General features: G+C 73.8%; 31 protein-coding genes and 1 pseudogene. 12 read left to right on the top strand and 20 right to left on the bottom strand.

Features of this window, described 5'->3' with window-relative positions; genetic code table 11:
* Both ACH4E7_RS39260 and ACH4E7_RS39255 read left to right on the top strand, forming a co-directional pair.
* Window positions 1-881, top strand: an 881-nt coding sequence (locus ACH4E7_RS39260; RefSeq protein ID WP_396253993.1) for an AMP-binding protein, incomplete at its 5' end; no start/stop codon positions are given.
* Between the two features lie 549 nt (window positions 882-1,430).
* Window positions 1,431-2,258: a lysophospholipid acyltransferase family protein gene (locus ACH4E7_RS39255; protein WP_396253992.1), complete on the top strand. Its 828-nt coding sequence runs from the start codon at window positions 1,431-1,433 to the stop codon at window positions 2,256-2,258.
* Window positions 2,259-2,634: 376 nt separating this feature from the next.
* On the opposite strand, the gene ACH4E7_RS39250 is transcribed toward ACH4E7_RS39255, so the two are convergent.
* From ACH4E7_RS39250 to ACH4E7_RS39230, 5 genes are all read right to left on the bottom strand, one after another.
* Window positions 2,635-2,904, bottom strand: a complete 270-nt coding sequence (locus tag ACH4E7_RS39250; protein WP_396253990.1) for a hypothetical protein — start codon at window positions 2,902-2,904, stop codon at window positions 2,635-2,637.
* Window positions 2,905-3,009: 105 nt separating this feature from the next.
* A complete protein-coding gene (locus ACH4E7_RS39245; protein WP_396253989.1) occupies window positions 3,010-3,438 on the bottom strand; it encodes a hypothetical protein in 429 nt (142 codons plus the stop codon).
* A 546-nt stretch (window positions 3,439-3,984) separates the two neighbouring features.
* Complete coding sequence (locus ACH4E7_RS39240; RefSeq protein WP_396253988.1) at window positions 3,985-4,971, bottom strand: AMP-binding protein; 987 nt, start codon at window positions 4,969-4,971, stop codon at window positions 3,985-3,987.
* Between the two features lie 40 nt (window positions 4,972-5,011).
* Window positions 5,012-5,797 (bottom strand): hypothetical protein, encoded by a 786-nt coding sequence (locus tag ACH4E7_RS39235; RefSeq protein ID WP_396253987.1) that lies wholly within the window; start codon window positions 5,795-5,797, stop codon window positions 5,012-5,014.
* On the bottom strand, window positions 5,794-6,201 hold the full coding sequence (locus ACH4E7_RS39230) for a hypothetical protein (RefSeq protein ID WP_396253986.1): 408 nt from the start codon (window positions 6,199-6,201) through the stop codon (window positions 5,794-5,796). Before ACH4E7_RS39230 ends, ACH4E7_RS39235 begins: the two co-directional genes overlap by 4 nt.
* Window positions 6,202-6,993: 792 nt before the next feature.
* On the opposite strand from ACH4E7_RS39230, the gene ACH4E7_RS39225 reads away from it, so the two are divergent.
* On the top strand, window positions 6,994-7,350 hold the full coding sequence (locus ACH4E7_RS39225; protein ID WP_396253985.1) for a DUF805 domain-containing protein: 357 nt from the start codon (window positions 6,994-6,996) through the stop codon (window positions 7,348-7,350).
* 262 nt (window positions 7,351-7,612) lie between these two features.
* Window positions 7,613-9,121: an FAD/NAD(P)-binding protein gene (locus ACH4E7_RS39220; RefSeq protein ID WP_396253984.1), complete on the top strand. Its 1,509-nt coding sequence runs from the start codon at window positions 7,613-7,615 to the stop codon at window positions 9,119-9,121.
* Between the two features lie 202 nt (window positions 9,122-9,323).
* On the opposite strand, the gene ACH4E7_RS39215 is transcribed toward ACH4E7_RS39220, so the two are convergent.
* The 14 genes from ACH4E7_RS39215 to ACH4E7_RS39150 form a co-directional block, all read right to left on the bottom strand.
* Entirely contained in the window at window positions 9,324-9,848 is a 525-nt protein-coding gene (locus tag ACH4E7_RS39215; RefSeq protein WP_396253983.1) for a hypothetical protein, read from the bottom strand.
* Window positions 9,845-17,617: a hypothetical protein gene (locus ACH4E7_RS39210; protein ID WP_396253982.1), complete on the bottom strand. Its 7,773-nt coding sequence runs from the start codon at window positions 17,615-17,617 to the stop codon at window positions 9,845-9,847. Before ACH4E7_RS39210 ends, ACH4E7_RS39215 begins: the two co-directional genes overlap by 4 nt.
* A 9-nt stretch (window positions 17,618-17,626) precedes the next feature.
* A complete protein-coding gene (locus ACH4E7_RS39205; RefSeq protein ID WP_396253981.1) occupies window positions 17,627-17,995 on the bottom strand; it encodes a hypothetical protein in 369 nt (122 codons plus the stop codon).
* Between the two features lie 43 nt (window positions 17,996-18,038).
* Window positions 18,039-18,473 carry a YbaB/EbfC family nucleoid-associated protein gene (locus ACH4E7_RS39200; RefSeq protein WP_396253980.1) on the bottom strand — a complete coding sequence of 145 codons (435 nt, stop codon included), beginning with the start codon at window positions 18,471-18,473 and terminating at the stop codon, window positions 18,039-18,041.
* A 220-nt stretch (window positions 18,474-18,693) separates the two neighbouring features.
* A complete protein-coding gene (locus ACH4E7_RS39195; protein WP_396253979.1) occupies window positions 18,694-21,687 on the bottom strand; it encodes a hypothetical protein in 2,994 nt (997 codons plus the stop codon).
* A 193-nt stretch (window positions 21,688-21,880) separates the two neighbouring features.
* The gene (locus tag ACH4E7_RS39190) at window positions 21,881-22,291 is read right to left on the bottom strand and encodes a hypothetical protein (protein ID WP_396253978.1); all 411 of its coding nucleotides are present in this window, start codon (window positions 22,289-22,291) and stop codon (window positions 21,881-21,883) included.
* A 190-nt stretch (window positions 22,292-22,481) separates the two neighbouring features.
* The gene (locus ACH4E7_RS39185) at window positions 22,482-22,772 is read right to left on the bottom strand and encodes a WXG100 family type VII secretion target (protein WP_396253977.1); all 291 of its coding nucleotides are present in this window, start codon (window positions 22,770-22,772) and stop codon (window positions 22,482-22,484) included.
* A gap of 23 nt (window positions 22,773-22,795) precedes the next feature.
* Window positions 22,796-23,107, bottom strand: a complete 312-nt coding sequence (locus ACH4E7_RS39180) for a WXG100 family type VII secretion target (protein WP_396253976.1) — start codon at window positions 23,105-23,107, stop codon at window positions 22,796-22,798.
* Window positions 23,108-23,283: 176 nt separating this feature from the next.
* Window positions 23,284-26,541, bottom strand: a complete 3,258-nt coding sequence (locus ACH4E7_RS39175; RefSeq protein ID WP_396253975.1) for a right-handed parallel beta-helix repeat-containing protein — start codon at window positions 26,539-26,541, stop codon at window positions 23,284-23,286.
* On the bottom strand, window positions 26,538-29,492 hold the full coding sequence (locus ACH4E7_RS39170) for a hypothetical protein (RefSeq protein WP_396253974.1): 2,955 nt from the start codon (window positions 29,490-29,492) through the stop codon (window positions 26,538-26,540). The genes ACH4E7_RS39175 and ACH4E7_RS39170 overlap by 4 nt, the downstream gene beginning before the upstream one ends.
* 76 nt (window positions 29,493-29,568) lie before the next feature.
* Window positions 29,569-30,891, bottom strand: a complete 1,323-nt coding sequence (gene eccB / locus ACH4E7_RS39165; RefSeq protein ID WP_396253973.1) for a type VII secretion protein EccB — start codon at window positions 30,889-30,891, stop codon at window positions 29,569-29,571.
* Window positions 30,892-30,901: 10 nt separating this feature from the next.
* Complete coding sequence (eccD, locus tag ACH4E7_RS39160) at window positions 30,902-32,293, bottom strand: type VII secretion integral membrane protein EccD (RefSeq protein WP_396253972.1); 1,392 nt, start codon at window positions 32,291-32,293, stop codon at window positions 30,902-30,904.
* Window positions 32,294-32,345: 52 nt separating this feature from the next.
* Window positions 32,346-36,305, bottom strand: a complete 3,960-nt coding sequence (eccCa, locus tag ACH4E7_RS39155; protein WP_396253971.1) for a type VII secretion protein EccCa — start codon at window positions 36,303-36,305, stop codon at window positions 32,346-32,348.
* A 139-nt stretch (window positions 36,306-36,444) separates the two neighbouring features.
* On the bottom strand, window positions 36,445-37,068 hold the full coding sequence (locus tag ACH4E7_RS39150; RefSeq protein WP_396253994.1) for a response regulator transcription factor: 624 nt from the start codon (window positions 37,066-37,068) through the stop codon (window positions 36,445-36,447).
* A 271-nt stretch (window positions 37,069-37,339) separates the two neighbouring features.
* Here ACH4E7_RS39150 and ACH4E7_RS39145 point away from each other — a divergent pair, with 271 nt between their 5' ends.
* From ACH4E7_RS39145 to ACH4E7_RS39135, 3 genes are all read left to right on the top strand, one after another.
* The gene (locus ACH4E7_RS39145) at window positions 37,340-37,564 is read left to right on the top strand and encodes a hypothetical protein (RefSeq protein WP_396253970.1); all 225 of its coding nucleotides are present in this window, start codon (window positions 37,340-37,342) and stop codon (window positions 37,562-37,564) included.
* Window positions 37,565-37,571: 7 nt separating this feature from the next.
* Entirely contained in the window at window positions 37,572-38,159 is a 588-nt protein-coding gene (locus tag ACH4E7_RS39140) for a prephenate dehydratase domain-containing protein (RefSeq protein WP_396253969.1), read from the top strand.
* Window positions 38,160-38,286: 127 nt separating this feature from the next.
* Complete coding sequence (locus ACH4E7_RS39135) at window positions 38,287-41,217, top strand: AAA family ATPase (RefSeq protein ID WP_396253968.1); 2,931 nt, start codon at window positions 38,287-38,289, stop codon at window positions 41,215-41,217.
* Here the strand turns inward: ACH4E7_RS39135 and ACH4E7_RS39130 are convergent.
* Window positions 41,214-44,021 (bottom strand): BTAD domain-containing putative transcriptional regulator, encoded by a 2,808-nt coding sequence (locus tag ACH4E7_RS39130; protein WP_396253967.1) that lies wholly within the window; start codon window positions 44,019-44,021, stop codon window positions 41,214-41,216. The two genes, ACH4E7_RS39135 and ACH4E7_RS39130, sit on opposite strands and share 4 nt — an antisense overlap.
* Window positions 44,022-44,157: 136 nt before the next feature.
* Here ACH4E7_RS39130 and ACH4E7_RS39125 point away from each other — a divergent pair, with 136 nt between their 5' ends.
* The 5 genes and pseudogenes from ACH4E7_RS39125 (at window position 44,158) to ACH4E7_RS39105 (ending at window position 49,779) form a co-directional block, all read left to right on the top strand.
* Window positions 44,158-46,167: a BTAD domain-containing putative transcriptional regulator gene (locus tag ACH4E7_RS39125; RefSeq protein WP_396253966.1), complete on the top strand. Its 2,010-nt coding sequence runs from the start codon at window positions 44,158-44,160 to the stop codon at window positions 46,165-46,167.
* 849 nt (window positions 46,168-47,016) lie between these two features.
* Window positions 47,017-47,499 (top strand): winged helix-turn-helix domain-containing protein, encoded by a 483-nt coding sequence (locus ACH4E7_RS39120; protein WP_396253965.1) that lies wholly within the window; start codon window positions 47,017-47,019, stop codon window positions 47,497-47,499.
* Window positions 47,429-47,809 (top strand): annotated as a pseudogene (locus ACH4E7_RS39115) (hypothetical protein); the annotation flags it as partial. The gene ACH4E7_RS39120 and the pseudogene ACH4E7_RS39115, both read left to right, overlap by 71 nt.
* Entirely contained in the window at window positions 47,806-49,017 is a 1,212-nt protein-coding gene (locus ACH4E7_RS39110; RefSeq protein WP_396253964.1) for an McrC family protein, read from the top strand. The pseudogene ACH4E7_RS39115 and the gene ACH4E7_RS39110, both read left to right, overlap by 4 nt.
* 84 nt (window positions 49,018-49,101) lie before the next feature.
* Window positions 49,102-49,779, top strand: coding sequence for a hypothetical protein (locus ACH4E7_RS39105; protein ID WP_396253963.1), 678 nt, complete (start codon window positions 49,102-49,104; stop codon window positions 49,777-49,779).
* The last annotated feature ends 591 nt before the right edge of the window (window positions 49,780-50,370 follow it).

Raw genomic sequence — 50,370 nt, 5'->3', positions numbered from 1 at the left:
GGGGCGACGACATCCCCGCGAAGTTCGACCTGTCCTCGCTGCGGGTGCTGGGCAGCGTCGGCGAGCCGATCAACCCCGAGGCGTGGATCTGGTACTGCGAGCACATCGGTCAGGGCCGGTGCCCGATCGTGGACACCTGGTGGCAGACCGAGACCGGCGCCATGATGATCAGCCCGCTGCCGGGCGTCACCGAGACCAAGCCGGGCTCGGCCCAGCGCGCCCTGCCGGGCATCGCGGCCACCGTCGTCGACGACGAGGCCAACGAGGTCCCCAACGGCTCCGGCGGCTACCTCGTCCTCACCGAACCGTGGCCGTCCATGCTCCGCACCATCTGGGGCGACGACCAGCGCTACATCGACACCTACTGGAAGCGGTTCAGCCCAGGCCTGACCGCGCCCGACGGCGCCTGGTGCTACTTCGCCGGTGACGGCGCCAAGAAGGACGAGGACGGCGACATCTGGCTGCTCGGCCGGGTGGACGACGTGATGCTGGTCTCGGGCCACAACATCTCCACCACCGAGGTCGAGTCGGCCCTGGTCGGGCACCCGGCCGTCGCCGAGGCCGCGGTCGTCGGCGCCACCGACGCCACCACCGGCCAGGCCATCGTCGCCTTCGTCATCCTGCGCGGCACGGCGACGGGCAGCGATGACCTGATCGCCGAACTGCGCGACCACGTCGGCAAGACGCTCGGCCCGATCGCCAAGCCCAAGCGGATCAAGGTGGTCAGCGAGCTGCCGAAGACCCGCTCCGGCAAGATCATGCGCCGCCTGCTGCGCGACATCGCCGAGTACCGCGAGGTCGGGGACACCACCACCCTCGCCGACTCCTCCGTGATGAACCTCATCCAGGCCCAGCTGTCGAACACCGGCAGCCGGGACTGACCGACCCCCGAACCGCGCCGGCCTCCTTCCACCTGTGGAAGGAGACCGGCGCGTTCTCCTGTCCAGAGCGGCTCAGGAAGGATGTCGGTCCCACTCGGCTCCAGCGGTGCGACGTTCGATCCAGGGCCGGTCAGCTCCTCGGCTTCGGTCTGCGCCCGGCGCCAGGTTGCTTGTACGGTGGTGGCCGAAGGCCTCCCGCGGGGATCCTGCCGGGAACGTGACACCGGGCATCCTCCCCAGCCGTCGACCGAACGCGGGGGAGCCGTGCGCTGATCCGGCAACATCCGCGAGAGAGCCGCGCGACTGTCGGAGCGCGGCCGCGGTGGGCTGGACGGCGTGGGCCGGGGTACTGTCGGGCGGCCAAATTCTTCGGTGCCGACCACGCTCCTCCGTGGGCCGGTGCCCTCTTACGGTGACCGCAGGGTCGGGGATCCGGAGGGGGGTCCCGCGAGAGGGGCGACTGCCGCCCGGCGTCCGCGCAGGTTCGACCAGCCCCCGCACCGAGCCCGCTCGCCCTCCCACGGCGCTGCCCCACCGAAAGGCCCGCACATGCCATCGATCTCTGCCGCCACCCGGGACACCGCCCGGCCGCAGCCCGCCCCCCGGCTCGGGTCGGCGTACCGCTTCGTGGCCACCGTGGGCGGTCTGGCGTGCCGCCTGGCCGGCCGCCGGGACTGGCGCGGCGCCGACCACTTCCCCCAGCGCGGCGGGTACATCACCGCCGTCAACCACACCTCGGCCTTCGACCCCTTCGTCTACGGGTACTTCCAGTACCGCAACGGCCTGCCGCCCAGGTTCCTGATCAAGTCCTCGCTGTTCCGGCGTCCGGTCATCGGCCCGCTCCTGCGGGCGGCCGGGCAGATACCGGTGGAGCGCGCGAGCGCCCGGGCGGCGCGGGCCCTGGACGTGGCGCGCGAGGCGCTGGCGGACGGCCAGTGCGTGGCGGTCTACCCGGAGGGCACACTCACCCGGGACCCCGACCTGTGGCCGGGGCCGGCCAAGACGGGCGTCGCCCGCCTGGCGCTGATGTCGGGAGCACCGGTCGTCCCGGTGGCGCAGTGGGGTGCCCACCTCTTCGTGCCGCCCTACGGCAGGGGCGGGCGACGCGTCAGGTTCCTGCCGCGTCCCACCTTCGTGGTGGCGGTCGGCCCGCCGGTGGACCTCTCCGACCTGTACGACCGCGAGCCCACCGCCGCGGTCCTGCACGAGGCCGGTACGAGGATCACGACAGCGATCATCGGGCTGCTGGAGGACATCCGCGGCGAGCGGTACCCCGGTCGCGCAACGGAGGACGGTACACACAGGACCGCTCGGCCGTGCGGGCCGACCGGCTCCGCGACGGGCTCCGCCTCTGCCTCCGGCGCCCCGGCGCAGTAGCCGGCCGGGCTGGCGGCGGGCGAGGGTCCGAGGGCATGGACGGGCCTTTCCGGGGGTGCCGGGTGGTTGGCGGTGGAGGCGGCACTATGTGGCGGTGGACCGGCTGGGAGGCGGAGCGTCAGGCCGTGGCCGACGCGGATCGGAAGGCGCCGGCTGCGCGGCCGCCCGGCGTTCGTGCGACGGGCGGCCGCGGGATGTGCGCCGAGCGCCCTCACGGGCCCTCCATCCGCCGACCATCCCAGCAGTGTCGGGACCCGCGGATCAACTGCGCTGGGAAAGCTTTCGGTTTGCGGTGGCCCGGGTTTCGGCGGGACCGGTCCGATGCTTCGGTTCGGACCGGTCCCGTAGAAGTGACCGATCGTCAGGGGGCCCGGGGTCAGGCCCGGCGTCTCGGGAATGGCCAGCAGCCGGTACGCCCCGGCCGGGAGACGGCGATAAGGACGGCGAGCGGCAGCAGACCGCAGGTGTGCACCAGCGCGCGGGCCGCCGGCGGATCCACGACCACCCGGTCGTCGCCGGTGATCCGGGCCGGCGGATCCACGTCCTCCTGCTCGCGGAACGGCTTCGGCCGGTGCGGCTGCTGATCGGCAGGTCGGCTACCGGCCCACGACTCCCCGTTGTCCGGCGCCGGGGCGTCCTCCGGCACCGCCTTCCTCCCGTCGTCCGAGGCCGCCCGGCCATCCTGCCACTGGACGGGTGCGCGGTGGCAGGAAGCAGGCGGTTCACGCGGCACCCCCGATGGCCGGCCGGTTCACAGCGGCGGGAGTACTCCGGTCGCCGGTCGGATGGTCTGGGGGGTCCGGTCCGGGCCGGGGCGAACCGGCGCCGGGAGGCGGTCGCGGATCGGCCGGGGATCGGCCGGGGCCGTCGTTCCGCTGTGCGGAGGCACCATCCAGATCCGCAGGCGGAGGGCCGGGCGGCCGAGGTGCGGGTCGGCGCGGACCACCGGCATCCGGTCGGCGAATCTGGGCCGGGCGGAGGGTGGCTGCCCTGGCACCGGGCAGGGCGGGGGCCCGACCGGGCCGGCCTGCTCGGCGGTGACCGGGAGAGCCTGCAGCGGGCATTCCGGGCCGATGGTCACCCGGTCAGGCGGGTCGGCGAGGCCCGCGCCCAGCGGGACGCCGATCAGGACGGCGAGAAGGGCGACGGAGCAGGCGGCCGTCGAAGCCGGTCGATACACGCGGGACTCCTGGGTCGGGGACGGGCGGCCGAGCGCCGCCCGCTGGCCGTGGCCGTGCGTCGGCCCGGCGCTCGCCGACCACGCTAGGAACCGGCCGACGGGCGAGCAGGACGGTCGGCACCGAGGAATTTGCGGGGCGGCGGGGTCTTCGGCCTCCGTAGCGGGCACGCGGCTGCGGGCCGGTCCTGTTCGGTCGACGAGCTGTCGGAGGTGCCCGGTCGCGCGTCCGCCTCGGTCGGCACCGAAGTGGTGGGCGCGCATCCGAAGGGCTTCGGCCGTGGGCCGTTACCACTGGCTTTCGGCTGTTCTGCTCTGCTGTGACCGAGGTGCGAGCCCGGCGGTGCGTGTGGACACGGCCGCACGAGGGCCGGTCCACGCCCGCCCCGCAGACCCGGCCCGGTCTCCCCTGGTGAGGCGTTTCGCTGCCGTATCGGCAGTTATCCATGGTCCTACGGCAACTCGCTTCATGAGGGCGGGCCGGAAGACGTCGACGGTCCCCACCGCACGATGCGATGGGGGACCGTCGACGGTTGCGGCCCAGCTGGCTCAACGGCCGGCCGGCCCGGCCCAGGGGCTGCTGCCGATGCGCAGTTCCCAGGGCGTGGCGGCGGTGGCGGAGCGGCGTTCGCGCTGCCAGTACCAGAGTTCGGCCCCGTCGGCGCCGCCGATCCCGGCGACCCGCCGCAGGGCGAGCGCGTCCTGGCCCTGCCGGCCGTCCGTGCCGGACCTGCCCAGGACATCGCGCAGCGCGTTGGGGTCGGCGTGAAGCACGCTCACCCCATAGCCATGGACGATCTCCCACAGCCGCCCGGTCCGCGCCCACCAGTCGCCGTCCTCGCACAGGACCTGGGCGGCCCCGACCGCCAACGGACCGGACACCGCCGTCGGGTGGCGCACCAGCCATTCGAGGTCGGCGGCGCACCAGTACACGTCGGTGCTGCGCAGGCCGAGACGCAGGCCGGCGGCCGGTTCACCGGCGGTCGGTCCGGTCAGGTCGGTGCCGATCGCCGCCCCCGCCAGCATCCGGTGCCACCAGCGGTCGTGGTCCGCCCGCCGCCGTGTCGGCCGGCCGTGGTACCGCACCACCAGGACCGGCGGAGCCGTCGGTGCGGCCGCTCCTGCCAGGTCGAACGCCCGGTCGACGGTCGCCAGCCAGTCCTGCGGCTTGCCCTGGTGGGAGCCGCCGTCGGCTGTCACCACCAGGCGGACGTGTCGGCGGCGGCGCCGGGCGAGTTCGTCCGCCTGGTGCGGGCGCGGCGTCGGCCACGCGCCGAGGGTCGTGGGAACGGCACCGATCCGGGTGCACGCCAGCAGGGCGGCCGCCGCCTCCGGGATCACCGGCAGGTGCAGGGCGACCTGGTCGCCCGCCCGCACGCCGAGCCGGTGCATCACCGCGGCGGCCCGGTCCACCTGCTCGGCCAGTTCGTGGCGGGTGACGGTCCGTTCGGCGCCCGCGCTGTCGACGGCGTAGAGCGCCACCTGATCGTCCGGGACGGTGGGCGGCGGGCAGGTGGCGAGTGTGGTCCGTAGCACGTGGCCTCCGCTCGGTCGGGTCCGGCATCGGTCGGGCCGGTCAGTCATCGGCGTGGCCGCTCAGCCCCTGGGCGCCCCACCAGGCGGCGCGCGACGAGCAGTCGCCGACCACCAGGGGCACATCGGAGCCGTTGTCGAGCAGACAACCGCCGCCGTTCTGGGTCCTGATCCGCAGACAGCCGTCCGTGGTGGAGTCGGTCGCGGCGGACCCCGGAAACGGCCGGCGGTCGGTGAGCTGCCAACGCTGCGCGGAGACGTCGACGGTGCCCGCCGTGACGTCGTCGCCCGCGGTGACGTCAGCCCTCAGGTACACAGCGCCGGCCCGGTCCACGGTGATCAGCTGCGGCACGGGGGCGCCGCTGGAGAGCAGGGCCTGCAGCGCCAGACCGCCGTCCGGCTCGGCCCATACGAGCCATTCCTCGCTGTTGGCGCCGGTGGCGGCCGTCGCACCGACCCGGGTGCCGTCCGGCACGTCGGTGAGCGGGGCGTTCAGGGCGGCGATGCGCCGCCCCGACGCGCAGGAGGACAGTGTCCCCAGCCCCGAGTACGAGGCGGTCTGCGGTCCGGTCGTCCCGAACACCGGTGGATCGCTCGGCGCGTCGGCCGGGTCGCCGAGGCTGCCCGGAGGCACGCTGCCGTCGGCCGGCTTCGATGTGCCGGGCGAGGAACTCGGCACCCGGGTGGCGGTGCGGGTGCTCGACGGGGCCGGGATCGCCGAAACCCCGTGGTCGACGGTGCACCCGGTGACCAGCAAGGCGCCCGGTAGCAGGGCGAGAACGGCTGCGGCGCCCGCTGCGCGCGGCAGCGGGCGGTGGGTGGCGGTCACCGCAGACCGGCCTGAGCGCCCAACGCGGCCGTGAAGGCGTCGAATCCGTGCCGCCACTGGTGCCGGACGCTCATCCGGGTCGGCTTGCTGCGGCCCGGCTCCAGGAACCAGAAGGCGCTCACCTTCGCGTCACGCTTCACCCTGACCAGCCGCTGCGCCGCCTCCTTCCGGGGCATCGCGTAGATTTGCCGTCCGGGATGGCCGAACACCAGGGTCAGCTCGTGGACGCACAGCATGTGTTCGGTCAGGGTCATCTCATACTCGTCGACGGTGCCGAACACGTCGATGACCAGACGGCTGAGCCAGGGGTTCCAGCCCGGCGCCACTCGTACGGTGGCGAGCGTTCGGCCGCCCGGATCGCCGGGCTCCGTCACCCGATCGGTCTGCTTCGTGCTCGGCACCATCTGTCGTAGCTCCTTGCCGTGCCGCCCCCGGTGGGGCGGCGGTGTCTTCGGCCCGGGCAACGGCCGCCCGGCGGGACCGCCGGTACTGGCCCCAGCCCTGTCGTCACCGTAGGCGGCGGCGATGGCCTCGTGGATGCCGGTCGGAACCGAAGGATTTGCCGGGTTGAGGGTGTTCCGGCCCGTCGTTCGGCCGGTGCCGTTCGGCGGAGCGGGCACGGCCACCCGCCGGTCGGTAGGGGGCGACGCGTCCACACCGTGGAAGGAGCCGGTCGGTGGACCGGTTGCCGGCCACCCGCGGCTCCGCCAGGGCGTCCGCTCCCGGTCGGAGTCGCCGCCCGAGAACCGACAACCGATCCGGCCGGTCTGGACCGGACCGAAAGGGAATTCCGCGGCCGTAACTTGTCGGTGGCGACCGTGGGGCCGTTGGCGGGTCGCCGCCCCTAGGTTGGGCTGCGGAATGCGGGCAGGCAGGTCGTCGTCAGGGCGCTCGGTGAGTCTGTGCGGGTAGGCGGTACGACGAACTGTCCGTGCCGTCACCGGAAGTTACGGCTACGCAGGAGAAGAACAGTGGAGCGGACGGCTGCGGACGCCGAGAGCGAAGTGCGGCGGCGCAGGCGTGCGCGCCGCAGGAACAGGTGGTTGTCCGTGCTGATCGACGCAGTCGTCGATGCCGCGGTGAAGCTGTTCTTCTGACGCGGGCTTTCGCATTATGCATCGTCTCGTCTGCGAACGGCCCGGTCGTCGGTCGGGCAGGTGTTCCGCTGTCAGGCAACTCAACATGGGGAGATATCGGTGAAGTGGTACCTGGGCGGACTGAAGAATTATGCGCGTTTCCGCGGCCGTGCGCGCCGTCGGGAGTACTGGATGTTCATGCTCTTCAACGGGATAGTTTCATTCGTCGCGGGGTTCTTTGACGGTCTGTTGCACACCGGATACCTCATCAGCCTGATATATGCGCTCGTCGTGTGGATCCCCACGCTGGCTGCGGGCTCCCGGCGCCTGCACGACACCGGCCGGTCGGCCTGGTGGCTACTTCTCGGGCTGGTGCCGGTAGTCGGGCTCCTGCTGGTCGTGTTCCATGTGCTCAACGGGCAGGCCGGCGAGAACAGGTACGGCCCGGACCCCAAGCTCGGCGCCGCGCTGGGCTGACGGATCGGCGTCCTACGGCCGTGCGCAGGACGGTGCCGCACGGAGGAGCCCCGCATCCGAGTTGGTCACACCGAGCGGACCACCGAGCCCAGGCCACCAGCGCACCGTCTGCCGGGCCCCGGCCCGTTCTGTCGGCCGAAGGGCCGGTCAGCGGCCCTAACTTCCCGGTGCCGACCGTGAGGCAGCCAGTACGGGCCCACTCCTAGGGTGAGCGCCGAGCCCGGAGGCATGGCCGAAAGGGCACGGGAACCAGGGAGTGGGCATGGACATCGACAACGCACGATGTGTCGCAGTGGTGGGTGCGGGGGCGGCCGGAACGCTCACCGCTGCCCGGCTGCTCGCCGAGGCCGGGCGCCGGGGGATCGGCCTCGACATCCGGCTGGTGGACCCGGCGTCGTCGGTGGGACGCGGCGTGGCCTACTCCACCGAGGTGGCGACGCACCTGCTCAATGTTCGGGCGGGTGCGATGAGTGCGTATCCCGAGGAACCCGACCACTTCCTGCGGTGGCTCGCGAACGAGGGCGGCCATCCGGAGACTGCGGCGGACGACTTCGTTCCGCGCGGGTGGTACGGACGCTACCTCGGAGCCGTCCTGGAAACCGCCGCCCGCAACAGCAGCGCTGCCCGCCTGCGGCGCGTGGGTGAGCGGGTCGCGGGGGTGGAGCGCACGGGAGCAGGGGCCACCCTCACTCTCGCGTCGGGGCGGCCGCTGTACGCGGACGCCGTGGTCCTCGCGCTCGGGAACGTTCCGCCCGGCTGTGACTGGGCTCCGGCGGGGTTGCGTTCCGCGCCGGGCTTCGTCGCGGACCCGTGGGACGGGGACGCGCTGGACCAGGTGCCCCCGGACGCGGACGTCCTGCTCGTCGGCACCGGCCTGACCATGGTCGACGTCGCACTGGTGTTGGCGCGTCCGGGGCGCGTGGTGCACGCCGTGTCACGGCACGGCCTGGTGCCCCGTGCGCACACCGAGGGGTATCCGGCTTCGCTGGCCGCCCCCGTTCCTCCTGCCGCGCGCGATCTCGACCCGGACCTGGCCCTGGCCGTCGACACGGATGCCGCCCTGGATCTCGACCGGCTGCGAAGGCTGGTGCGGTGTCAGGTCTCCCGGAGCCGACGCCGTCACGGGGACTGGCGACCGGGGATCGACGGGCTGCGCCCCTTCACCGCGGCGCTGTGGCAACGCCTCTCGGAGGACGACCGGCTCCGGCTGCTCCGCGAGGACTTGCGCGACTGGGAGGTCCACCGTCACCGGATGCCCCCGCGCAGCGCGTCCGCCCTGGACGAGGCGCGGGCCGCGGGGCAACTGCGCATCGGCCCGGGCGAGGTGGCGGACGTGTCCGCGCACGGCGATCGCATCCGGGTGAGCCTGGTCGACGGCCGTGTCCGCGACGTGGCGGCCGTGGTCAACTGCACCGGCTCCTCGGCGGATCTGCGCAGGCTGGACGACCCGCTGGTGGCGCAGCTCCTGGCGAGCGGCCTCGCCCGGCCCGGCCCGGCCGGGCTCGGTTTCGACACCGCTGCCGACGGCAGACTTCTGGCCGCGGCAGACCGGGGGGCGGCCCCGCTCTGGACCCTCGGTGCGCTGCGCCGGGGCAACCTGCTGGAGACCACCGCGGTCCCGGAGATCAGGGTCCAGGCGCGGTCCGTCGCCACGGCGGTGGTGGAGTCGCTGGAACGCGGCCGCAGGCGGACGGCCCAGCGTTCGTCGCCTGCTCAGTGTGACCCCCATGACCTGCGGCGGAGTACCACCCCCGAGGCCACCAGGTTGTAGGGCGGGGCCCGCGGCTCCGGGGCGAGCACCGTCGCCGAGCGGGCGACCTGGCCGCCGGGGGCAGAGCGGTCGGACCGGTCCAGGTGCGTCGCGGTTCCTGCCGGAGCCAGGAAGAAGCACTCCCCGTAGGGGTCGACCCACAGGCGCCGCAGCCGGTCGGTGCCGGATGCCAGGACGTGACCGTCCCGAACCCAGTGCGGTGTCACGGCCGCGGGCTCCGGGACGAAGGGGGCGGCGGCGCCTCCGGCGTAGGGCCGTCGGCGAACAACCGCAGACCCGGGTTGCCGTCCGGGCCGGGACGTGGGGGCCCGGATGCCGTCCCGGTCCCACCGGACGGCTCGGACCGGGAGCCCATCTCGGCGGGGTCGCCGACGAAGTCGTCGGGGCTGACGGTCTGCTGCCCGTGCCGCCGCGGATCACCCGCGAACGGGCCCAGGTGCGCGCGGCCGTCCGACAGCCTCGTCTCCGGCTCCGCGGACACGATGATCGGATGGTCCAGGCCCGGCACGAACCTCAACAGCGCCTCGCCGCCGGCCTGATGGCTGCGGACGATCCGGTCGAAGATCGCCTGGTTGAACGTGCCCTCGGGCACCCAGAAGCGGTGTCCGCCGTGCTGCACGCCCATGTCCCTGGCCATCATGTCGTCGACGGCGGCCTCGGCCTCGCGCTCACCGATCCGGAAGCCGTCGGCGTCCTGCAGATCGAAGATGTCGTGATCGCCGGTCACCGGTCGCCACTGAGCGGGTCGTGCAGGCGCGACGGCGCGCCGCTCTCCGGCCCGTCCGGGTCGTGCCGGAGCAACGGCTCCTCGCTCTCCGGCCCGTCCGTGAACAGCCGCAGGTCCAGGCTCCGGTCGGGCAGCAGCGGCAGCTCGCTGCCGGGCCGGTCCGTCGGCCTGCCGTCGCCGACCGGGAGTTGCTGCCGAAGAGCGCGCAGCCAGTCCGCCCTGCCTGCGGAGTCGGCCGCCGCGTCCAACAGCCTGGCCCGTTCCGACTTCTGCACCTTTGCTCCCTCGGCCAGGCGGAAGACGGTACGGGCGAGCCGGTTGACGCGGTCCACCGGCCGGTCGGCGTCCGCGCCGAAGTCCCTGTCAGCCGTCCGCTGCACGAGGCCGGCCGCGCGGAGGTAGTCCACCGTGACCGGTCTGCCGTGGGTCAGCAGTGTGCTGGCGCGGTTGAACAGAGTCCGCCGCTCGAACGTGGCCGGAGGCCTCCGAACGGACCGGCCGGACGAGCCCGCCACCTCGGCGGCCAGATGGTCCAGTCCCTCTGGACCTGACACCGAGCGGTAGCGAGGGGGGAACAACGTGTGGAGGGCGCGGGCGGTGGTCAGCCTGTCCAGCGTGACGGGTTGGCCCAGCGTACGGAGGATCGCCCCGACGGAGACCAGATCGCGGCGTCGCCCGAGCGGGACCAGCGCGCCGTCCGCCATGTCGAACAGCCGGCGCGCGACGGCGTCCAGCGCATGTCTCTCGTGCGCTCCGGGGCTCACCCAGGACTCCGTCAGTGCCAGTTGCCTCATCTGATGGGACGCCTGCTGCCGCAAGCCGGACGGCTCCACGGGGCGGGCGGCCGGGGACGGCACACCGTCCTGCGTGCGAACGCTCCGAACGGGCGCGGCCGCGTCGGGTCGCCGACGTCTCGGAGCGTCGGGCCGGGCCGTGCCGTCCGTATCCGGACGAGCCGGCGGCGCGTCAGTTCCGGGCACCGGCTGGTCAGGCCGGTCGGACCCGTTGCCCGTGTCCCGGACGGAGTCGCCGCGCGACCCGTCGGGCTCCTCACGCCCGTCGTTCGAGCGGTCGCCGCGCCCGCCGGCTGAGCCGCCCTCGTCACCGTTTTGGCCTGCGCGGTCGCCACCGTCGCCTCCGTCGTCGGAGTTCCGTACCGGCTCGCCCAACGGATCGACGGGCGAGCTGTCCCCCGGCCCCGGCTGCAGCGGCCCCAGGTCCTCGTGCCCGCCGTCCGCGGAGAACCGGTGCAGGTGTACCTGCCCGTCCGAGTCCGCCAGCAGTAGGTCTGCCGGAATGTGGTGCTCTTGCGACAGCGTCTTCAGCAGACCCACCGCTTCTGAGCCAAGAAGTCCCTCCTCCGCGCGCAGAACCAGGTGGTAGGAACCGAAGCGCAAGCTCCTGACGGCGGGAAGCAGTGTCGTTGCCAGGGCGTCCGCATCATTCACCGGCCCGTTGGTGAGCGTGGAGAGCACCACATCGACCGGTTTAACGCCGCGGGCCAACGGCACGTTGGGCTCGAAATCGCCCCACGCCGGGCCCCGGGTCCCCGGACCGGTCGCGGCCACCGGACCGGCCGGCGGCTGCGCGGGGACCGGGGCGGGGGAAGCTCCCGGTGCGGTCGGATCGGGTTCATCGCGCACCACGGAGCGATCAAGCGCCCTGGCCAGGATGCCCACCTGCTCGGCAGTACTGCGACCGCCCTGGAACATCTCCCGCAGCTCGGTGGCGGCAACCGGCCAGAAGTCGTTGTCCAGCAGAAGTTTCGGCAGCACGACGTGAACGTTGAGTCGTCGGTTCCCGTCCGTGAAAGGGTGCATGATCTGCAGCTTGGTGACGGTTCTGGCAATGGCCGCGAGTAGTTCGTTCCTGTGCTCGTCGGCAGCCTCCTCGCGCTCGTAGGCAGCTTGGATCTCCGCCTGGTAGTCGGCGAAGATCTGATCCACCAGGTTGTGCCAGTCCTCCCCCGTGTAGTTCACGGTGATGACGGGCTCCCTGGCCGGCCGCTCGGTGACGGGGTCGGCCTCGTAGGACCTGCCGTCGGGCACTGCCAGGATGGACACCGCTCGTTTGGCGTCCGATGTCATCGGCTTTGTCCAGTCGTGCGTCCTGGCATCGTAGAGAAGTCGCCGTTCGCCGATGTACATCCGGGCGGTGTCCTCGCTCATTTTCGTCGCCCGGAGGGGGAACTTCGTCACCTTCCCCTCGAGGGAGCCCGTCTTCACCGGTGTGTCGTCCCGCAGACGGGAGGCGATCATCTGGTGGAGCTCCAGGTACGTCGTGGAGTCCAGCGCCCGTTCAGGGTGTTCGAGAATGTAGTCGTACGCGGCGAGCATGCCCGCCCGGAAGCCCGGCGACTGGTCGTTGTCGTAGTAGCTGCCCGGGTCCTCCGGATACTTGCGGTAGGCCGTCCCGTGGTGGACCGGGTCGATGAAGAAGACCCACCAGTCCCGTCGGTCGACCAGCTGCGAAAGCCTGTAGGGCAGGTACATCTCGTCGTCCGCCTCCTCCTGGCTCTCTTCGGGCGCGTCCGCGGTGTGCTCGGGGCTGGTGCCGTCGTCGTGCGGGGAAGGCTCACCGGGAGGCGGCGGGGGAGCGGTAACGGCGGTGTGCTGCCGCTCGTCGAGGGCGTACGGCGTACCGCCCGGGCGGTCGGTCGGCGAGCCGGGGGGCATCTGCTCCGGCGGCAGGGACTCGCCGTCCATGAACTCCCGGAAAGCCCGCAGCGTGCGGTTCTCCCGTGCCGTGTCCGTCACCGGGTTGGTGAGAGCGGAGTGCACGGCCTCGGGATCGCCTCCGTAGAGTCGTTCGAGGAGGGGGAGCAGCTCGGGCTCGTTCTGCCGGACCCACCGCGCGCCGTTGTTCCGCATGTCTCCGGTGTACGGGTCCCGGCCGTGGTTGGTTCCCAGGTAGGCGTTGCTGACCTGGGCAAAGTACTCCCGCTCGTTCCGGGCGGCGTAGTTGTCGCCGTCCCGGCCCTGGACCCGGCGGACGCCGTCCGACCAGGCGACTGGGCTCTGTTCGCCGAAAACCGAGGTCAGATGGTCGAGATCGGTCTTCGCGCGGTACGTCCGGGTGATCAGCTCCCGATCGGCATCGTTGAGCCCGAAGTCGTGCAGCGTGTGGGCGAACTCGTGGGTGGTGGTCGAGTATCCGTCGGGGTAGGGGGTCTCGTCGCCGACGGTGGCGCGCTCGCCGAGGAGGTTCTCCTCGGTCACGGCAGCCCTGAGTCCTCCGGATCCCCGGACGTCCTCCCAACGGCGGCCCGCGCCCGCCTCGCCCTCGGCCGTCCTCCCGGCCAGGTGCCGGAAGTCCGCGACGTCGGTCATCGGGACCTGGCGGGGCACCACCGTCGCGCCCGCACCCTTCAGGAGCAGCCGCTGGGCGACGTCCGGGTCCTGCAGCATCCGGGCGAGCTGGTCGCGCGCCTCCTGCCTCGCGCTGGCGGGACGCTCCGTGCGCGGGTCGACGGCCACCATGAGGTCGGCTGCCACCCCGGCGAACTCGCGCGGTGGCAGGGACTCGCGTAGACCGTTCACGATCCCCGGGTCGCGTGCGACGACACGGCGCTGCTCATCCGAGAGCGACACCAGGAAGCGGCCGCGCTCGTTTGCGCCCATGGCTGGCAGCTGCGACGCGTCCGAAGGCAGCCGGGCGGCGCGGGTGACCCGTTCGGCCGGCAGCACGTCCGAATGGGCCTCGTCAGGACGAGGCCTCACCGTGGCCTCCAGCGGTGCCTGCGACCGAGGCCGGATCAGCTGTCCGCCGACGGTTTCGGCATCCGTGGGTCGCGCGTCGGAGGAGAGGAACCGCCCCTCGTGCGCCGCGTCGTGGGCCAGCCAGCGGTCGCCGTCGAGCCCCGCCGGACCCCAGTGGTCCCGGTACGCGGTGAACCAGTCCTCGCCGAACTGCTCCTTGAGCGTGAGGAGTTCACGTTCCGGAAGGTCCCGCCCCGCGGCCAGGGCGTCGAAGCCCCGGCCCGCGGCCTCCAGCGCGGGCACCACCTCGGCCTCGAAGGCCAGCCGGTCGGCCAGCTCTGCCCCGATCGCCTGGCGGCGCTCGTGCCACCGGTCCAGGCGCTCCTTCAGGCCGTCACCGCGCAGGGCGTCGGGGCCGTCGAAGACCTCGTCGAACGCCGCGCGGATCCGCTCGGTGTGGCCGTCGCGCACGCGGTCCGCGGAGTCGCCGGACAACGGTCGGCCGGTGCCGGGCTCCGCGCTGCCGGCGCGGGCGTCGGAGTCGGCGGTACGGACCGCGTGGTCGCGCGCCGACTGCAGGGCCAGCAGGTCGTGGATCCGGTCCGGCTCGGTGAGCCGCGCGAACGAGGCCCGCCAGCCGGCGGGGTCGGTGTCGGCCGTGAGCCGCAGCTGCCGGTCGGCCTGGTCGGCCAGTGCCGCGGCGATCCGGTCGACCAGGTGCTCCGGTACCGCCTGCGGCAGGCCCAGCGCCTCGACGACGTCGGCGTCCAGGCGTGAGCGGGCCCGCTCGGCCCAGGACTCCGCCCCCGCGCGGACGGCGTCGACCGTGCTGGTGATCACCGCCTCACGGGCGGCCTGCAATGCGAACTGCCGTGGCAGTTCCTCGGCATGCCGGGCGAGGCGGGCGTTCCACTGTGCGACGGCGTCGGTCAGCTCGCCCCGGAAGTCGGCCGCGGAGTCGGCGGAGCCGAACACCCCACTGAACTCCTCCCCGAGCCGGTCCCGGGTCCGGTCGCGCAGCAGGTCGAGGCTGGCGTCCGAGAACGGCGCGTCCGCCGCCACCCCGGCCTGCTCCAGCAGCGTCGCGCCCGCGTCGTCGAGGGCGGCCCGCCAGCGCGCCGCCGCCCGGTCGATCATCCGGTTCGCGCCCTCGGTCACCGACTCGTACGCGGCCCGCAGGTCGAGGTCGGCGGCGAGCTCCGTGGTGAGCGCGTCCAGACGCCGTTCCCCCAGCGCCGTCCGGGAGGCCAAGCCGTCGCGGACGTCTTCGGGGGTGCGGTACGTCCCCGCGGCCGCGGTCTCGGCCCGCTCGCGGAAGACCGACGACAGGCGGGTGCGTGCGCGGTCGATGGCCTCGGGCGTCAGCTCCGGCCCGAGCGGTGCGCCGCCGCCGGTGAGCCGGCGGCCCCAGGCGTCGGAGACCCGGTCGAAGCGCTCCATCGCCACCCGGACGGCGGCGTCGCGGAAGGCGGCCACCTCCAACCGTCCCGGGAGGTCCTGGAGGATGCGCTCGCGCTCGCCGGGCCGGTCCGCCAGCTCGGCCGCCACGAGCTCTCCGGCCCGCTGCCGTACGGCGACGGCGACGTGCTCCGGGCTGTCCGCCGGCAGTCGGAGCGACCACTCGGTGAACGCCGCGTCGAGGCGGGCCCGGACGTCGGCCTCGGCCGCCGCCGTCCGGGACGCACCGTCGAGTCGGCCGTCGTAGTCGTCGTGGATGTTTCGCTGAGCCTGTTCCCAGTGGGTGCGCTGCTGGGGCGTCGGATCGGCGCGCTCGGGCGCCGGAACCAACTCCGGTGTGTGGGGCTTTGGTTGGGGCGGTGGCGGGGTGTCGTCGCGGGGCGGGCGCGGGTCCGCGTCGGGCTCGGGGGCCGGCGCAGGGTCGTGGCCGCCGGCCGTGGCAGGACGCGTGCGGTCGGTGTCCGGCGGGCCCGGTTGAGCCGTGGTGCCGACTTCCGCCTGCGTCCGCTCGTGGAGGCCCGCGCCGCTGCCGGGCGCGGGCTGCGACACGGCCCGCTCGGTTACGACGGCAGCCGGCCGGCCGGGCCCTTCGCCGCTGCGCGGGGTCGGGTCCGCCTCGGTGCGTACGCCGGTTGGTTCGGGGGTGCTGGTCGCTGTGGTGGTGCGTGCGGGTGTGCCGTGGTCGGTGATCGGTTCCGGTCCGGCGGATTCGGCTCGTGGCCGACCGGGAGCGTCGGTGGTGAGCACGGTGGGGTCCGACTCGGTGCGCAGGCCGGTTGACACCGGCGCGGGGGCCGCCGGGGCGGCGTGCGCGGAGTCCTGACCGGACGTCACCGCCCCACCGCGCTGCACGTCCTCGCCGTTCGCGAGCAGCTCGGGTGCTGCGGCAGCACGGTCCGGCACCGGGAGGGCGGCCTGCGGGCCGACGTCACCGGCGGGTACCCGGGCCTGGGGCTGCTCTCCCCACTCGTGCGGCCGGCTCTCGACCGCGCCCGGCACGTCGCCGGTCTCCGGGTGGACGGTGGCGGCGGAGGTACCGGCGCGGTCCGTGCCGGCTGCGCCCGCGCCGGCCTCGTGGAACCGTTCGCCCGGGCTCCGTTCGGCCGTGAGCGGCGGGGCGTCGGTGGTGGTTCGGGTGTCGGTCGTGATCGGTGCGTGCGTGCTCGGGGCGGTGTCCTGCGCGTACCGCGCGTCAGCGGCTGTTGGTCCGGCCGCGCTGACGGCGGTGTGAGCACCGGACGACTCCAGCCCGGGAAGGCCGACTGCCCGTACGACGGGCTCGGCGGCCGGCCGGGCGTTTTCGCCGGTGCTATCGGCCAGTGCCCGGACCGCGCCGGCGGACACGGGTGCCGCCGCGGCCTCGGTACCGGCAACGCCCCGCACCGCCCGGCCGGACGAGGTGGCTTCGGGTTCCGCGACCGCCGCCCGGGTCGCGGGCGAGGCGGCGTTCGTACCGGTCTGCGCGGTCCGCTCGGTCGCGGCGGCGGGCGGTTCGGCGGCCACGGACGGCGCCATGGCACCCGGGTTTCCGGCGGCCGTGGGCTGCCCCGTGACCTCGTCCGGGCGCCCGGGGGAGGTCTCACCGACCGTCGGCGACGGGCGGCCCTCGGCTGCCGGGGCGGCATCCGGCGCATCCGTGGCCAGGGCCGGAACGGTCGCGGGCGGCTCGACCGGGTGGCCGCCACCCGCCACGGCCGACGTCTCCTCGGGCGCCGGGGCGGTTGTCCCGGCAGACTCGCCCGCGATGTCCTCCGGTCGGAGAATCGGGCTCTCGATGCCCTGCGTGCCCTTGATCTCCTCGACGGGTCCGGGCCCGTGGCCGCCCTTCCGCCACCCCGCGGCTCCGCCGATGGCGCCCGCGGCCGCCGCCAGACCGAGGTCCTGGTCCGCGTCGAAGGCGGCGTTGACGACGGCGGCCACGCTCACACCGGTGACGGCGTGCGTCGCGGCCTGCCCGAGGAACGTGTGGGCGATCTTCGGCGCGACGGCCTCGGCGGCCATGCCGATCGGACCGGCGACGGCGCCGCTCAGGGCGCCCATCTCGACCGCGCCGATCGTGGCGTTGGTGTCCCATTCGGTGCGCGCGCCCATCAGGAACTGGATGCCCTGGACCGCCGCGTCCATGGCGGTCTGGGCCACGGCCGCGCTGACCACCGAGGTGAACGCGCGCCGGAGGATCATCTGGACGTTCCAGCGGACAGCGGCGACCTGCGCCGGGATCAGCGCAGCACCGTAGACGGACTGCACCAGCGCGGTGATCTCGTAGGCCAGCCAGACGACCTGAGCGATGATCATGTACTTGGCGTAGCCGACCTGCAGACCGGTCTCGGAGCTCATCTTCCCGATCTGGGCCGCTCCTTCGGACATCTCGGGGATGTTGCGCCGCAGCCGGCCCATGAACGACCTGAACTCGTCGGCGGTGGCACCGCGGACCCCGTTCAGCACGCGGGCGGTCACCGGGTCGACGGACCTCGCGATCCGCTCCAGCTGCTTGGAGGCATCGTCCCAGGCCGCGCCCATCCGCATCAGCTGGTCCTCATTGGGCTTGGGGAAGTCCTGTCCGGCGGCGAGCCGGGCGATCCCGTTGAACCCGGGGGGGATCTCGATTGCCACGGCCGCAGGTCACTTCCGGTTCGCTGAGGACGCCTTGGCGGGACCCTTGGCGGAGTCGCCGGTCACGCCGTGGACGCGGATCGCGTCCACGATGTTCTGTTCCGTGCTCTCGAAACCCCTGGCCATGCCGTGCACGCCGTCGGCGGTGCGGGCGACGACGGTGGCGGTGTCCTCGAAGCCCTTGCGCATCGAGGCTGCCGGGCCCTCGTACTGCGCGGTGAAGGCCTGTCCGATCGGGTCGTCCCAGCGCGCCGGCCCGATCGCGGCCAGCTGGGCTCCCAGGCTGGTGGCCACGTCGTGCGTGTGCGCGGCCAGCTCGCGCAGAGCGGGCGTGGTCGCGGCGATGGAGTCGGTGTCCACCCAGAGCCGGTCTGTCATCTCGTGTCTCCGTAGTACGTCAGGACGTCGTTGCGAACCCCGCTCACCGGCCGGGTCGGACCGCCGGCCGGCCCCCCTCGACGTACGCGCGCACGGCGTCGAGCACGGGGGGCTCCTCCGGGAGCAGCGCCACCAGGTCGGCGGTGCCCTGCAGGAAGTCGGTGGCGGAGACCTCCTGCGGGAGGTGGGCCGCGATGGCCTCACCGGCCAGGGCGAGGGCCTGCCGCCGGGCGTCGTCCGCGGCGGTCGTGATCGCCTCGGCGAGCTCGGCGGGGGCCAGCCTGCGGTAGGCGCCGGTGGGGAAGTCGATGGCGGTGAGCTCGCCCTGGGCACCCACCGTGACCTTGACGGTCTGCCGGGGAGCCGTTGCGGTCGCGGAGATCTCGCGGAGCCTGCGCTGCAACTCGTCGGCGGCCTGCCGGTGGTGGCGGTACTCCTCCATGAGCTGGTCGATCCGCTCGTCGTACGGCGTGGTCATTCCCGCCTCCTCGGTGCCTGCGGCCGGCGGACCGCTGGGCGGGGTACCGGGCCGTCTCTGGTGGTGGCCGCAGGACGTCGCGCTCTCCGAGGGGGGAGAACGGGAGACGCGGCGTCCTGCGGCTGTTTCCAGTGAAGCGGTCGGGTGATCGTCGGGGTGCCGTTCCGGGCCGGCGTGGCCCGTCCGTACACCTGACCCTGCCCGAGCGGCCCCGGGCGGCTCAGTCGGCGACGCCGTCCGCGTCGTCGTCCCAGCTGCCCCACTGAGTGTCACTTCCGGCCAGAAGCTGCGCGATCCGGTTGGTCCCTGACTCCTCGGCGTGGTCGGCTCCGGTAACGCCGGCCTCGGCGGCGGGCTCCTCGGCGGGTTCGTCGCCGCCGGGCTCCCAGTGGCCCGACCGGGGCCCCTCCTCCAGGGCGCCCGTGCCGCCCGTTCCGCCCGTGCCGTCCGTGCCGGCACGCACCGGTGACGGCCGCCAGCTGGTCAGGACCGGACCGTCCGGCTCCTGCTCGGCCGACGGCCCGTCGGCGTCCTGTGCACCTTCGCCGGTCCCGGCGGCGCGTTCCTCCCAGGGGCGGTCCTCCCGGCTGCTGCGGCCCAACGACCGCCACAGCAGCGGTACCAGGGACACCGAGTCGTCCCAGGCGGTGACCTCCTCCGGGGAACCGGGCTCGGGCGCGGCCCGCTCGCCATGCCGGGCGGGTCTACCGGCCTCCGGACCGGCGGTGGACGGACCGGAGGAACCCGTGCCCGGGCGGGACGGGCCGATCCCGGCGGGCGCGGCCGCCGTTCCCCCCCTCGCGGACGGGTCGAGCACGGCCGGTGCGGGAGCGCCGGACGGCATCCGCGCCGGCTCCACAGCCCTCGCGGACCCGGGTACCGAGGTGTTCGAGGGCTGGCCGGCGGCGGCCGCGGAGGAGGACCCGGACGGACCCGGTGCTCCCTGGGCGGCCGCCGCGGCGTGGCCGGCCGGCCCGGCGGGGCGGTCCGTGGCTTCACCAGCCGTCGGCTCGAGGGCGGAGACGGCGGCGGCCGGCTTCCCGCCGCCCGGGGCGGCCGCCGTGCGCCTGCCGCCGACGCCGCTCGTGTCCGCGACGCCGACGGTCGACCCGCCGGACGCGACTCCGGCCGCCGTCGCGGTTGCCGACACCACCGCGGCCGCGGTGGCCGCCTGTACCTCGGCAACGGCCCGCGGCTCGGCGACCGCCGACGCCGTGACCGCCTCGCCGGAGGATTCCTCGGCGAGCCACGCGGCCGCGCCGGCCTCCAGGAGGCCGAGTGGGTCCAGGTGCTCGGCGGACTGGCCGGCGTGCGCCTCGGCTGCCGTGGGCGATGCCACGGTGGCGGCCGCTTCGACGGCCTGCGGGAGGTCCCCGGCCGCGCCACTGGGCCGGAGCGTCACCTCGTGGCCGTCGGCCGCCGGCGTGCCGTCGGGCGCGCCGATCTCGTCGTCCGCGGCGGCCTCGGCGTCCTCGGTCCACGGCGCCTCGTCGGGAACGAGCAACCCGGAGGCGTCCGAACGCTCGCCGTCCCTGGCCCCGGCGGCCGCACCGCCCGGCATCATCGGCGACATCGGCATCATGGGGCCGGACGATCCCGCGGCGACGGCATCACCGGTCTGCCCGGCGCCGCCGGGCAGCGCTGCTGACGGCGCGTCGACCGGCAACGGGCGGCCGGCCGCGTCCAGACCGGCGGTACCCGAACCCACCGGCCCGCCGGTGCCCGTGAACGTAGGCGCTCCCGCGCCGGGCGACGTGCTGGGCGAGGGGAGTTCGGAGACTCCGGGTGCCGACATGCCGGGGAACGGCGACAACGGTCCTGCCGAGGAGGTGCTGGGCGAGGGGAGTTCGGAGGCTCCGGGTGCCGACATGCCGGGGAACGGCGACAACGGTCCTGCCGAGGAGGTGCTGGGCGAGGGGAGTTCGGAGGCTCCGGGTGCCGACATGCCGGGGAACGGCGACGGGGCCCCCGCGTCCGGAAGGCCGCGGCGTGTGCCGTCGTCGAGGCCGGGGGCGCCCCGGCCGGTCCCCGTCATCCCCGTCATCCCCGTCATGCCCGGGAACGGCAGCGGCAGACCGCCCCCGGTTCCCAGGAGCGCGCCGGCGGGATCCGAACCGAGGCCCGGTAGTCCACCGCCGGTTCCAGCGCCGCCAGGGAACGGCAACGGCGCACCGGTGCCCGGGCTGTCCGGTGCCGGCAGTCCGGGCATGGCACCGCCGCCGGGGAAGGCGTTCGGCACGGCAGGGCCGGCACCCTCCGGCGACGACAGGCCGGGCACGGTACCACCGCCGGGGAACGGCAACGGCGCAGCGCCGGGTCCGGGGATTCCGGGGCCGCCCGTCCCGGCCCCACCGGGGAAGGGCAGCGGACCCGCGGCGCCCGCCGGGGCGGGTACGGGCGTCGCGGGCAGGCCCGGCACGGACGCGTGGAGCGGATCCGGCACGGACGGGCCCGAGCCACCGGGGAAGGGCGCGGGCGGAGGAAGGCTTCCCGGGCCGCGGCCGATGTCCGGCATCCGCGGACCGTCCCCCGTTCCCGGCCCCTTCACCGGCGGCTGGACGGGCGCGGGCGAGCGGACCGCGTCGACGGTCACCTGGTACTTCCCGGCGAGATCGTTGAGCACCCACCGCATGTCACGGTTCATCAGGCGCACGACCTCCGGCTTCTTGCTGACCGGAATCAGGCCGTTGCCCATCGCCGTGGCACCGAGCCGCTGTGCCTCGCTCGCGTACCAGGCGTCGATGGCGCGGATCTTCGCCTGGGCGTAAGCCAGTTGGTTCCCGTTGGCCACCAGCTGCCGCGGGACGGAGTTGAGCCCGGAGGCGCCGCCGGAGAGCACTCCGGCGACGGCCGAAACCTGCTCCGAGAAGCCCTTCATCGCGGTGAGGAAGGACTGCGCGGCCTCGCCGCGCCACGGCGCGTCGTCGCCCGCGAGTGCCTTCGACTGGTCGTCCAGGCTCTTGGCGACCATCTCCAGAACGAGTTGTGCGTGGTAGAAGGAGTTTCCGGCGGCCACCAGAGTGGCCGGGTCGGCCACCGCGGCCGCCCGGCCGGCATCCGACGTCCCGGCCATGGCGGCACCGCCGTTGACGGCGGCCATGATCTGCTTCCAGTCCCAGCTGTTGTAGTCGGAGGCCGAACTGGTGCTCGCCGGGTTCCCGTAGACGGCCCCGTCGTCGCCCTGGCTGAATCCGCCCGAGTTGTAGTCCACCACTGCCGTTCCCGCTCCTGCCCGGACCTCGGTCCACCTGTGTCATGCCACTTCGGAGGGCGGCGGCCGACACCGCCCGCGACCCCGTCGCGCGCCCGGACGGCGGGCCCGCCGGCACCACGCCATGCGAACCCGCCGCCCGGTACTGCTGTTTCCCACTGTGACCACGCCTGGCCGTCGCGGTGGCGGCCGCGGCTCACGCCGTGGTGGGAGGAGCCCCGCCCGAGCTGGTCCCCGCACTTGACGGGCTGCCGCCGACGTCCTTGAGCATCGCGCCGAAGTCGCCGCCGGCCGCGTTGAGGGACCGCTGGAGGTCCGTGGCCTTCATCCCGTTGGCCGCCTCGGCACCGGCGTACGTCCGGCTCAGCTCCGTCACGCCGGTGCTGATGGCGGTGAGGCCGCTGTAGACGTCCCCGAGTGCCTTGGCGATTTGGTCCTTCAGGCCACCGTCGCCGTTCGGCCCGACGGCCTTCGCCCGAATCTGGTCGGCGTGGTAGAAGGCGCCCGGAGCCAGGGTGACACCGTGCAGCCGGTCCAGCGCGGCCTTGACCGGGGCGCGCAGGCTGTCGATGTTCCTGGCGAAGACGTCCAGCGAAGGAGTGCTCACCGCGGTCTCGCCCTTGCCGCCGCGGGCGCCCGGCACCGGCGGCGGGGGCGGCGCGGTTCCCTCGAGCCTGCGCTCGGCGGGAAGACGGGCGTCGCCGGGGTACTCACGGGCCGGGTTGGCCGCGGCCTGGGCGGCGGCCTGGTCGTCCCGCGCGTCCTGCTCGGCCCTCTGAACCTTGAATTGATCCTCCTTAGTGACACCACATGTTCGAACCCGCGCGCTCGGCCTGTGCGTAGCCGGCGTGGATCTCCGTGAGCGCGCCCTGGGCCTTGGCCGCCTGGGCGGCCATGTCCGCCGAGGCGGCGTCCCACCTGGCCTTGGCGGCGGCGTACGCGCTCTGCGCCTCGCTGGTCCATTCGGCCAGGTGCTGGCGGGCGTTCGTGTCCAGGCTGGCGAGCGTCGTCTTGATGTTCTGGGAGATGGCCTGCATCTCCTCCGCGACGTGCTGGACGTTGGAGAAGTTGACTGTGTAGGTGGGCATTTCGGGTCTCCTGAGGCTGGCGGTCAGATGCCGGGGAGGGGCGCGTGCGTGGACGAGGACACGCCGGCGGCGATCTGGTCCGCGTTCTCGGTGGTGGAGCGGTAGACGCCGGTGTTCTGTTCCAGGGTGTGCGTCATGGTGTCCAGGGCGGACACGACCGAGCTGAAGTCCTGCAGCCAGGTCTGCATCGCGCTGTTGAACTTCGCGGACGCGTCGCCGGTCCAGTTCGAGGCGAGCACCGACACCTGCTCGGTCATGGCGGACAACTGCGAGCGGGCGCTGCTGTGCGCCTCCCGGAAGCTGTTCTGCGCTGCCAGCATTCCTTCGACTGTCACTGAGGTGGGGGTGGTCACCCGGTTTTCTCCCAACGTTGCGTCAATGTGGTTGTGGCACAAGGGGCTTCTGATCTGAGCCCGTTCCGACTCTGCCTCCTCGGGCGGCCGCCGCGGCGGGCCGCGGGCCGGTTCTGCCCGACCGGTCAGGCGAGGCTGCCCGTGCGCCCCGGCCGCCGTCAGGCGTAGCCCCAGGTGCCGGCCGGCGTCGAGGCGGCCGGGTGCGGCAGGTCGGTCGGACGGATCGTGCGCGCGGTGGCGTTCTCGGCCAGCCGGTCGGCGAAGCGGTGGGCTCCGTGCGCGCCGGCCGGCTGCGGGTGGTCGGTGAAGTACTCGCCCAGGGCGTCCGGCAGCAGGCCGTCCACCGTCCGCCCCAGCCGGGCCAGTCGGCGCAGGACGAGCTCGGCGAGCTCGTCCGGCCGGTACGGGGCAAGCCGAAGGTACTCGGCGAAGCAGCCGGCCAAAGCCGGGCTCTCCCGCAGCAGTTCGGCCGGCCGTGGCGGCTCGCCCGACAGCACCAGGACCAGGTCGGTCGTCCGGGCCGCGGCCTGGACGGCGCCCAGTACGGTGGCACGCTCCTCGGCCGGACGGCAGGCGAGGGCGTGGTCCGCCTCCAGCAGCAGCAGACCGCCCGCCGCCTCCTCGAAGAGGGCGGCGGCGTAGCCCTCCGCCTGGCCGTGCCAGCGCGACGGGACGGCGGACAGCGCGGCGGCGTGCAGTGCACCCGTCCCCAGCAGCCCGTGCTCGGCGAGCGAGCGCCCGTACAGCTGCGCGACCGCTCGCCGACCGCTTCCGGTCCGGCCCTCCAGGACGAGGTTGGCGGAGAGTGCGACCGGTTGCTGCCGGGCCCTCAGCTGCACCAGTCCGGCCAGTCTGGCGGCGATCGACTCGCGTACGGCCTCCAGCCCGACCAGCCCGGCCAGTCGGCGGGTGCTGCGGGCGTTCGGGTGGTCGGCGCCGGCCTCGGCCTCGACGCTGTCCGGGGCCGGGAGCGCGGGAACGTCGACCGCGGAGAGCCGGCTCAGGTCGGTGTCCCGCGCGCCGGGCTGGCCGGCGAGCCGGGAGGCCTGGTTGCTCACCATGGCCTCGAACACACCGCGTGCGACCCGGCCGTTGCCGAACGTCGCCCCCTTCGGTATTTGCTCGAAGTACCGCACCAGCGCCTCGTGGCCGGTGTCGTCGAGCTCGTAGTAGTGCCGGCCGCACATGTTGCCCGTGATCGTGACGAGCTCGGCCGGGCTGTAGTTGGGGAACTCGACGGTGCGGGAGAACCGCGAGGCCATGCCGGGGTTGGAGGACAGGAACTGTTCCATCTGCTCCGAGTATCCCGCCACGATGACCACGAGTTCGTCGCGGTGGTCCTCCATGAACTTCATCAGGGTCTCCACCGCCTCCTGACCGAAGTCGGGGCCGCTGCCCTTGGCCTGGTTGGTCAGGGTGTAGGCCTCGTCGATGAACAGGACACCGCCGAGCGCGCCGGTGCAGACCTCGGTGGTCTTGATCGCGGTGCCGCCGATGATCTGGGCCACCAGGTCGGCCCGGGACACCTCGACCAGATGCCCCTGGCCGAGGATGCCCAGCTCCGCCAGGACCGCGCCGTAGAGCCGGGCCACCGTGGTCTTGCCCGTGCCGGGCGGGCCCGCGAACACCAGGTGACGGCTCATCGGAGGCATGGGAAGGCCCATCTCCTCGCGCCGCTTGGCCATTTTGTTGAGGTTGATCAGGCCGGTGACCTCCTGCTTGACGCTCTCCAGGCCGACCAGGTCCTCGAGTTCGGCGAGCGGTCCGGTGCCGGCGTGCCGGGCGGTGTCCGGTGGGCTGGGGTGCTCGGTGGCGGCAGCCCCGGACGGGGTGTCCCGCGCCGCGGCCGACCCGGAGGCGGCCGAGGCCGGGGCGGGCCCCGGCCCGGGAGCCGCGGGCCGGTCCGGCCCGGCCGTGGAGCCGTCGCCGTCGCAGATGCGGCAGTCGTGCAGGCGCGGCGGTTCGGTGGCGCGGCTGTGCAGCCCCTGCCCCTGGTTGCGTTCGACGGTGCAGGACTCGAGCGCGGCCCGGGCGGCGGGGTCCAGGCTGATGCCGTGCCCGCGGGCCCCGTGGACCCGGCAGCGCACGGCGGTCACCGACCCGTCGTCGAGGACCCTGACGCCGTCGCCGGGGGCGCCCGCGATCTCGGTGTCGGTCAGCCCGACCTCGCTGTCCGGGCCGACGACCACGCCGGCACCGTCGAACAGCGCGGAGGCGACGGTCAGCCGGGCACCGCCCGAGGCCCTGAGCCCGGCACCGCGGGCGGTGCGCACCCGCAGGTCCTCCAGGGCCGCAGTGGCGTCCTCCGCGACCTCGACCGCATCGCCCTCCTCCAGTTCGACCGCCGCGTCCCGCAGCAGGAGCCGGGCAGAGCCGAGCACCCGCAGGCCGCCGCGCGCGGCGCGCACGACGAGCCGGCCGAGCTCGGCCGAGGCGCCGCCGGTCACCAGTAGGGCCGCCTGCCCGGTGTCCTCGACCCGCAGCCCGGAGAGATGTGCCGCGCTCTCGCCGTCCACCACGACTCCCACCGGGGTGGCCGTGATCTCGCAGTCCTCCAGCCGCGGTGCCGCGCCGCCGGTGACGTGCACGCCGCAGCGCTCGGCCCCGGTGACGGTGCAGCCGCTCAGCACCGGTCGCGAGCCGGCCGCGATGTGCACCCCCTGACCGCCGGAACCGGAGAACACGCAGTCGGTGAGGGTACTGGGAACACTGCCCGTCAGGTACGCGTCGAGCGCCGCACTCCCGGTCACGGTGACCCGCAGCAGGTCGGCGCCGCCGTCCTGCTCGACGACCACGGCCGGCTTGGCGCTGCCGGCGACGACGGTGTCCTCCATCGTCGCCCGGCCTCGTCCGTTGACGCACAGCGCGTTGCCGCCGCTGCCGCTCAGGGTGCAGCCCCGGACGGTGAGTTGACCCTGTTCGGCGACGACCAGGGCGGAGGAGCCGGTCCCGGCCACCTCGGTGCGTTCCACGGTGTTCGCACCACCGGAGGTCACCACGATGCCCGCGCCCGCCGGATTCTCCACCCGGCAGCCGCGGGCCACCAGCGTGCCGTCCAGCCTGGCCAGCACCGCTGTCCAGGCCGCACCCGTGACGGAGCAGCCGTCGAAGGCGGCCTGACCGCGGCGCAGATCCACCACGGGATGCTCCTCGTCGGACCCGGAGAGCACGAGGTCGGTGAACTTCGCCGCCTCGCAGTCGACCGTCACCGTGCTGCCGGCGGCGGCGTGGACCACGACGCTGCCGGGGCCGCCGTCGGTGGCGAGTGTGACCGGCCGGTCGACGACGAGGTTCTCCTCGTACCGTCCGGGCGCCACCGAGATGAGAGCGCCTTCACCGGCATGGCTCAGGGCCTCGCCGATCGAGCGGTGAGCGCCGGGGCGCTCGGGGGAGACCAGGAGGATCTGCCGGTTCACGGTGCCGCCTCCTTTCCCGGCGTGTCGGTGGACGCCGTTGCGATGAGTCCAGGTGGGTGGAAGAAGGCCTGCGCGCAGTGCTCCGGCAGCGGGTCCTGCGCACCGAGCCGCCATTGCTCGGCGGCCTGCTCGAGTCCGGTGCGAGCCAGCTCGTCGAGCTGCTCCGAGGCCGGGCCGGTGCCGCTGCCCGACCCGAGTTCGCCGGGCGCGAGTTCGCGCAGCAGCACGGTGCCGGTCCCGTCCGCGGGCTCGTCCCACCGGGCCGAGAGGATCGTGAAGCAGGTGCCCGGCAGAAAGAGCACCCGGTCCGGTACGGCCGGATCCAGCAGCGCGGTGCGCCGGGCCGTGATCGACCAGACCAGGAAGTCGACCGTGCCGGTCAGCCCGGGACGGAGCCCGGTGAGCGCGGAGGCGAAGCCCCATTCGGTGAACGTCCGGCGCTCCCGGTACCACCGCCACTGTTCCTCGCTCACCGGGGCCCGCAGGTAGCAGGCACCGCGATAGGAGGGCAGGCGCCCGAGCCCGGCGTACGCGCAGCGGGCCAGCGGCACGTGCGCGCCGACCGTCCCGGAGCGGACGGCCGCGTCGATCCGCTCGCCGCCGGAGGAGAGCAGCATCCGGACGGCGACCAGATCGGTCAGGGTGTCCTCGGACGGCCTTCTGGCGTCCCCGCGCAGGCCGGGGGCCACCGACAGTACGCGGGCCAGGGCACCGACGGCACTGTCGTAGTCCTGCTTGAGCGTCTCGCGCAGCCAGGCGCGCTCGCGGTCGATGTCGCCGGTCGGTACCGCTCCGGCGGCGGGCTCCGGCGTCCGCTGGGCGCGCACGTCCGCGGCCGAGGGGTGCGCGGGTGGCGGGGTGGCGTGCTGCGCGGACGCCGGTGCGGGCGTGCGGGCCGGTGCCGGACCCGGGTCGGCCTGTGGCGGCGAAGACGGCGCGGACGGCGTAGACGGCGCGGAGGCCGGACCGGGCGCGCCGAGGCCGGGAACGGCGAGGTCCGGCAGCGCGCCGGACTCCAACCGGATCGGGGACGGGGCGGGACCGGGACCGGGCGTGCCGGTCCGGCCCGTGCCGCCGGTCGACAAGACGGTGCTCCTCGGCTGCGCGGGGTCCGGCCCGGGGATCGCGGTCGCGACCCGTTCGGCCTGGGCCTCGGCCTCGGGGCCCGCTGGCCCGGCGGGGCCGACGTCGGCCCCCACCAGGCGGACCGGGGTGGGCCGTGTCTGCTCCGCGGCGGCCGACCGGTCCGGCCCGGCGGTCGCGGCATCGGGCCACACCGCCGCCGGGAGCCTCGACCGGCCCGGCGGCTCCGCCGCCGGAGCTGCGGCCGGGCCCCGCGCCTTGCCCGCGCCGGCCGGCCCGTCCGGGCCGGCGGCCTCGGTGTCCGGAGGTGCCGCGGCGGTGCCCGGCGGAGACGGCGGTCCGCTCCGCCCGGCCGGCTCGCCGGCTGCGGACTGACGCTCGGCGGGCGGTCCGGACGGGGTGGTGGGTGCGGACGGGCCGGCCTGCGCCTCCGGGCCGGCCTGCGCCTCCGGGTCGGCCTGCGCCTCCGGGTCGGCCCGCGTGGCCGGGTCCGCCGCGGCGGCGGGCGCCGGTGCCGTGACCGCGGCACCGGGCGCGCCGGCGACGGGGTGGCCGCGCCAGGTCACCGGGAGCCCGCTGACCGGGTCCACGGCGAAGGCGCCCGGGCCCGGGACCACGGTGCCGACGGGCCCGCTCGACGTGCCCGGCGTACGGCCGGTGGCCACGTCGGCCGAGAGGACCCTGGCCGCGTGCCGGGTGGACGGGTCGAGCCGCCAGAGTGCGTCCAGGGCGAGCAGCTCCATGCGCTCGGCGCTCTGCCGCGTGCTCACGTCGAAGACGATCCGTACGGTGGTCGGGTCGAGCGGCAGACCGCGGATGGCGGGCGCGTCCGGTGAGTCGCCCGGAGGACGCAGCCACAGCCCGCTCTGGGTGACCTCCAGTACCGCGTCCTGGGCGTACTGGTAGACGCCGGGTGCCAGTTCGGGCAGGCCGTGGACCGGCGGGCGTCCGGTGAGCAGGACCGGCGGCGCGGGCGCCGGGGATCCGGTGGCTGCGCGGGGCCGCGGTAGGTAGCCGAGCTCGCGGGCGAGCGGACGCCAGCCCAGTGAGCCGTCGGCGTGCACCGCGTGGAAGTCCGGGTCCTTCGCGCTGACCCGCCCGGGGGTGGGCAGCCCGGTGTACACGGTGACCGTCTGGCCGAGCCGGTCGGCGAGCTCCTGGCCGACCGTCGAGCCGGCGGGCACGGCGACCGGGCCGTAGCCGACGAAGCGGAGCACGGAGCGGTGCGCGACCGGGACGGCGTTCCAGAACCTGACGACGTCGTCCAGGCCCAGCGCCGGCGCACCGGGGGAGCCGAGCACCACGCAGAGCCGGTCCGGCTGACAGGGCACCATCCCGGTCAGCCGGAGCCGGTGCGCCTGCTGCCGCTGCGGGTCGTCGTGGGCCGGCCGGATCCAGGCGCCCGCGGGGAGCGGCTCGCACCCGGTGTACGGCCCGGCGGCCCAACTTCCGCTGACCGCCGGTGACTCCCAGACCGGCCGCGGAGCCCGCAGCGAGTCCCAGCTCTCCTGGCCGCCCGGGCGCAACCGCAGCCACCCGTGTCCGGCTTCCCCCGCGACGAACAGCGAACCGTCCGAGGCCCGCACCAGTTCCCCGGCCGGGACCAGCACGTCCCGGCCGAGCCGGCCGGCCAGCCACCGGCCGACCGGACGCGGCTCCTCGGGCGAGCCGGGGGCCGCCAGCAGGCGGATCCCGCCCTGCTGACGCGCCAGCCGACGGGCGAGCGGCTCCCAGGCGGTGAGCGGCTGGCGTTCGGGGACGTCAAGCACGACCAGGCGGTGGTCCGGGTCGCGGAGCAGGCCTTCGACGAACGTCCGGGTGCGCCGGGCCCCGGTGCCGAAGAGCTGCTTGGACCTGGGTCGCACCACGAGGACATGATTGAAGGTCAGGCATTCCAGCGCGGGCGCGGTCGGGGCGGTCCGACGACCTAGGGGCATCCTCACCTCACTGCCCTCCGCCGTCGGCCGCGACCGCGAGGGCGGGGCCGGCGGGTACGGCATCCAGGACGGTCGCCGGCAGGGTCTGCGCGCTGACCCGGCCGTAACCGAGTGCGCCCGCCGCGTTGTCGTCGGCCAGCGGGTACTTGAGCCCCTGATCCGTGATCAGGTAGCGCCGGGATCGGCGCTCGCCGGGCCGTGGTTGGAGCTCGGCGGCGAGCACGCCACGGCCGGGCGGCACCAGCACGGTGGCGCCGGACCGGGCGGGCGCGTCGCGCAGGACGACGTCGGTGGTCACCGCGGTGCCCGTCGCCCGCTGGCGCACGCACAGGCGTTCGCGGTCGCCGTGCCAGGTCGGCGCGGTGAGCAGGTCGGGGATGCGGTCGAGCAGGCTGGTGTCGGCGGAGGAGGGCGCGGCGGTGACGTCCCCGGTGCCGATCTCGGCTGCCGCCGGGGTGCCGGGTTCCGCCTGGAGCAGGGCGAACTCGGTCCGAGAGACGGGGGCCAGGCCGTCCGGGCGCAGCACGAAGTGCTGTCCGGTGTCCGGCGGACCGGCGGTGAAGAGCCGGCCCACCTCCGCCGGCCGGCCCGCGACCGCAGGTCCGGGCTGCCCGCGGCCCGGGATGTCGGGCGCGGCCAGCGCGGTGCCGGTGGGCAGGGCGGCGAGCCAGGCGGCGGGCACCCGCAGCGGGCTCTGGTCACCGAGACCGAGGGCCACCAGGGTCGCGCGACCGCCCACCGGGTGCTTGACGCCCTGCCACAGCACGTAGGCGGCGTCGTCGGGGCCGCTGAGCAGCGCCCGCCGGTCGTCGCTCAGCGGCGTGGCCGGGCCGGGGGCGAGGTCGGTCTGCACGGCGTCCCCGGGCCCACCGGCCGGGCACAGCTGCCACGGCCCGGACAGCAGGTCCGAGGGCCGCGGCAGCGCGTCGGGAGCGTCGGGCGTGCCGACCGGCGCGCCGGTCGGCACGCCGGCGAGCGAGTTGCGCGAGACCAGGCGCACCGTGGCGCCCTGCCCCGCACCGAGGAGCGCGGAGGCGAGGTTCCGGGTCGGTCGGAGCACTCCGCCGATCAGCAGGTAGCGGTTGCCGGTCTCCTTCTCCACGATCACGGTGCCGGGCTTGCGCCAGGCGGTGTCGCCGCCCGGGCTGATCACCCCGTACAGCGCGAAGCCACCCACCAGCAGCAGGCCGGCGGCGGCGCCGGCGGCGGCCCCGAGGTCGGCTCGGTGCAGTGGGGTCTCGCCGGCTCCCGGGTCGCCGGTGGCGAGCGCGGCGACCAGCCGGTTGGTGGAGAACCGGTAGGCGTGGACGTGGTCGCGTCGACTCTGCACGGCAGCCCCCTCAGCCGGCCAGCGCGCGGACGCGGGCGTACACGTGCAGGAGCTGTAGCAGCAGGGGGATCAGCAGGACGGCCGTCCAGGTCTCCAGCAGGTCTCCCGCGTGTCCCCACACCGGCCAGGTCGGCGGACCGCCGCGGCGGCTCGCGGCGTGCAGCAGCGCCACCGCGGCGGCCAGCAGCACCAGCAGCGCGACGGCCCGCACCACCGGGTGGGCCGAGCAGGCCTGCGACAGCAGCACCAGGGCGGGGGCGAGCGCGCCGCAGACGGCCATCGGGCCGCGCTGCCAGGGGGCGACCAGCGAGCGGGCCCGGAGCAGCGCCGCCGCTCCGAGGACACCGGCGAGCGTGGGCCCGGCCCAGTCGGGAACGCGCGCGAGCAGCAGGCAGGCGACGGTGATCACGCCTGCCGCGGCGACGGTGGTGGAACTGACCCAGGTGTCGGCGAGGCGAGCCCGCCGGTGCACCCCGGCGGCCGGGTCGGGCTCGATGTCCCGCTGCAACTCCTCCGTGTTGCGCGGCAGTCGGGGAACCCGCAGTCGGGCTGCCCGGAGCGCTAGGCGCAGGCCGGGCGTAGCGCCGAGCAGGACGGCGACCGCCAGGACCGCGCTCGCCCGGGTGGCGTCCAGGCCGAACCCGGCGGCCAGTGCCACCGCGCCGACCGCGCCCAGCGCGGTGGCGGTGGCGGCGCCGAAGACCCCCGCCGCCAGGCGGCCGAGGAACAACGGCACCGAGGCCGCGCCCGCCGCGCACAGGCCCGCCAGCGCGACGTCCGCCCGGCCGGGGGCGAGCAGGCCGGTGGCGCCGTGCCGGGCGGCGGCACCGGCGCCGGCGGCGAACAGCACACCGCCGAGCCCGGCCACCACGGCGACCGCCCGGTCCTTGCGGAGCTTGGCGGCCAGCACACCGGCGGTGGTCAGGACCAGGGCCGTGAAGGCCGCACCGCCGGCCGCCGACCGTCCGGCCCCGGACTGCTGGATCCCGACGGCCAGCAGCGCCAGCGCGACCGCCGCGATCCCGGTGAGCAGGCGCCGGGTCAGTTCGGGACGCCAGCGCTCGGCTCCGGTACCGACCGCCTCGCCCAGGCCCTCGGCGAGGTCGTCGAAGTGGAGCTCGGCCAGCGGGGCGTCGGCCGGCCGCACGTGGAGGACGTCGCCGTCGCGCAGGTCCAGCGAGGCGGGCGTGCCGTCGGGGTCGAGCGGCGGCTCGCCGAGCCGCTGGAGCACCCAGCAGCCGTCCAGTGACTCGGGTCCCGCGACGTGACCCAGCAGCACCGGAAGCAGTCCGGCGACCGTGACCGTGGCCGGGACGGCGAGGTCGGCCCGGCCGCGCGGGCCCGTCACGGTCAGCCGGTAGACGTCGTGCCCGGGGCCGGCGGTCGTACTCGGGGTGGTCATGCTGCTCCTGCGGCGCGTGAGATGGTGGAACGGAAGAGGGACGCGGGACGGGTCACCGCGGGTCGGCCAGACCGGTCTGCACGAGCCTGACGCCTCGTCGGGTGACCAGCTGGGCACGGCCCGCGGGCAAGGTGCGGGGCTTGGCCTCGCCGAGGAACTTGCCCTCCTCGTTGGGGTAGGACAGCAGCAGCGCGGGGCTGCCCAGCTCCCACATCCGGCGCAGCAGCGGGTCCATCATGGCCCGCATCGCACCCGAGGTGCTCCGGGCGACCACCAGGTGCAGGCCGATGTGCACGCCCTGGGCCAGGTAGGGGACGATCGGGGCCAGCGGCCCGCCGACCGCCGTACCGGTGGCGAGCAGGTCGTAGTCGTCGACCACGACGAACAGCTCGGGCCCCTCCCACCAGTCCCGCCGCTGCAACTGCTCCGGGGTGATGTCGGCACCCGGCAGCCTCTGGTGCATCGAGACGGCGGCGCTGGCGGCGAGGCCGGCCAGCGCCTCGGTGTCGACCGCATAGCCCACCCGGTAGTCCTCCGGCACGGCCCCGAGCAGGGACCGGCCGGGATCGCCGAGGAGGATCTTCGCCTGCTGCGGGGTGTGGTGTGCCGTGATCGCCCCGGCGACCAGCCGCAGGGCGTTGGTCTTGCCCGTCTCGCCGTCCCCGAACACCAGCAGGTGCGGGGTGTGGGTGAAGTCCTGCCAGACGGGTTCCAGCCGCTGTTCGTCCAGACCGAGGCAGACCCGGGGGCCGGGCTCGGGCGTGGGCAGCCGCCCGGCGGGCAGCCGGGTCGGCAGGAGCCGTACGCCGGGCGCGCCGGAGCCCGTCCAGAAGGCCGCGATCTCGGCCACCGCGGCCCGGGTGGCGGCGGTGGTGTCGCTGGCCGCGCTGGATCCGTCCAGCCGCGGCAACGCCGAGCGGAAGTGGTGGCCGGTGCCGGTCAGGCCCCGGCCGGGCGCCTGCGGCACACCGGCGGCGGCCCGGCTGCCGATCTCCGACTCCATCGGGTCGCCCAGGCGCAGCTCCATCCTGGTGCCGATGAGGTCGCGAAGCCGGGGCCGGATCTCCGACCAGCGCACCGCGGACACCACCACGTGCACGCCGAACGCCAGCCCGCGGGCGGCGAGTTCGGCGACCCGCAGCTCCAGCTCCTCGAACTCCTGGCGCAGCGTGGCGAGCCCGTCCATGACCAGGAACACGTCGCCGTACGGGGAGTCGATCTCCCCGCGGGCCCGTTGGGCCCGGTAGGCGGTCATCGACTCCAGCCCCCGGTCCGCGAACAGCTGCTCACGGACCTCCAGCAGGTGGAACAGCTCCTCGACCGTGCGCAGCACACGGTCCCGGTCGAGCCGCCCGGCCACCGAGCCGACGTGCGGCAGGCCGCCGACGGAGGTGAGGCCGCCGCCGAGGTCCAGGCAGTAGAACTGCGCTTCGGCCGGGGTGTGGGTGAGCGCGATCGCGAGCATCAGGGTGCGCAGCAGCGCGGACTTGCCGGTCTGCGGGCCGCCGACGACGGCCGCGTGCCCGTCGGCGCCGGACAGGTCGGCCTCCAGCAGCTCGCGCAACTGCTCGTGCGGCCGGTCCACCACGCCGAGCGGCACCCGCAGCGTGCCGTGCCGTGCCGGGTCGGTGACGGTGATGCCGCGCACCGGGTCCGGTACCACGCCGGGCAGCAGCTGGTCGAGGCTGGGCGAGACGTCGAGCGGCGGCAGCCAGACCTGGCGCGCGGCCGGTCCGGCGTCGGCCAGCCGTCCGATCAGCACGTCCAGCAGGCTGGGGCCGTGGTCGGACGCGCGGGCGCCGGGGCCCGGGTCGTCCGCGGACCCGCTCGGTGCGGCGGGCTCCGCGGCCGCGGCCCCGGTGGTCAGCAGCCGGAACGGCACCACCTCCCCGGCCGCTCGGGCCGTCTGGGCACCGAGGTCCGGTTCGGCGTGCGCGTCCGGGCAGCGGCCGGAGACGTACGCGGCCTTGAACCTGACCAGGTTGGTGGTGTCGATCTTGAGGTAGCCGTGCCCGGGGGCGGAGGGCAGCTCGTAGGCGTTGGAGGTGCCGATCACGCTGCGGGACTCCATCGAGGAGAAGGTGCGCAGCGCGATCCGGTACGACAGATGTCCTTCGACCCGGTTGATCCGGCCCTCGTCCAGGCGCTGCGAAGCGAGCAGCAGGTGCATGCCGAGGCTGCGCCCGACGCGCCCGATCATCACGAACAGCTCGGCGAAGTCGGGCTTGGAGGCCAGCAGTTCGGAGAACTCGTCGACCACGATGAGCAGGGACGGCAGCGGGGCGAGGCGGGCGCCGGCCAGGCGGGCCTTCTCGTAGTCGAACAGCGAGGAGTGGCCGCTCTCCCGCAACAGTTCCTGGCGGCGGGTCACCTCGCCGGTCAGCGAGTCCTGCATCCGGTCGACCAGCGGTAGTTCGTCGGCGAGATTGGTGATCACGGCCGAGGTGTGCGGGAGACGGTCCATGCCGAGGAAGGTCGCGCCGCCCTTGAAGTCGACCAGGACCAGGTTGAGGACCTCGGAGGAGTGGGTGGCGGCCAGGCCGACCACGAGGGTGCGCAGCAGCTCGCTCTTGCCGGAGCCGGTGGCCCCGATCAGCAGGCCGTGCGGCCCCATGCCGCCCTGCGCCGACTCCTTGAGGTCCAGCTCGACGACCTCGCCGTTTTCGGTCACCCCCACGGGCACGGTAAGTCTGGCCTGCTGAGGGGTACGACGGCGCCACAGCGCGGCCACGTCGAAGGTGCGCGCGTCGCGGACGCCGAGCAGCGTGGTCAGGTCGAAGTCGGTCTCCAGGGGTTTGTCGAGCAGGTCCACGGTGCCGCTGCTCCGCCGGGGCGCGAGGACGCGGGCCAGTTGCTCGGCGCCCACGACGGTCAGCAGGTCGGGCTCGGCCGAAGCCGTCGCGGTCCCCCGCGGGAAGGAGACCCGCCCGTCCTCGACCGCGAGCCGCAGCACCTTGGGGCCGCCGGGGTGGGCGCCGGTGACGTCGAGCACGACGGCGCAGCGCACACCGCCGGCGAGCAGCCGGGCCGAAGCCGGCAGCGGGGTTCCGTCCACGACGATCACCACGAACGGCTCGGAGGGACCCGGGACGGCCGTGACGTCGTGGTCGGGCCGGTCGGCGAACTCGCCGTCCAGCAGGTCCGTCAGCGCGTCGTGGTCGACGGCCACGAGCCGCAGCCGCCCGGTCGCGTCCTGGTGCTGGGGATGCGCGGTGTGCGGAAGCCACTTGAGCCAGTCCCAGTCGGCCTGGGCGGTCTCGTCCGCGAGCAGGGCGATACGCAGCTCGTCGGGGGAGTGCAGGGTGGCCAGCTGGCCGAGCACCGCGCGCAGCAGCCCGAGGACGTCCGCGCGCTCTCCGGTGAACTCGACCCTGCTGAAGTGTCGCAGGGCGACCGTCACGGGCACGCCGGGCACGGTCCGCGCGGCGCGGGTGAACCTGCGCAAGGAGACCGCGGACAGCGGTTCGAGGTCCTCGACCGGCCGGGTGCGCGGCGGGAGGAACTCCAGGACGGCGCGCCGGGTGCCGACGCCGATCCGCACGTGGGCGAAGTCGTCGTGGCCCGGGCGCCGCTCCCAGAGCCGGGCGCCCGCGGCGAGGTACTGCAGCTGGTCCGGCCGCGGGTTGTCCCATGTCAGCGCGGCCCGCTGCTCGGCCGCTGCCGTCCTGGCCCGGCGGCGCAGCTGGGCGAGGTAGCGCAGGTAGTCGCGCCGCTCGGCCCGGATGCGGCGCTTGCGTTCCGCACCGGCCCGGCCCAGCTGACCGAGCGTCATGCCGGCCATCGCCACGCCCATCATCCCGGACATCAGATAGGTCCCCGGGGAGCCGCTGGAGCTGGAGAACATCAGTACCATGGCGGTGGTTCCCAGACCCATCGGCAGGTACAGCAGCAGGGAGCCGAGGTCGGCCGAGGCCGGCTCGCCGAGGACCGGGGGCTCGGCGAGGTCGACCTGACCGGAGGGCATGGCGGGCCCCTCGGCGCGCGGGGAGCGCTTCACGATCACGGAACTCATCGGGCGGTCTCTCCTGCGACTCGGGCTGGCACCCGCCCGACGCTAGGCGGCCGCGCGGGTGCCGGAACGCGGCCCCGGCAGGCCGTGCCCGAATGGCCACCCGGGTCTGTCCGATCGGCCACCGGGGTACGGCCAGGGCTCATATCAGGCCCGCCCGCAGCGCGTAGGCGACGGCGTGGGCGCGATTGCGCAGGTTCAGCCTGCTGATGGCGCCGTGAATGATGTTCTTGATGGTTCGCTCCGAGTAGCTCAGCCGTTCGGCGATCGAGGCCGTCTCCAGCCCCTCCGCGAGGAGCTTGATCACCTCGACTTCCCGCGCCTCCAGCGGCGTCGTGGTCAGCCCGTTGGGCTGCAGGACGTCGAGCTGGACCGCCCTGACCCAGTCGACCAGCCATGCCACGCCCCGGCCGGGCATCTGGGCATGGCCGGACCTCACCCCGACGACGGCGCGCAGCAGCTGCTCCGGCACCGCCTCCCGGCGCGGAATGACGCTCACCACCCCGCAGTTGACCGCCCTCACCAGGTGCTGCTCGCGCAGCACCTCGCCGACGATGATCATGCGCATCGCCGGGTTGGCCGCCTCCCGGGCCGTCTGCTCCAGGCACACCAGGGTCTGCTCGGTGACCTCGTCGGTCAGCACCAGCACCACGTCGGCCTCGTGCCTGCGTGTCGCGGGGAGCAGGCTCACACCGGTGCTGGACCGGAGCATCGCGGCGACCCCCGCACCCGATAACGGGTCACCCGACAGCACGGCCACGGACACGCTGTTCAAGAACTCTCCTGTGCTCGACGGAGTGACACCGGGTCGGTCGTTGACCGCCGGGTGGACCGGCCATGCCCGGGACCCGGTGCGCGAACGGATGTCTTCACGTTAGAAACCCTCGTCCGCGAGGTCCTGACGGTTTGTGCCGATAAGTCAACGGGTCGGTACCGAAAGCGGCCACCGAGATGTCCGCCCAGTGCCGCTCGAAAAGTCGTCGTGACGCATATTCGAGCAGGCCCTGCGGAACGCCTCGGCCTCCGCTCCTTCCGGAGTGTTCCCCGAGGACGGGCGCCTGGCCGGGAGCATCAGGCGGGCCAACGGCCTGGTACAGCACGTGTTCGCGGCGGCGTACGAATACGCGATCCCGTTCCACCGCAGCGATGGCAGCCATCCGCTGGAATCCCTGGTGACGGGAAGCGCTCCGCTGCTGCAGCACGCGCGGTTCACCACGGATCTTCTGCTGACCGAAGACATGACCTCCCGGGCCGGACGGTGATACGCGCATGACGACCATCGCATACCAGGGAGAGCCGGGGTCGAACTCGGCCGCTGCGGTCCAGGACCTGTACCCCGGCAGCAGGGAACTGCCCTGCACGAGCTTCGAACAGGCCTTGGACGCGGTGACGCTGGGCACCGCCGACCTCGCGGTGATCCCGATGGACAACTCTGCCGCCGGGCGTGTCGCGGACGTGCACCATCTACTCCCGGAATCGGGCCTGTCCATCATCGCGGAGTACTTCCTGGCCATCCACTTCGACCTCATGGGCGTTCCCGGCGCCTCGCTGGAACAGCCAGCCGCTTCTACATCGAGATCGAAGGGCACCCCGACGAGACCAGGGTCGCCCTCTCCCTGGAGGAACTGCGCTTCTTCTCGTCCGAAGCGCGCATCCTCGGCGTATACCCGACGCATCCCCACCGCCTCCGGGAACGCGTGCGGTGACCGCCACCGCCTAGGTGTACTGACCCGTGAGGCCAGGACCGACCGGACGACTGCTCCAGGCGCCACCGCGGGCCGTCCGCTCCTCCGTGGCCTGCCCGAGGTGGCGTCGCTGGTCGTCCGGCTGCCCGGGGGCGGCCCACGGGAAACTTAGCGGACGGTTACACGCGGTCGGCAGGATCGGGTCCAGCCGGATCGGGTGGTCGCTGACCAGTCCGGGTATCCGGCTCGTCAGCCGGCCCGGTCCGGGCCGGATCACCGACCAGCACCCTTGAGCACCGATGTCTGATCTCTCCGCCCTGAAGTCCACTCCGCGTACGCTCCCTGCCGGCGGCCCCGGTTCCGTCCACCGCCACCGGTCCGACGACCCCTTGCTGATCGGACGGGAGCGCGAACTCGACACGCTGGCCGGGCTGTTGCGGCAGGACGCCGCGCAGGGGGCCTTCGTCCTGATCCAGGGCGAGTTCCGCACCGGCAAGACCGCGCTCCTCCGGGAGGTGCTCGGGTGGGCCCGACGGAACGGGGACACCGTCGTCTCCGCGTGGGCGGACCCGTCGGAGACCGGCGCGGAATTCGGCGTCGTCTGCCAGCTCTTCGAGCCGTTGGCCCTCGGTGCCACGGACGGAGCCGAATCCCTGCTGGCCGGGCCCGCAGCGCGAGCCACGGAGGTGTTGTGCTCCGACGTGTCCGTGTCCGTGTCCGTGTCGGCGTCGGTGTCCGAGTCCGCCGACGGCCCCACCACCGCGACGCTGACCGGGCTGTACCGGCTGGTAGCCCAGCTCGCCGCCCGCGGGCGCCTCGTCATCGGCATCGACGACCTGCAGTGGGCCGATCGGGCCTCTCTGCTCTGGCTCCGGTGCCTCCTGCGCCGGGCCGGAGACCTGCCGGTGACCGTCATCGCCACCGTCGGTTCCGCGCAGGCCCCGGCTGACCGGGACGTCCTGGGTCAGCTGGCGCCGTTGTTCCGGCACCGGCTCGCCCTGACCGCCCTCGACGGCGCGGCCGTCGCCGCCGTCACCGAGGAGGTCCTCGGCGTGCCCGGGGACGCACACTTCCGCGACGCCGTCCACACCGCGACGGGCGGTAACCCGTTCCTCCTGCACGCTCTCCTTCGTACGATCAAGGCGTCCGGGAGTGGGCCCGACACCGAGGCCGCCGCGCAGATCACCCGGTTCGTGCCGGCCGACGTGGGCCGGGCCCTCCACCTGCATGTCCAGGCCGCCGGTCCGCACGCGCAGGCCGTGGCCCAGGCGGTCGCCGTCCTCGGCGGAACACCGGCCCTCGACCTGGTCGCCGGCGCGACCGGCCTGCCGGAACCGGCCGTCCAGGACGCCGTGCACGCGCTGGAGCGGGCCGGGCTGATGCGCCGGACCGGACACTCCACGGCCTTCGTCTGCCCGATGATCAGGGTCGCGCTCGCCAACGACGTCCTGCCCAGCGTGCGGCAGGAGGTGCACGTCCGCGCGGCAGAGCTGATGCTCGGCCACGGCATGCCCGCGGAACAGACGGCGGTGCACGCCCTCCAGGCGCCGCTGGGCCTCCCGTGGGTGCCCGACGTGCTGCGCCGGGCCGCCGCGGAGACGGTGCGCAAGGGCGCCGCCGACCGCGCGGTCGTGCTGCTGCGCCGCGCGCTACGCGAACCGCTCGCGGACGATGTCCGCGCAACCCTGCTGATCAGACTGGGCGAGGCCGGCCTCGCCACCAGCGTGCCGGAGGCTGCCCGCGATCTGCGGCGGGGCCTCGACCTGTCCCGCGACCCGGGGGAGCGGGCCTGCGCGGCGCGCCGCCTGGCCGGTGCGCTGTTCGCCCTCGACCGCTACCCGGACGGGCTCGACGTGCTCGAACGCACCGCCGACTCCCTGCGCGGGAGCGATGCCACCCTCGCGCTGCGCCTGGAGATCGACCTGGTCTACGCCGGTCTGCACGACGCCGCGTCGGCACCCGGCGTGTTGCCCCGCCTGATGGACCTGCGGATCTCCGACGCCGTCGGCACCCCGGCCGAGCGCCCGGTGGCGGCGCTGCTCGCCCTGCGCACGATCGTGCTCGGCGAGTCGCCGGCCGAGGCCGTGGCCCTCGCGCGGCAGGCCCTCACCCACGGGATGAATCCGGCGGACGACGACTCCTTCGTCTACTCGGGCGCCGTGCTCTTCCTCGGTACCGCCGGCGAGACCGACCAGGCACTCGGCTACGCTGACGCGGCGGTCGAAGAGGCCCGAACCCGTGGCTCCGCCTTCACCCTTGCGCACAGCCGGATCATCCGAGCCTGCGTGTACGGCCAGCTCGGCCGGGTGCTGGACTGCCAGGCGGACGCGGAGGCAGCCCTGGTGCAGCTCCGGGAGATCGGTGTCGACCCGCACCACAGCCACAGCGTCCTGGCGACGGCCGCGCTGACGGACGCGCTCGTCAAGCAGGGCCGACTCGACGAGGCGCAGTCGCTCCTGGAACGCGTCGCCCTGACCGCGGACCTGGACGGGCACTGGGTCAACGACTACGTCCATCTGGTCCGCGGTCAGCTGCGGGTGACCCAGGGACGGCCGGCGGAGGCGCTCACGGACTTCCAGGAGTGTGGCCGGCGCACCGAGGCCCGTGGCATGCGCTGCCCGTGGATCTACCCCTGGCGCTCCGAGGCCGCCCTCGCCCGGGCGGCGCTCGGCGAGCACGGGGAGGCCCGGGTGCTGGCGGCGGAGGAGTTGGCGCTCGCCCGGCGCTGGGGCGTCCCCGAGGCCGTCGGCGCGGCCCTGCGCGCGCTGGCCCTCGCCACTGGCGGCTCGCAGGGGCTCGGTCTGCTGCGCGAGGCCGTCCGGACGCTGGCGGGCACACCCGCCCGGTTCCGGCATGCGCAGGCCCTGGGCGACCTGGGCGCCCAGCTGCGCCGGGCCGGTAGGACGGCGGAGGCCCGTGAGTGCCTGAAGGAGGCGGTCACCGCGGCCCACCGGTACGGCGCCGCGCTGGTGGCCGATCGCGCCCTGGATGAACTCCGGGCCGCCGGAGACCGCCCCCGTACCCGCACGTTCCAGGGGGTGGGCGCCCTCACTCCGACCGAGCACCGGGTGGCGGGCCTGGCCGCGAAGGGGATGACCAACCGGGAGATCGCCCAGCACCTGTTCGTCGGCCTGCGCACCGTGGAGGTGCACCTGACGAACGCCTACGGCAAGCTCGGCATCGACGGGCGCCAGGGGCTGGCCGAGGCGCTGTCGGCAACCGGGATCTAGTCCCCCTCGAGTGCGGCGCGGCTGCGGGCGAGGGTGCCGAGGGCGACGGGCTCCGCGCCCGGGTCGTGCAGCCGCCGGCTCGCGGCCACGGCCTGCTCGGCCCAGTGCACGGCCTCGGCCGGGCGGCCGGCGTCCAGATGGCACTCGGCGATGTGGATCAGGGCCCCGGGCTCGAACGCGAGGATGCCCTGGGCCCGGGCCAGCGTCAGCACCTGCTCGTGTAGCGGGAGCGCGCGCTCGGGGTCGCCCATGCCGCGTACCGTGCGGCCGACCGAGTGCAGCGCGTAGAGCTCGCCGAGCGGGTCCCCGAGGGCCCGGAAGAGCGCCAGGCTCTGCTCGGCGGCGCGTCCTGCGGCCTCGGCCTCCCCGCAGGCGAGGTGCCAGATGACGCTGGAGGCCAGGGCGTTGGCCTTGGTCCAGGCGCTGCCGCAGTCGTCGGCGAGGCGGACCGTCTCGTCGTGGAGGGCGAGCGCCTCCCGGGGGCGCTGCTGCCGATTGGCGATCATGGCGCGGACGTTGGTGATCTCGGCCAGCACCGGAAGGTCCCGGCAGGCGCAGGCCTGCTCGGCGGCCCGGCCGGAGACGGTCTCGGCCTCGTCCATCTCCGCCAGTTGCATCAGGCCCCCGCCGAGCATGTAGCCGGCGCGGCCCTCGGCCCGCGTGTCCCCGTGGGCGGCGGCCAGCTGCACGGTGCGACGGCAGACGCCGATGAGCTCGCGCCACAGGAAGCCGCTCTCCAGGTAGGGGTCGAGCGCGAGCAGCAGGTCGGCGACCGTGGCATGGGCGCCGGTGATGTCGAGCGCCTGCCCCGCCAGCGCCAGCAGGTTGCCGCCCTCCTCGTTCAGCCAGTGGCGTCCGTCCGGGCGGTCGGCCATCGGCAGCCCGGGCACGGCCACCGGGGCGAGAACGTCCGGTACGGCGTGACCCGGCCGCACCGCGCGGTACGCGTTGGCAGCCGTTGCCACGGCCTGGTCGACCATCCTGAGGACGAGCGCGGCCCGCTCCTCCTCCGGGTCGAGTTGTTCGGCCCGGCCCTGGGCGAACAGCCGCAGCAGATCGTGGTACCGGTACCGGTCGGGGGCCGGGGATTCCAGCAGACCGGCGTGGACCAGGCCGTCCAGGACGTCGAGAGCGGGCTGCTCCGCCAGTTCCAGGGCCGCGGCGGCGGCCGGCAGCGACAGGTCGGCCGTCTGCGGGACGGCGAGCAGTCGGAAGGCACGCGCGGCGAGCGGAGGCAGCTGGTCATAGCTGAGCTGGAAGCACGCCTCGACGGCCAGATCGTGCAGGCTCAGCTCCGCCAGCCGCTGCCGCCGGTCGGCCAGGCGGTCGCAGACCGCCGCGAGTGGCCAGTCCTGGCGGGCGGCGCTGCGGGCGGCGATGATCCGGATGGCCAGCGGGAGGTGGCAGCAGGCGTCGAGCAGCTCGCGGGCGGCGTCGGGTTCCGCGTGGACCCGTCGCGGCCCGGCGATCCGGGCGAACAGTTCGAGCGCCTCGTCCGGTTCCAGGACGTCCAGGTCCACCTGCCGGGTGGGGGCCAGGCCGAGCAGGCTGGTCCGGCTGGTGACCAGGACGGCACCGCGCTCGGACCCCGGCAGCAGCGGGCGCAGCTGGGCGAGGTCGCGGGCGTCGTCCAGCACGACCAGGACGCGGCGCTCGGCGAGCAGCGACCGGTACATCGCCGAACGCTCGTCGATCTGTTCGGGGACGGCGCTCTCGGCCACGCCCAGGGAACGCAGGAAGTGGACCAGCACCGCGCCCGGCTCCATCGGATCGGGGCGGCCACCGCGCAGGTTGACGTACAGCTGCCCGTCGGTGAAACGGCGGCGTGCCCGCTGGGCGACATGGACGGCGAGCGCCGTCTTGCCGACGCCTCCCATACCGGCCACCGCGATGACCGTTGGAGCGACCGCAGAGGGCTCCTCCACCAGCCGCACCAGGGATTCGACCAGCTCCCGGCGCCCGGTGAACTCCGGGGCATCAGGGGGAAGTTGCGTCGGGCACGGACGGCTGGACTGCTCCTGGCCGGCACCGGGTGCGGTCGGCGCGGACAGGCCTGGGTCGCATCGCAGGATCCGCTGGTGCAGATCGCGCAGCGGAGGGGTCGGCTCGACACCCAGCTCGGCGTCCAGAGCCCGGCAGATGTCGGCGAACGCCGCCAGGGCCTCGGACCGTCGACCGCTGCGGTACAGCGCGGTCATCAGAAGGGCCGCGAGCCCTTCGTGCAGCGGGAACTCGCCCACCAGTGTGGAGAGTTCCTCCATCACCTCGGCATGCCGCCCCAGCGCCAGGTCGACGTCGAGCCGCTCGTGCACGAAGGCGAGTCGGCGCTGGGCGAGCCGCTCGCGCTGCCGCTCGGCGTGGGCACCGGGAACGCCCGCCAGCGGAACACCCGTCTGAAGCTCCAGCGCCCGGCGCAGTCTCTCGGCCGCTCCCGCGAGGTCGCCCTCGGCCCGCAGCCGGGTCGCCTCCTGTGTCAGGTGCTGGAAGACGGCGAGATCCGTAGCACCGGGCGGGAGTCGCAGGACGTACCCGCCGCCGGCCGAGAGCAGCAACCGCGGCGTGGCACGGTCCCGCTCCAGCACCGCGCGCAGGTGTGAGACGTGGTTGCGGATCGCAGCGACGGCCTGGTTCGGCGGTGCGTCGCCCCACAGTCCGTCGACCAGTTCCTCCGTCGTGACCACACATCCGTCGGCCGCCACGAGCATCGCCAGCACCGCGCCCCGCTGGGCCGGGCCGAGCGCGAGCTCCGCGCCGTCCCGCCACGCCCGTACGGGGCCCAACAGCGCTATTCGTACGTCCGTCACTGTCTTCCGTTCGTCCTTCCCGGTCATCGCCCCGGACGGGCCGGCCGCGGCGGGACGGACCAACCTAGCCGCTGGCGGGGCCCACCCCGAACAGCGCACCCGTCCGGCATGGGACAATCCATCCGAAGCCACCCGCATGAGGCACGCCCGGACCGAGGAGGAGGGGCGGGCACGGACGGCCGCGGTGACGCACCACGACGGCGTGGCGCTGATCTCCATGACCGGTACCGGACGGGGCCGGCAGGAGACGGTGCCGGTCGGAGGGCGGGGCGTGGAAGGGTTGCGGATCTCGCTGCTCGGTCCGGTACGGATCCGGTGCGGTGATCGGGACGTCGCCGCCGGATCCCCGCAGCGACAGGCCGTACTGGCGGTCCTGGCCCTGCGGGCGCGGCAGGTCGTTACGGGCGGTGAACTGGCCCGGCTGGTCTGGGAGGAGAGCGCGCCGCCCTCCGTCGGTGCGGTGGTGCGCAACCACATCTCACGCCTGCGGGCCGCGATCGGAGCCGACGGGGTCCTGGTGTCCCGGGCCGGCGGCTACGCCCTGGAGCTCGCGGACCGGGGTCTGGACGCCGCGGAGTTCGACCTGCTGGCGGACACCGCGGCTCGTCACCAGGGCCGCGGTGAGGCGGCCGCCGCTGTCGGGCGGTACCGCGAGGCGCTGGCGCTGTGGACGGGCACCGCCCTCTCCGGCGTTCCGGGCCCGTACGCCGAGCGGCAGCGCGAGCGTCTCACCGGGAGGCGTCTGACCGTTCTCGAAAACTGCCTGGAACTCGAACTCGGTCTGGGCGGGCACGCGCGGGTGGTGGAGGAGCTGACCGCGCTGTGCGCCGAGTACCCGTTGCGCGAGAGCCTGCGGGGGCTGCTGATGACCGCCCTGTACCGTACCGGCCGACAGGCGGAGGCGCTCGAGGCCTTCGCCGACGCCCGCCGTGTCCTGGCCGGCGAGCTGGGGGTCCAGCCCGGCCCCGATCTGTGGCGGTTGCAGCGGCGCATCCTGTGCGCCGATCCCGAACTCGCACCGCTTTCCACTGCCGCCGGGGCGCCTGCATCCGGGACCGCGCACGAGCCGTTGTCGAGGGCCGGGGTGGTGGTGCCGGCCCAACTCCCCGCTGGTGCGGGGGACTTCACCGGTCGTGGGGCCGAGGTCGAGCTGGTTGTGAACGCTCTCACCGGCGACATCCCGTCAGGCGCGGTGGTAGTGGCGGTCTCGGGTGTCGTGGGTGTCGGCAAGACCACCCTGGCCGTGCGGGCCGCCCGGACCATTCGCGCCGCCTTCGCCGATGGCCAGCTCTACGCGGATCTACACGGCACGCGGAGCGAACCGGGTGAGCCCGCCGGCATCCTGGCAGGCTTCCTGCGCGCGCTCGGCGTGCCCGCGCAGGCGATCCCGGAGCAGTCGGTGGAACGTGCGGAGCTCTACCGCGCCGTCCTCGCCGGGCGACGCGTCCTGGTCGTGCTCGACGGTGCCCGGGACGAGGATCAGGTGCGCCCCCTCCTGCCGGGTGGCTCCTCCTGCGCCGTACTCGTCACCAGCCGCGCCCGCCTGACCGGGCTCGGCCCGTCGCTTGCGGTTCACCTCGGCCGCTTGGCCCCGCAGGAGGCGGTGGAGTTCCTGTCCGCCGTCGCGGGCCGGTCCCGGATCGCCGCCGAGCCGGCCGCAGCCGGCGACATCGCGGCGGCCTGCGGGCATCTCCCGCTCGCGCTGCGCATCGCGGCCACCAGGCTCGTGGCCCGGCCCGCCTGGAGCATCGCCGCCTTCGCCGCCCGGCTACGGGACGAGAACCGCCGGCTGAGCGAGCTGCGCGTCGGCGATCTTGCCGTCGAGACGGAGCTCCGTCTCGGCTATCAGCGGTTGCCGGCCGAACTCGCCGACGCCTTCCTGCGGCTCGCCGTCCTGCCCGACTGCTCGCTCCGGGCGGCGGGCGCCGTACTCGGCCTGGCGGAGGACACCGTCGGCGGAATCCTGGAAAGGCTCGTTGACGCGGGGATGCTCGACCCCCCGGTCCATGGCCGCTACCGCTTCCATGACGTGATACGGCTGTTCGCTCGGGCCGGGGCCGTGGGCGCTCCCGACGAGTACCCGCGACTCGGCGGGTCCGCGCGCCCGCATGGAGGGGTCGCCGACAACGTCGCCCAGGTCATGTGAGGAATCGAGCCCTTGGCGGCAAACGCTGGCCAGGCGGCCGGTCCTCCGCCACTTGTGGGGTGCGGTACCGGCTGGGCATGACCCGAAGCTGATCGGCGAGCACAGCGACGGTGGGTGTGGTTCGTTTCGAGTGAAGCCGCCGATCGAGGTGACGGCCGGCCGGTGCGGCGGTGCACGCCGACAAGGCCGGCCTGGCGCATGAGGCGGGCTTTTGAGGGGAAAGTTCAGCTGGCCTGGCGTCAAGCGGTGCGACACCGCCAGTCGAAATTCCTCGCCAATTCGGTCACCTTTGGGGGACACCGGTTCGCGCCGCCCGTCAGCCTACCGAATGATTCGCCAACTTCAGCACTGCACATCCGGCTGGCCGGAACGGCGCAGTGATCCGTCGCTGTTGGCGTGGCCATCGGAGAACCTACCGAGGGGATGTACCGCAGCCCTGTTTCCGGCCGGGTATCGGCGCCCGCCGAAAGATTTGGGAGGGCCGACCGAAATATTCGCAGCTGAAGAGGCTCTCGGTTGACTCGCGGGTTTGGCGCTGCTGGAATTCATTCCGGAAGGCAGAACCCCGAGGCCTTCCAGAGCATTCATTTCGAACGCCTCGGACACCTCGGAGATCAAATCGCCGGGGTCGACTCCCGGGCCCTTGGACCGGGCTTGCCGTCACCGCACTCCCCCCGCGGTGACGGCAAGCCCTTCAAAACCACGCGCGCTCGCGCGAATTCCGGCAGTGCAGGCGGTGGGGGTTGTGTCCTCGGCGTCACGTTCGTGGGATGATCACCACCCTGCCCTCGCCGTTTCTCGTGAAGCGAAGGCAACAGCGGGCATCCTTACCTTCCCGGAGGACTGACCATGCCGCCGACCCTCCGTCAGGGAGTCGTGCCCCGCCTGCGCCTGGCGCTGGAGATCCTCACCGAGCAGCCCAGCGGGATGCATGTTCAGCAGCTATGGGCTCGCGTCGTCGCCGACCTCCCGCTGGAGGCGCACGAGGCGGTGCTGACGAAGTCGGGCCGGCAGACGAAGGGGGAGAACAACTGGCGTTGGTATACCTCCGACGCCGTCCTCGCAGGGCTGATATGGAAGCAGAAGGGCGTCTGGCGGATCACCAGCCTCGGGCGACACGTGCTTGCTCAGTCTGACGCTCCGGAAGACCTCCTGGAGATCACCCGGAGCGCCCTGAGCTACGCCGAGAAGCACCGCGCCGGCTATCAGTACGCCACCAAGATCCTCGAAACCGCCGTCCCACCGGGCCGGTGGGTGGCCCTTCGCCTTCGTCGCCCTGCACCCGGACGAGGAGCCGACCCGCGACCTGCTCCAGCGATGGCTCACCCGTGAGGGCCTCGCGCACACCTCCGACGACGTCCCCGCCCTCCTTCACATCCTCAACGCCCGGATCGAGGACAAGGACTTCCGTGTCGGCCCCTCCTATCTGATGCGTGAGTCCGTCTACGCCGACGGCGGCCTCGAACGCACCTGGCGCACCGCGATCCTGCCCCTCCTGGAGGAGCACCACTACGGCGACGGCACCGACATCGCCAAGCGCTACGGTCTCCCCGCGCTCCGCAAGGCCCTCGCCGCCGCCCGTCCGAGCCCCCAGGACGTCGTCGGCGAGCCCGGCACAGCGCCCGGCATCGACGCGAAATGACTGAGGCGCCGCTGCTGCTCACCGAGTTCGGTGGCTGGACCGCCGCCCGGCTCGCCCCTGCTACGGGCCGGGCGCTGGCAAATTCTGGTCTCGTGGAGACGCGGCCCGACGGGGAGGCGCCGGGCGACCCGACCCGCTGGCAGGTGCGTGCGCTCAACAAGGTCGGTGCCATGCGGATCGGTGATCTGGAGCTGAGAATCGCCCCGAAACTGCCGATCCGCCGACTGTTCTTCCTACTCGGTTACGCAGCCGACCCGAGCGGCATCAAGATCCCCACCGGCGGTCAGGTGGAGATCGGGGAGGAGGCCGACCTGCTCCCCGCCGTCGCGCATGCCTTCGAACGGCAGACGGACCAGGCCATACGGCAGGGCCTGCTCCAGGGATACCGGCACACCGAGGAGTCCACCACCGTCGTCCGCGGCCGGATCCGTGAGCCCGAGCAGCTGCGCAGGCACTTCGGCCTGGCCCTGCCAGTCGAGGTTGCCTACGACGAGTACACCCCCGACATCGCCGAGAACCAGCTCTTGCCCGCCGCCGCGCACCGGCTGCTACGACTCCCCGACATCCATGTGGACGTCCGCCGACGGTTGCTCGCCCTGCGGGGCCGCCTCGCCGGCGTAGAGGCGCTCACCGTGGGGCGCCCGCTGCCCCGCTGGCGGCCGTCGCGACTGAACACCCGCTACCACCCGGCGCTCCGCCTCGCCGAGCTGATTCTGGCCGGAGCGTCCGTCGAGCACACGGCGGGCACGGTCCGCGTCGAAGGCTTCCTGTTCGACATGAACAAGGTCTTTGAGGACTTCGTCGGCGCCGCTCTTCGTGAGGCACTGCGCGAGCGCGGCGGTCGCACCGAACTCCAGGCCAAGGGTATCCACCTCGATGAGGCGGAGACGGTACTCATGAGGCCTGACCTGCTCTGGTACGACGATGCCGACCGAGTCGTGGCCGTTGTCGACGCCAAGTACAAAGCCGAACGACCCAAGGGTTTCCCCGAGGCCGACCTCTACCAGCTTCTCGCGTACTGCGCCGCGCTACGCCTGCCCGCCGGCCACCTCATCTACGCCAAGGGCAACGCCCCGCACGCTGCCCACCGCATCCGCAACACCGGTATCCAGATCCACCAACACGCCCTTGACCTCAATCAGCCCCCGGAGACCGTGCTCGCAGACATAGCCTGCATCGCCAACGCACTCGGAGAGCCGCTTAACTGACGCAAGCTCACACGGAATGGTCCCGGCTCGTCCGCCGCCCATCGCGCATCCGCCCGCCGTCTCCGTACCCCGCAGGGAGCAAGCGTGACCGTCCTGCCCAGCGACGCCGACCTTCCCGACCGCGACGCGGTCCTCGGCCAAGCCATACCCTTTGACCGAGCCCGTTGGATCCCGCTGCTCCCGGATTCCACATGGTGGCCGGGGGCACTCGACGAGTGCCCGAAGGCAGGCCGGTGGCCTTGGGTTGACCGCCGGACCGTGCTCGGCATCGCGGCTCGGGCCGACACCGCTGAAGGCCGACGCCACCTCCTCGTCGCCGCCCTCGTCTGGGGTACCGGCACCAAGGCGCAGTCCGTCATCCGGCGCGCTCGGATCTTCGAGCACACCACAGCTGAGGAGATCGACGCCCGACTCGACGCGGCACTTGGCGTGCTACAGGAGATGGGGGCAGTGGAGGCCTACCGGGCCTTCAACAACGACCAGCGGATTCCACATCTGGGAGCTGCGTTCTTTACCAAAGTGCTCTGCTTCGCCGGGGGTGACAGCGTCAAAGGGCCATACCGGCCGATCATCCTGGACCGCGTCGTCTCCAGAGCCCTGAAGGACCATGGCGCCGTCGCCCCTAACTGGCCCGACAACGGTTGGACGACCGATCAGTACCGGCAGTACCTGGCGGCCGTCCACGCGTACGCGCACAGCCGCGGTGTTTTTCCTGATCAGATCGAGGCGGCCTTGTTCTCCAAGGGGAAACTGCTGCCCTGACAACAAGACTCCACGTATGGCACTGGATGGAGCCCTCTGCGAGTTGGCCGAGGCGGAACGCGCCCTGTGCGTACTGGTGCCAACCGTGCCGCCGCCAAGCTCCGAGCAGGCCGCCGCCGGGTGACTGTCCGACCGGCTGTTGGCCGGTTGTCGGCTGGTGGAGGGGCACACCCGTGTGGCCCGGTCCGGCTCGTCCCCGGCCGGGTTTGCCTGCGGCCCCTGTTGGGCGTAGTGTTCTCGAGCCGCTCGGCATGGAGCACCGGACACGCATCGGCGCGGACGGTCCCGGAGCGGCCAATCCCTTGAAACACCACTTCCCGGCTCGGGCCGGGTCGCGTCTGCGTTTCTCGTGTCGCGACTCGGGGCGAATTCGGCCTGCGTGTTTTATATGGGTTGTGGCCGGATTCGCTTTTCGGAGCGGAGGTCGGCTAGAGTTTGGAACGTCGGACGGGGCGTCAAGCCCTCGAAGACACCGGCGAGTTGGATGAACGAAGCCCCGGAAACGGAGCAGAAAACGTCTGATAAGCTGGAAACACGAAAGAACGAAGCGCCCGGAGGGCCCGCTGGAAGGCGGTCCGAAGGAAGCGTCCG

The organism is Kitasatospora sp. NPDC018058, assembly GCF_044327205.1.
Classification (GTDB): Bacteria; Actinomycetota; Actinomycetes; order Streptomycetales; family Streptomycetaceae; genus Kitasatospora.
The sequence above is the reverse complement of the archived record's forward strand: the minus strand, read 5'-3'. Positions and strand labels throughout refer to the sequence as shown.

Excerpts from the sequence above, each read along its gene's own strand:
- ACH4E7_RS39255 (WP_396253992.1), top strand. The coding sequence starts at position 1,431 with ATGCCATCGATCTCTGCCGCCACCCGGGACACCGCCCGGCCGCAGCCC.
- ACH4E7_RS39230 (WP_396253986.1), bottom strand. The coding sequence starts at position 6,201 with ATGGTGCCGAGCACGAAGCAGACCGATCGGGTGACGGAGCCCGGCGAT.
- ACH4E7_RS39220 (WP_396253984.1), top strand. The coding sequence starts at position 7,613 with ATGGACATCGACAACGCACGATGTGTCGCAGTGGTGGGTGCGGGGGCG.
- ACH4E7_RS39205 (WP_396253981.1), bottom strand. The coding sequence starts at position 17,995 with ATGACAGACCGGCTCTGGGTGGACACCGACTCCATCGCCGCGACCACG.
- ACH4E7_RS39200 (WP_396253980.1), bottom strand. The coding sequence starts at position 18,473 with ATGACCACGCCGTACGACGAGCGGATCGACCAGCTCATGGAGGAGTAC.
- ACH4E7_RS39185 (WP_396253977.1), bottom strand. The coding sequence starts at position 22,772 with ATGCCCACCTACACAGTCAACTTCTCCAACGTCCAGCACGTCGCGGAG.
- eccD (WP_396253972.1), bottom strand. The coding sequence starts at position 32,293 with ATGACCACCCCGAGTACGACCGCCGGCCCCGGGCACGACGTCTACCGG.
- eccCa (WP_396253971.1), bottom strand. The coding sequence starts at position 36,305 with ATGAGTTCCGTGATCGTGAAGCGCTCCCCGCGCGCCGAGGGGCCCGCC.
- ACH4E7_RS39140 (WP_396253969.1), top strand. The coding sequence starts at position 37,572 with ATGACGACCATCGCATACCAGGGAGAGCCGGGGTCGAACTCGGCCGCT.
- ACH4E7_RS39135 (WP_396253968.1), top strand. The coding sequence starts at position 38,287 with ATGTCTGATCTCTCCGCCCTGAAGTCCACTCCGCGTACGCTCCCTGCC.
- ACH4E7_RS39125 (WP_396253966.1), top strand. The coding sequence starts at position 44,158 with ATGAGGCACGCCCGGACCGAGGAGGAGGGGCGGGCACGGACGGCCGCG.
- ACH4E7_RS39120 (WP_396253965.1), top strand. The coding sequence starts at position 47,017 with ATGCCGCCGACCCTCCGTCAGGGAGTCGTGCCCCGCCTGCGCCTGGCG.
- ACH4E7_RS39110 (WP_396253964.1), top strand. The coding sequence starts at position 47,806 with ATGACTGAGGCGCCGCTGCTGCTCACCGAGTTCGGTGGCTGGACCGCC.